This window comes from Georgenia wangjunii, assembly GCF_036421975.1.
Taxonomy (GTDB): Bacteria; Actinomycetota; Actinomycetes; order Actinomycetales; family Actinomycetaceae; genus Georgenia_A; species Georgenia_A wangjunii.
Genome location: NZ_JAZGON010000001.1, coordinates 798,656 through 855,855 on the forward strand (window position 1 = coordinate 798,656; position 57,200 = coordinate 855,855).

Sequence of the window (57,200 nt, forward strand, 5' to 3'; positions counted from 1 at the left end):
GGCGAAGCCGGCCGAGCTGTGGGTCAACGCCCGCATGACGCACTGCTTCGCTCTCGGCGCGATGCTGGGGCGCCCGGGCTTCGGCCCGCTCGTCGACCACGGCATCGCCGCCCTGCGGGGGGCGTTCGCCGACGCTGAGCACGGTGGCTGGTACTCGGCCGTCGAGGCCCGGGTGGAGGACGTGGCCACCGCCGGGACTGACGCCGGTGCCGGCACCGAGGCTGACGCAGACGCCAGCACCGAGGTGGGCGCCGATGCGCATGCCGGTGGCGCCGCCGCGCCGTCGGACCCGCGCGTGGTCGTCGACGCCAAGGAGGCCTACGCCCACGCGTTCGTCGTCCTCGCCGCCGCGTCGGCGGCGGCCGCCGGGCGCCCGGGGGCGCGCGAGCTCCTCGACGAGGCCCTTGCCGTGAGCGACCGGCACTTCTGGAGCGAGGACGAGGGGATGGTCGTCGAGTCCTGGGACCGCTCGTTCTCCGCGTGCGAGGAGTACCGCGGCGTCAACGCGAACATGCACACCGTCGAGGCGTACCTCGCGGCGGCGGACGTGACGGGCGACGACCGCTGGCTCGACCGCGCCGTGCGCATCACGCGCCGCGTCCTCGACTCGTTCGCGCGGGAGAATCACTGGCGCATCCCCGAGCACTTCGGCCCGGGGTGGGAGGCGCTGCTCGACTACAACCGCGAGCAGCCGGCGCACCCCTTCCGGCCCTTCGGAGCCACCGTCGGGCACTGGCTCGAGTGGGCCAGGCTCGTCCTCCACGCCCGCGAGGCGCTCCTCGTGCGCCGGCGTGAGGCGGAGCCGTGGATGCTCGAGTCCGCACGTGCCCTGTTCGACCGCTCCGTCGAGGAGGGCTGGGCCGTCGACGGCGCCGACGGTTTCGTCTACACCGTCGACTTCACCGGCGAGCCGGTCGTGCGCGAGCGCATGCACTGGGTGGTCTGCGAGGGGATCGCCGCAGCCGCCGCGCTCCAGGCGGCCACCGGTGAGGACCGCTACGACGAGTGGTACCGGACCTGGTGGGACTACGCCGCCGTCCACCTCATCGAGGCGCCCGGGGCATGGCGCCACGAGCTGAGCCCGCGCAACGGCCCGAGCGAGAAGACGTGGCCCGGCAAGCCGGACATCTACCACTCGCTCCAGGCCACCCTCGTCGGGCGTCTGCCGCTCACGCCGGCGTTCGCCCCCGCGGTCGCGGCCGGGCTCCTCGACAACCGCCACCCGATGCCCTGACCCTCGTCCGCGAGGGTCAGGGCGCCGGCCGGTGGCGGTGCGGTCAGCCGGCCTGCCGGTCCGCGTTCGCGTGGATGGCGTCACGGACGTACCCGGCCAGTCCGGGGTGGATGTCCTCGTACGTCTTCGCGAAGCGCGGGTCGGCGACGTACATGTCGCCGAGGTTGCGGTGGAACTGGGCGTCGATGTCGTAGAAGCGCTCGTGGATCTGGACCCGCGCGCGCTCCGCCGCGTCCATCGCCTCCGGGCTCGATGCCGGCAGCCCCGCCTCCATCGCGGCGACGTACGCGGCGTTGATCGCCGCGGTCTCCGCGCTGATCTCCTCCCAGTCCGTCTTCGTGTAGCGCGACGTCCGGGCCTGTGACTGCCGCCACGCGTCCGTGTCGCCCCAACGCTCCTCGGCCTCGGCCGCGTACTCGTCCTCGAACCCGTCGCCGAAGAGCTCCTTCTGCTCGTCGGGGGTGAGGTTTGTTCCGTTCATCTCCTGCTCCAGTGCTCGGTCGATGGCCGTGACGAGATCCTTCATCTCGTCCAGCCGGGACATGACCACGTCCTTCTGACGCCGGAGGTGCTCGACGACGGCGCCACCGTCGAGCAGCTCCGCGATCGCCTCGAGCGGGAAGCCGAGGCGCCGGTAGACGACGATGTGCTGCAGGCGCGTGAGGTCGTCGGGCGTGTACTGCCGGTAGCCCGAGCGGCTGCGTGCGCTGGGGGTGAGCAGCCCGACGTCGTCGTAGTGGTGCAGCGTGCGCACCGTGACGCCGTACCGGGCAGCCACCTGACCCACCGTGAGCACCGTCGTCTCCTCGTCTGTCGCGGTCATGGACCAACCCTCCTGCCTCACGTCGCGTGAGGGTCAAGCGGACAGCGCCAGGTGGTTCGTCAGGGCACGAGGAGCACCTTGCCGAACACCTCGCCGCCGTCCATGAGTGCGTGCGCGCGGTCCGCGTCCGCGAGGGGGAGCCGCGCGTGGACGACGGCGCTCAGCCGGCCGTCGTCGAGCATCGGCCAGGCCTGGGCGCGGACATCGGCCACGATGGCGGCCTTCTCGGCGCGGGGCCGCGCCCGCAGGGTCGTCGCGTGGATGCTCGCCCGGCGCGTGAGCAGCGCCCCGAGGTCGAGCTCCCCGCGGCGGCCCTGCTGGGTGCCGATGACGACGAGGCGCCCGCCGACGGCGAGGGCGGGGACGTTGACGGCGAGCCCACCGGCGCCGAGGACGTCGAGGACGACGTCGACACCCCGCCCGCCCGTGTGCTCCCGGACGGCGGTGAGGACGTCCTCCGCGCGGTGGTCGATGGCGACGTCGGCGCCGAGCTCGAGGCAGCGGGCGACCCGTTCCGGCCCGCCGGCGGTCGTGAGGACGCGGGTGCCGAGGGCAGCCGCCACCTGAAGGGCGACCGAGCCCACCCCGCCGGACCCGCCCTGGACGAGGAGCGTCTCCCCGGCGCGCAGGCCCGCGACGTGGACGAGGTTGGACCACACCGTGCACACGGCCTCGGGCAGGCCGGCGGCGTCGACGAGGTCGAGCCCCGCGGGCACCGGGAGCAGCTGCCCAGCGGGCACCGCGACGCGCTCGGCATACCCACCGCCGTCGAGGAGCGCGGTGACGTCCTGGCCGACGTCCCAGCCCCGCACGCCCTCGCCGACGGCGGCGATCGTGCCCGAGCACTCGAGCCCGAGGATCGGTGAGGCGCCGGGCGGGGGCGGGTAGTTCCCGGCGCGCTGGAGGAGGTCGGCGCGGTTGACGCCCGCGGCCGCCACGTCGACGAGGACCTCGCTGGGCCCGGCCGTGGGTGTCTCGACCTCGGTCAGCTCGAGGGTGCCGTCATCGGTCACAGTGATCGCACGCATCTGTCGATGCTAGGACGAGGTGCGCTGGGGGGCAGGGGCGGGGCTGGCGGCAGCTGCGGGGCGCGGGTCCGGGGTGCGGGCCGCGGAACCCGAGGGTCTGCCGGGGCGCGGGGGGGAGCCGCGGGCGCCGGCAGCAGCCCGCCGATCGAGCGCAGCACGCGCTCAGGCAGCGACGTCGTGGCGGGGACCGGCTCCCCTAGACTTGCCGGCGTCCCTGGCGCCTGGCGCCGTGGGGCTGGAGGGCTGACAGAGCGGCCGAATGTGACGGTCTTGAAAACCGTTGTGCGGTGACCCCGCACCAAGGGTTCGAATCCCTTGCCCTCCGCTCGACGCCGGCACGGGCACGCCCGGCGTCGCCTGCCACCAGGCGCTCCGGTCGCACGGCCGGAGCCCCGCTGTATGGTCGCTGGACCGGTCCCGCACCACGGAGGTCAGGCATGCCGCAGCACGTGCAAGGTGTCATCTCGCGCGCCAAGGGCGCGCCCGTCGAGCTGACGACGATCGTCGTCCCGGACCCCGGTCCCGGTGAGGCGGTCGTCAAGGTCCAGGCCTGCGGGGTCTGCCAGACGGACCACCACTACGTCGCCGGCGGGGTGGGCGACGACTTCCCCTACCTCCTCGGCCATGAGGCCGCCGGCGTCGTCGAGGCCGTCGGCCCCGGCGTCACCGAGGTCGCTCCCGGCGACTACGTCGTCCTCAACTGGCGCGCCGTGTGCGGGCAGTGCCGCGCCTGCGCCAAGGGCAAGCCCTGGTACTGCTTCAGCACCCACAACGCGACGCAGAAGATGACGCTCCTCGACGGCACCGAGCTGAGCCCGGCGCTGGGGATCGGTGCGTTCGCCGAGAAGACGCTCGTCGCCGCCGGGCAGTGCACGAAGGTGGACCCGGCCGTCCCGCCGCAGGTCGCCGGCCTCGTCGGCTGCGGCGTCATGGCGGGAATCGGCGCGGCGATCAACACCGGTGAGGTCACGCGCGGCGAGTCCGTCGCGGTCATCGGCTGCGGGGGCGTGGGCGACGCCGCCATCGCGGGCGCGGCGCTGGCCGGCGCGACGACGATCATCGCCGTCGACGTCGAGGACCGGAAGCTCGAGTGGGCGCGGAAGTTCGGCGCGACACACACGATCAACTCCCGCGAGGCGGACGCCGTCGAGCGCATCCGCGAGCTCACCGGCGGGTTCGGCGCCGACCTCGTCATCGATGCGGCGGGGCTCGCCCAGACCTACCGCCAGGCGTTCGAGGCGCGTGACCTCGCCGGGCGCGTCGTCCTCGTCGGCGTCCCGGCCCCGGGCACGGAGATCACCCTCCCCCTCGACGAGGTCTTCGGGCGGGGCGGGTCACTCAGGTCCGCCTGGTACGGCGACTGCCTGCCGAGCCGCGACTTCCCCATGCTCATCGACCTGTACCTCCAGGGCCGGCTCAACCTCGACGACTTCGTCAGCGAGACGGTCGGGCTTGGCGACGTCGAAGAGGCCTTCGCCAAGATGCTCCGGGGCGACGTCCTGCGCTCCGTCGTCGTCCTCGCGGACGCCTGAACCAGACGCCAGGGAAGAGGAGACGCATGAACGCGCGTATCGACAAGACGGTGACGTCCGGGACCTTCTCGCTCGACGGCGGGACGTGGGACGTGGACAACAACGTGTGGGTGGTCGGTGACGACGAGGAGTGCGTCGTCATCGACGCACCGCACGACGCCGCCGCCATCGCCGAGCTCGTCGGGGGGCGACGCGTCGTGGGCATCCTCCTCACGCACGCCCACGACGACCACATCGACGCCCTCCAGGCGCTGCAGGAGCTCGTCGACGCCCCCGCGCACCTCCACCCCGAGGACCTCGTCCTGTGGGAGGCGGTCTACCCCGGGACCCGGCCGGCGCGGGAGGTCGCCGACGGCGACGTCGTTCCCGTGGCCGGGATCGAGATCCACGCCCTCCACACCCCCGGGCACAGCCCGGGAGCGGTCTGCTACTACGCACCCGCCCTCGGGGCGCTCTTCTCGGGCGACACGCTCTTCAGCGGCGGCCCGGGCGCGACCGGGAGGTCCTACAGCGACTTCCCGACGATCGTCGAGTCGATCCGCACGAGGCTCCTCGCGCTCCCGGCGGCGACGACGGTCCACACCGGCCACGGGGACAGCACGACGATCGGCGACGAGGCCCCGCACCTGCAGGACTGGATCGACCGCGGGCACTAGACGGGTCGGCCCTCGGCCCGCTCGGCCCGCAGGTCGAGGAGCCACGCGACGACGGCGCCCGCGGCCAGCCCCGTCGCGACGACGCACACGCCGGGCCACCCCCACCCGGACCACGCCCACACCCCGAGCCAGGAGCCGAGCGCACCACCGGCGAAGTACGTCGTCATGTACGCGGCGTTGAGCCGGGAGCGTGCGCCGTCCACGAGCGAGTAGACGACGTTCTGGCTGCTGAGGTGGACCGCCTGGAGCGCGGCGTCGATGAGGACGAAGCCGACGATCATCGCGGCGAGCCACCGCGTGGCAGGCACGAGCACCGCCCACGAGAGGAAGAGGACGGCGAGCGCGACCGCCGTCGTCCGCTGGGCGAAGCCGCGGTCGGCGAGGTGCCCGGCGACGGTCGCGGCCTGGGCGCCGATGACGCCCGCGAGCGTGACGAGCCCGATCTGCGCGGGGGAGAGCATGTGCGGGTCCTCGGCGAGGAGGAACGTCATCGTCGCCCAGAGCGCGGAGATGGACGCGAACGTCAGTGCGCTCGTCGCGCCGCGCGTCCGCAGCCGTGGCTCGTCCCGGAGCAGGCGGACGACGGAGGCGAGGATCGCGCCGTACCGCGCCCGGGTGGTCGCCCCGACCTTCGGCACCGTCAGCAGCACGGCGGCGGCGATGGCGAGGAGGAGGACGGCGACCACCCGGTAGGGCGTGTGCCAGTCCCCGAGCTCGGCGAGGGCACCGGACGCCGCCCGCGCAACGAGCGTGCCGGTGACGAGCCCGGACATGACGATCCCCACCGTGCGGCCCTGGCGCACGGGGTCCGACAGCGCGGCGGCCATGGGGACGAGCACCTGGGCGGCGGCCGCGGAGACGGCCGCGAGGGCGATGCCGGTGACGAGGGCGGGGAACGTCGTCGCGAAGCCGGAGACGGTGTGGCCGACGGCGGTGAGCGCGATGAGGAGGGCGGCGAGGTTGCGCTGCTCGAACCGGTCGCCGAGCGGGACGAGGAGCGCGAGGCCGAGGGCGTAGGCCACCTGCGCCACCGTGACCGTGCGTCCAGCGGCGGCGTCGGAGACGTCGAGCGCCTGCGCGATCTCGGCGAGGAGCGGCTGGTTGAGGTAGTTCCCACCCGCGAGCAGGCCGGTGGCGACTGCCAGCAGCGCAAGCGTGGCCGGTGTCAGCCCCGGCGCGGGAGGTCGCTCCATCTCACCGCGACCGTATCCGTCCGTCGAGCCGAGCGGGCCCCTTTGCAGGACGTCGTCGAGGGCTACGGTGATACCGTCTTCCTGGACGTGTGACAGCGATGTCAGGCGGGTGGGCGGGGTGCGGGTCGGGCACGAGCGGCTTGCGCGGCGCCCGCCCACAGCCTGGTCGCACGGCCGACCAGTGCCGCGACGGTGCGGCTCAACGATGCAGCCGAAGGAGATCCTGCACATGACACTCCCGACATCCGCGCCACGACGGCGGACCGGACGCACGATCGCGGTCTCGCTCGTCGGCGCCCTCGCGGGCACGATGGGCCTCGCCGCCATGGCGCTGCCCGCAGCAGCCGCCGAGACCGAGTTCGCCTCCTCCTTCGAGTCCGGCGACGCGCAGCCTGCGGTGAGCCAGTCCTTCGGCGGCGACCCGGTCAACGTCACCGGCGACCGCTTCGGGGCCGGCAGCCTCCTCGGCTACGTCACCGGCGTCACCGGCACCGGCTCGAGCCCGGCTGCGGAGGCGCCGCCGAACGCCGCTGACGGCAACCCGAGCTCGAAGTGGCTCACGTTCGCCGAGACCGGCACGCTCACCTACGAGCTGAGCGAGCCCGTGTCCATCACCGGCTACGCCCTCACCTCCGCCAACGACGCACCCGAGCGTGACCCCCGCGACTTCACCGTCGAGGGCTCGACCGACGGCACGACCTGGGTCGAGCTCGACGCGCAGACCGGTCAGGCGTGGCAGGTCGGCAGCGAGAACAACCGCGGCGTCACGAAGGGCTACGAGCTGGCCGGACGCAGCGCGGAGTACGCGTACTACCGCCTCGACGTCACGGCGAACAACGGCACCAACATCGTCCAGCTCGCCGAGTTCGACCTCATCGACGCCGACCGGGGGGTGATGATCTCGCCGATGATCACCGAGGTCACCTCCGGCCCCACGTCCTCCCACACCGCGAAGACGGGTGTCGGCTTCACCGGCACCCGCTCCCTCCAGTACGTCGGTCAGGTCCTCGAGGACGGCGACGCGAGCGCGACGAACGAGCTCTTCGACGTCAACGTCGAGATCGCCGCGGACAGCCAGCTGACCTACAAGATCTTCCCCGTGCTCGACGCCGCGCTCACCTACGCGGCCACGCACGTCGCCGTCGACCTCGTCCTCGACGACGGGACGCGCCTGTCGGCGACGGACGCGACCGATGCGTACGGCTTCGGGGCCGACGCGCGCTCGCAGGGGACGGGCAAGATCCTCTGGCCCGACCAGTGGAACTCCGTCACCGTCGACCTCGGCGCACTCGCCGGCCGCACGGTCGACAAGGTGCTCCTCTCCTACGACCAGCCGGGCGCCCCGGCCGGCACGCCGGTGCTCGGCTACCTCGACGACGTGACGATCGAGGCCGCCGAGCCCCGCGACACCTCCGACGGCCTCATCAGCTACGTCGACACCCGCCGCGGCACGAACTCGACCGGCGGGTTCTCCCGCGGGAACAACCTGCCCGCGAGCGCGTGGCCCAACGGCTTCAACTTCATCACCCCGATGACGAACCCGGACACGACCAGCACCGTCTACAGCTACCAGCGCGACAACAACGCGCAGAACCTGCCCGGGCTCGCCGGCATCGGCTTCTCGCACCAGCCGAGCATCTGGATGGGTGACCGCAACCAGCTCGCCGTCCTGCCCGCCGAGGGCGCCGACCCGACGTCGACGATCGCCGACCGCAGGCTCGCGTTCCGCCACGAGAACGAGGTGGCCCGCCCCGACCGGTACGCCGTCGAGTTCGAGAACGGCATCGCCGCCGAGGTGACCCCCACCGACCACGGCGCCGTCTACCGCTTCACGTTCACCGGTGACGCCGGCAGCGTGCTCGTCGACCAGGGCGTCGGCACGTCCGGGCTCGACGTCTCCGCCGACGGCGCCGTCACCGGTTGGGTCGACGGCGGCTCGGGCTGGCCCGGCCGCACCCGGATGTTCGTCTCCGGCCAGTTCGACGCCACCCCGACGGCCGCCGGCACGACGCCGCGCGGCAACCGGGCCTCCGCCCGCTACGCCGCCTTCGACACCTCCGAGGACGCGACGGTCGAGCTGCGCATCGCCTCGTCGTTCATCTCCCTCGACCAGGCGACGAAGAACCTCGACCTCGAGCTGACCGGCCGCACCTTCGAGGACGTCCACGCCGACGTCATGGCCGCCTGGAACGACCGCCTCAGCGTCATCACCGACGTCGAGGGGGCCACCGACGCCCAGCTCGTCAACCTCTACTCGGGCCTGTACCGGCTCAACCTCTACCCGAACTCCCAGTTCGAGAACACGGGCACCGCGGCGGACCCGGTCTACCGGTACGCCAGCCCCGTCTCCCCGACGACGGGCAGCGCGAGCGCCACCGAGACCAACGCCGAGATCGTCGACGGCAAGGTCTACGTCAACAACGGGTTCTGGGACACCTACCGCACCGCGTGGCCGGCCTACGCGATGCTCTACCCGGACCTCACGGAGGAGCTTGTCGACGGCTTCGTCCAGCAGTACCGCGACGGCGGCTGGGTCGCCCGCTGGTCCTCGCCCGGCTACGCCGACCTCATGACCGGCACGAGCTCGGATGTCTCCTTCGCCGAGGCCTACCTCGCCGGCGCGCTGAGCAACGACCTCGCGCTCGAGGCGTACGACGCCGCGGTGAAGAACGCGACCGTGCTCCCGGCGTCCAACGCCGTCGGCCGCAAGGGCCTCGAGCGCTCGATCTTCCTCGGCTTCACCGAGGCCACCACCCACGAGTCCGCCTCGTGGGGCCTCGAGGGCTTCATCAACGACTTCGGCATCGCGCAGATGGCCGAGGCGCTCGCCGAGGACCCGGCGACCCCGCAGGAGCGCGTCCAGCAGCTGCGCGAGGAGGCCGAGTACTTCGACGCCCGCGCCGGCCACTTCGCGGAGATGTACAACCCCGAGGCCGGGGTCTTCACCGCCCGTAACGCCGACGGCACATGGCCCGAGGGCGCGGACTTCGACAAGAAGGCCTGGGGCGGCGCGTTCACCGAGGCGAGCGCCTGGACCTTCGCCTTCCACGCCCCGCACGACGTCGACGGCCTCGCAGCCCTCTACGGCGGGCGGCGCGAGCTGCTCGAGGAGCTCGACGCCTTCCTCACCAACCAGGAGAAGGCCGACTACTCCGGCATCCACGAGGCCCGCGAGGCGCGCGACGTGCGCCTGGGGATGCTCGGCATGTCCAACCAGGTCGCCCACCACATCCCCTACGTCCTCGCCGAGGCCGGCGACCCGGCCCGCGCCCAGGCGCTCATCCGGGACATCCAGCAGCGGCTGTTCGCCGGCTCGGACATCGGGCAGGGCTACCCGGGCGACGAGGACAACGGCGAGTTCTCGTCCTGGTACATCTTCTCGGCGCTGGGCTTCTACCCGCTGCAGGTCGGGTCGGGGGACTACACGATCGGGTCCCCGCTCTTCGACAGCGTCACCCTCAACCTCGGGGACACCCCGCTGACGATCAACGCGCCGGGCGCGAGCGACGGCCTCGTCTACGTGGCCGGGCTCGAGCACGACGGCGTCGCGCTGACGGACACGACGATCGACGGCGACCTCATCCGCGACGGCGGCACGCTCACCTTCACGATGAGCGAGACGCCGACGAGCTGGGGCGCGAAGGACCTCGACGAGGAGCTCTCCGCCCCGGAGGCCCTCGTCGACGCGACGAAGCCGGGTTTCGGCACGTTGACCGCGGCGGACGGCACGGCCGTCGGCGCGCTCACGGACGACAACATGCGCTCGGCCGTGACCTTCGCCGGCGAGAGCGCCGAGCTCACGTGGTCCTCGGCGAGCGGACCGGTCTTCGTCCACCAGTACACCCTCACGAGCCCGACCGGTGAGGGCGTGTCCGACCCGGCCTCGTGGACGCTCGAGGGTTCGGTCGACGGGCTGACGTGGACCGAGCTCGACGCGCGCAGCGGGGAGCAGTTCCCGCACTCGACGCAGACCCGTCCGTTCTCCGTGCCCGACGGCTCCGCCGCGTACTCGCACTACCGGCTCACCGTCGCCGCGGGCGAGGGCAACCTCGGCCTGGCGGAGGTCGAGCTGTTCGCCGCTCCCGCCGAGGCCGGCGACCTCACGGTCCTGGCCGCGGACGACCAGAGCGTCCGGGTGGGTACGGAGCTCACGGGCCAGGTCGGCACCGTCGTCGGTGGAGACTTCTCCGCCGGGGACTCCGTCGTCGTCGACTACGGCGACGGGTCGGGCCCGCAGGACGCGGTGCTGAGCGCCAACGGGCTCGGCGGCTGGACCGTGCGCGCCCCGCACACGTTCACCCGGGCCGGGGTCTACTCCGCCGTCGTCACGGCCACCGACAGCGTCGGGACGGTCGCCACCGCGACGTCGCAGGTGTCCGCCTTCCGCGACGACACGTTCGTCGGGCAGTTCAACAACATCTGCATCGGTGACCTCGAGCTCACCGCCGGGAGCTGCGACGGCCAGGGGCACACCTTCTTCCGCGACAAGCTCGCGGCGAGCGGGTTCGTCCAGGGCGAGACGATCCCGGTGCCCGGCACCGACCTCACGTTCGACCTGCCCGACGTCGCCCCCGGCGAGCCGGACAACGTCACCGGCGAGGGGCAGACGTTCCGCGTCGACCTCGGCGAGGGCGCGACGCAGATCTCGCTCATCGGGACCGCGACGGAGCTGAACAAGCAGGTCGAGGGCACGCTGACGTTCTCCGACGGCACCGAGCAGGCCCTGCCGATCGAGTTCGGGGACTGGGTCGGCGCCGCAGGCACCCCGCTCTTCGGCAATGTCAGGGTCGGCCTGTCCGAGGGGCGTCTCTCCGGCGTCAGCCCCGAGGGCAGTGTGAAGAACAGCGCGATATTCGCCACGGCGCCGCTCACCCTCGCGGTGGGCGAGGACGGTGCACCCAAGACGGTCGTGAGCATCACCCTGCCGGCGGAGGAGGGGACGCTGCGGGCCCAGGGCCGCACCCACACCTTCGCCATCGCCTCCGACGGCGACCGTGCGGCGGTCGAGGCGCTCGCGGTCTCGGCCGGTGAGGTCGGGACCCAGACGAGCGGAGCCGCCTTCGAGGCGCCGCTCGCGACGGTCACCGGAGGCGGCGACGGCGTGACCGCCGTCGTCAACTGGGGTGACGGGTCGCCCGTGTCGGCGGTCGACGTCGTCGACGGCGTGGTCGTCGCCGGCCACACGTACGCCGCGGCCGGGACCTACGAGGTCTGGGTGACGGCGGACGACGGCAGCCGGTCCGCCGCCACGTCGCTCGAGATCACCGTCGAGGACCCCGCGCCGACCGGCCCGGAGATCTCGGTCGTGGCGGACACCCGGTGCGTCGTCGGGCGGGTCGTCGAGACCGTCCGGGTGACCAACGAAGGGACGACGCCGGTGGCGGCGACCATCACCTCGCCTTACGGCACGCGGACGGTGACGCTCGAGGCGGGGCGCGCCACCTCGGTGGCGTTCAGCACCCGGGCTACCTCCGTGGCGGCCGGTGAGGTGAGCGTGACCGCGAGCACCGAGGGCGTCGAGGCGACCACGACGGTGAGCGCGACGTACGACGCTCGCACCTGCTAGCAGGACGACGTAGGCAGAGGGGCCGGCACCGCGAGGTGCCGGCCCCTCTGGCGTGCGCGCTGCGGGGGTTGCGCCGATGCGCCCGGCTGGGCCGCTACGCCTGCCGACTACGCCGCTACGCCCGCGGGCGCTCCCCGGACCCGCGGGGGACCAGTGTCATGGGCAGGACCACGGTCTCGATCGCGCGCTCGCGGTCGCTGAGCCGCGCCAGCGCCAGACGGGCGGCGTGGGCCCCCATCTCCCCGGCGTCGTGCGCGACCACGGTGATGCCGAGGACGCGCGCCCACTCGAAGTCGTCGAAGCCCAGCACGGCGGGCCGCGCTCCCGCCGGCGGGAGCACCGTCAGCTCCTCGACGAGGCCGAGGACCACCTGGTTGTTGCCGGCGACGAACGCCGTCGGCGGCTCGGGCAGGTCGAGGAGCTCGCGCACGTGCCGGCGGGCCGTGGCGGGGTCGTGCGCGCCGGTCCGCACGAGGTCCCGCCACCCGCTCACGCCGGCGTCGCCGAGGACGTCGGCCATGCCCGCGACCCGCTCGCGGTGCGTGGGCAGCCACTCGTAGTCCCCGACGAACGCGATGCGCCGGTGGCCGATCCTCAGGAGGTGGCTGGCGGCCGCGCGCCCGCCCCCGCGGTTGTCGAGGACGACCGAGTCGGCCGCGACCTGCTCCGCGGGCCGGTCCACGAAGACGACGGGGATCCCGCGCGCCTGCAGCGTCTCGTACGGGGAGTGGTCCGCCATCGCCGAGACGACGACGATCGCCTTGGTCTGGTGGTCCGCGAGACTGCGCGCGAGGCGCCACTCGTGCTCGGCGGACTCGCGCGCGTTGGCGACGGACAGGTGCATGCCACGCTCGCGGATGGCGTCCTCGAGACCCTTGGCGAGCGCCGAGTAGAACGGGTTGGTGATGTCGCCCGTGATGAGGCTGATCGAGTCCGACAGGCGCCCGCTCGCGAGCAGGCTGGCGGCGGTGTTGCGCTGGTAGTCGAGGGAGCGAGCCGCCGCGAGGACCTGGGTGCGGGTCGCGGCGCTGACGTACGGCTCACCGCCCAGGGCCCGCGAGGCGGTCTTGAGGCTGACGCCGGCGAGCTCGGCGACCTGCGCGAGCGTGGCGCGGCGGACGGGTGAGGGTGGGCGCACCCGCCGATTGTCCCGCGTCCGTGGGTGCGCGGGGGCCACGTTCCGCAGGCTGGGGACGAGCAGTTCCCAACGGTCCGGCGGTGTCGACCGAGCCGACTTTGGCCGTGCCCGTCCTACCGGGTAGCCTGGCCCCGGATTCTTGGAGACGTCGCATAGTCCGGTCTAGTGCGCGGCCCTGCTAAGGCCGTGACGGGGCAACCCGTCCGTGGGTTCAAATCCCACCGTCTCCGCTCCTGCATGCCGCACGGCGTGCGTCGGCAGCCCGGCCCCCTCGGTGGGGTCGGGCTGTCCGCGTCTGATGGGCCGGGGCGTCCGGCTGGGCGGCCGCTGTCAACCAGTTCATGAGATGCCGTTCTCACATGCCGGGCAGTGGAGTAGGCTCGCCGCCGTCGGCCCGCGGACCCCAAGGAAGGGAACCCATCATGACGATCTCGAGGACCCGCCTGCTGGTCGCCGCACTTGTCGCCCCCGCGTTCGCGCTCGCTGCGTGCGGTGGCGGAGACGCCGGCAGCGACGCGACCAGTGACGCGACGAGCACCGGCGGTGGCGCAGCCGCCGAGAGCTACAGCATCGGCATCACGCAGATCGTCTCCCACCCGTCCCTCGACGCGGCCGCCGTCGGCTTCAAGGCGGCCCTCGAGGACGCCGGGCTCGACGTCACGTACGACGAGCAGAACGCCCAGGGCGACCAGGCGACCGCGACGTCCATCGCGAACACCTTCGCCTCGGCGGACCACGACCTCATCCTCGCCATCGCCACGCCGACGGCCCAGGCGACCGCGCAGGCCATCACGGACGTCCCGATCCTCATCACGGCCGTCACCGACCCGCTCGAGGCCGGCCTCGTCGACAGCTGGGAGAGTCCCGGCGGCAACCTCACCGGCACGAGCGACCTCAACCCCGTCGACGAGCAGCTCGGCCTCCTCGAAGACCTCGCCCCCGACGCCGAGAGCCTCGGCATCGTCTACAGCTCGGGCGAGGTCAACTCGGAGATCCAGGTCGAGCTCGCCCGCGAGGCGGCTGCCGGGCTCGGGCTCGAGGTCGAGGTCGCCACGGTGACGAACTCCGGCGAGGTGCAGCAGGCCGCCGACTCCCTCGACGTCGACGCGTTCTACGTGCCGACCGACAACACGGTCGTCTCGGCGCTCGAGTCGCTCATCCAGGTCGCCGAGACCAAGCAGGTCCCGGTCATCGCGGCCGAGGGTGACAGCGTCGAGCGCGGCGCGCTCGCGACCTACGGCCTCGACTACGAGCAGCTCGGGTACCAGACCGGCGAGATGGCCGTCCGGATCCTCACCGAGGGCGCCGACCCGGCCGAGATGCCGATCGAGACCCAGACCGAGCTCCAGCTCATCCTCAACTCCGCCGCCGCCGGGCGCATGGGCGTCGAGATCCCGCAGGCGCTCCTCGACGACGCCGACTCCGTCCTGGACTGACGCCCCCTGCCATGATCACCGCCGTCGAGCTGGGCCTTATCTATGCGGTCATGGCGCTCGGGGTCTACCTGACGTTCCGGATCCTCAACTTCCCGGACCTCACGGTGGACGGGAGCTTCACCACCGGGGCGGCGACCGCGGCCATCCTCATCACGGGCGGCACCGACCCGCTGCTCGCCACGCTCGCCGCGGGCGTGGCGGGCCTGGCGGCCGGCGTCGTCACCGGCCTCCTCCACACCAAGGGTGGGATCAACCCGCTGCTCGCCGGCATCCTCACCCAGATCGGCCTGTACTCGATCAACCTGCGCATCATGGGTGGGGCGAACGTCCCGCTCCTGCGCGAGGAGACGGTCCTGACCCCCCTGCGCGAGGCGGGGCTCCTCGGGGGCGCGGCGTCCATCGCGCTCTTCGGGGCGATCGCCCTCGTCGTCAAGCTCGTCCTCGACTGGTTCCTCCACACCGACGTCGGCCTCGCGCTCCAGGCCACGGGTGACAACGAGGCGATGATCCGCAGCTTCGGCGTGAGCACCGACCGGACGAAGATCCTCGGGCTCGGGCTGTCCAACGGCCTCGTCGGCCTCTCCGGGGCGCTCATCGCCCAGTACCAGGGCTTCGCGGACATCTCGATGGGTATCGGCCTCATCATCGCTGGGCTCGCCTCGGTCATCCTCGGCCAGGCCATCCTCGGGGCGCGGCTCATCGTCATCTCCACGTTCGCGGTGGTGGCCGGGTCCGTCCTCTACCGCGTCGCCATCCAGATCGCGCTCGAGGCCGGCCTCGACCCCAACGACATGAAGCTCGTCTCCGCGGTCCTCGTCGTCATCGCCCTCGTCCTGCCGCAGTGGAAGGTCTTCCGGCGCATCCCGACGCTGCGCTCCTTCCGCCGCTCCCAGGCCGCGGCGGCCTCGACCGCCGACGCCGCCGGCGTCGTGCCGAGCCGGACGGGGGAGTGAGGATGCTCGAGATCACCGACCTCAGGAAGACCTTCTTCGCCGGCACCGTCAACGAGCGCGCCGCCCTCCAGGGCGTGTCCCTCTCCCTCGCGGCGGGGGAGTTCGTCACCGTCATCGGGTCGAACGGTGCGGGCAAGTCGACCTTGCTCAACATGATCGCCGGCAAGCTCTTCCCGGACGCCGGGACGATCTGCGTGGCGGGTGACGACGTCACGCGGCTCGCCGACCACCAGCGCGCCGCCTACATCGGCCGCGTCTTCCAGGACCCGATGGCCGGGACGTCGCCCGAGATGACGATCGAGGAGAACCTCGCCATCGCCTACGGCCGCGGCAGGCGCCGCGGGCTGCGGCGTGGCGTCACGCGGGCCAAGCGGGACGTCTTCGTCTCCGAGCTCCGCTCGCTCGAGCTCGGCCTCGAGGGCCGGCTCAAGACGAAGGTCGGCATGCTCTCCGGTGGGCAGCGTCAGGCGCTCTCGCTCCTCATGGCGACGTTCAGCGAGCCGAAGATCCTCCTGCTCGACGAGCACACCGCCGCACTCGACCCGCAGCGCGCCGAGCTCGTCGCGCGGCTCACGATCGAGTCCGTCGAGCGCCACCACCTCACGACGCTCATGGTCACGCACAACATGGAGCAGGCGCTCCGCCTCGGGACGCGGCTCATCATGATGCACGAGGGCCGCGTCGTCGTGGACATCGCCGGAGAGCGGAAGCAGCGCGCGACGGTGCAGGACCTCCTCGCCGCGTTCGAGCAGGTCAAGGGCGCCGGCCTCGACGACCGCACCCTCCTCCAGTAGGGCGCGCGCCGGGCCCGTGACGGGCGTCACGCGGAACGGGTTGGGACATCCGGCGGCGCACGGCTATTGTTGTCCTCGGCCTCACGGCCATGCGCCCGTAGCTCAACGGATAGAGCATCTGACTACGGATCAGAAGGTTGGGGGTTCGAGTCCCTCCGGGCGCACAGCACGACGAAGGCCCCGATCCGCCGCCGCGGACCGGGGCCTCCGTCGTTCGCGCACCGCCGTCGCGGGCGGCGACGGACGGTGCCCCGCGCCCCTCCTGCAGCGACGCACGGGGTGCTGCCGTGGCGGCCCTGCCGACCCGGACGAACCGGGCGCCGGTAGACGATGGTCGAGGATTCTGGACGGTCGTTGACGTGGGCTATGCCATGGGGTTAGACAGACGTGACCTGCCCGGGAAAACCCCCGGGCTCCTAGTCCTGGGGTTGATCGCCTGTGTCCAAAGCTCCACATCGGCTTCTGGCTGTGCTGTCAGCATGCGCACTCGCGGTGGGTATTGCCCCCACCGCGAACGCATCCAGCTCTGCTCCCGAAGCCCAGCGCACCACCTCCTCCGCCACGGCTACCGCCGAGCGCTCCTCGGTCAGCCGCGCCGCTGCCGCTGACCGGGCGGCGCCCGCCACGGCTACGGACGACCGCCTCGCCGGCGCCGCCGCCGAGCCTGCCGAGACGTCCGGCAGCACGAGCGTCGCGCGTGACGGCGCCAAGGGCACCGTCATGCGTCTCGGGTCCGCACCCACCGCTGAGCGCTACATCGTCCAGCTCGACGCCCCCGCGGTCTCCGCCTACGACGGCGGCATCGCGCGGCTCCAGGCGACGAAGCCGGAGCCGGGCGACAGGCTCGACGCGAGCGCCGCGCCCGTGCGCGCCTACACCGAGTTCCTCGCCGGCGAGCAGGCGGACCTCCAGAGCGAGATCCGCGCCGAGATCGGCCGGGCGCCGGCCGTCGACTTCAGCTACACCTACGCCCTCAACGGCATCGCGGTCGAGCTGACGGCGGACGAGGCGGCCGCCGTCGCGCAGCTCCGCGGCGTCACCTCCGTCGTCGTGGACTTCGACCGGCAGATCCAGACCGACAACGGTCCGGAGTGGATCGGCGCCCCGGCGATCTGGGACGGGGCGGCTACGGGCGGCGTCGGCACGAAGGGTGAGGGCATCGTTGCCGGCATCCTCGACACCGGGATCAACCCCTCGAACCCCTCGTTCGCCGACACCGTCCCGGAGTCCGAGGGCGGTGACGGCTACGACCACACCAACCCGCTGGGCGAGGGCACCTACCTCGGCATGTGCGACGCGGCCAACACCGAGCAGTACGACGCCCGGTTCCCCTGCAACGACAAGCTCATCGGCGCGTACGACTTCATCGGTGAAGGTCCGTTCGACGACGACGGCCACGGCAGCCACACGGCCAGCACCACCGCCGGCAACCAGGTGACCGCCGTCGTCGAGGGCCCGTCCGGGATCAGCGAGACCCGCACGATCTCCGGTGTCGCCCCGCACGCGAATCTCATCGCCTACGACGTCTGCGACGCGGACGGCTGCTCGGCGGCGGCGATCACCGCGGCGATCGACCAGGCGATCGAGGACCAGGTCGACGTCATCAACTACTCGATCGGCAGCTCGGCGCCGTCGAACGCCTGGTCGGACCCCGACGCCATCGGGTTCCTCAACGCACGGGCCGCGGGCATCTTCGTCGCCACCTCGGCCGGCAACGACGGCCCTGGGCCGTCGACCGTGGGTTCGCCCGCCGACGTGCCGTGGGTGACGTCCGTGGCCGCCTCCACGCACGACCGGGTCTACCTCAACGCGCTCGTCGACCTCACCCGCGAGGACGGTCCCGAGCTCGGCGACATCGGGGGCCTCGGGTTCACGACGGGCTACGGCCCCGCGCCGATCGTCTACGCGGGCGACTACGGCGACCCGCTGTGCCAGGCGGGCGCGTTCGAGGAGAACACCTTCGACGGCGAGATCGTCGTCTGCGACCGCGGCATCAGCGGCCGTGTCGAGAAGGGCCAGGTCGTCGCCGACGCCGGAGCGGGCGGAATGATCCTCGCCAACGACGAGCCGAACGGCGACTCGCTCACCGGCGACGCTCACGTCCTGCCGGCCGTCCACATCTCGTACGACGACGGCCTCGCCCTCAAGGCGTGGCTGGACGAGGGCGAGGGGCACACCGGCACGATCACCGGTGCGACGCTCGAGGAAGACCCTGCCAACGGGGACGTCACCGCCGGCTTCTCCAGCCGCGGTCCGAACCGCGCTCTCGACATCCTCTCGCCGAGCGTCGCCGCGCCCGGCGTCGACATCCTCGCCGCGGTCGGCGTGTCGACGGCGGAGAGCGAGGTGGACCCCGAATGGGGGTTCATCTCCGGCACCTCGATGGCCAGCCCCCACGTCGCCGGCGCCGGTGCGCTGCTGACCGACCTGCGCCCCGACTGGTCGCCCGCGGAGATCCAGTCCGCCCTCATGACGACTGCGGTCATGGACGGCGTCACCAAGGAGGACGGCGTCACACCGGCCGACCCGTTCGACATGGGCTCGGGGCGCATCGATGTCGCGGCCGCCGCGAACGCCGGCTTCGTCCTCGAGGAGACCATCGCGCGCTACGAGGCGGCTGACCCGAGCGAGGGGGGCGACCCCAAGACCGTCAACCTGGCCAGCATGGCCGACAGCCAGTGCCTGCAGACGTGCTCGTGGACCCGGACGTTGACCGGTGACGCCGCCGGGACGGTCGAGTGGAGCGCGACGGTCGCCTCCGACGACGACGTGGCGATCACCGTGGAGCCCGCCACGTTCTCCCTCGCCGACGGCGAGACCCAGGAGATCACCATCACCGCGGACGTACGCGCCGCGGACGCGGCGGCGGACACCTGGCTCTTCGGCCGGGTCTACCTCACGCCGGGAACGGCCGGCATCTCGGACGCCTCCCTGCCGGTGGCCGTCCTGCCGTCGACCGGCGTCCTGCCGAGCGAGGTCGTCATCGACACCCGCCGGGACGCCGGGTCGGAGCTCGTCGAGGACCTCGAGGCCATCGAGATCACCGACCTGCAGGCCACGGTCGCCGGCCTGACCCAGCTGGTGACCGAGGAGTACTCCCTCGTCCAGGACCCGACGAACACCGACCCGTACGACTCGCCCGCGGGCACGACGGTCCTCACCGTCGAGGTCCCCGAGGGTGCGAGCCGCCTCGTCGCCGAGGTCACCGAGTCGACGGCGCCGGACATCGACCTCTTCGTGGGCCGGGGCGACACCCCGAGCCTCGAGACCGAGATCTGCATGAGCGCGACCGCCGGAGCGCTCGAGAAGTGCGACATCGGGGCACCGGAGGCCGGCACGTGGTGGATCCTCCTGCAGAACTGGGAGGCATCCGCGCCGGGAGCGACGGACACCCTCACCTTCGGGACCGCCGTCGTCGCCGGCGACGCCGGCAACCTCTCGGTCGAGGGACCGGAGACCAACCCGACCGGCGAGCCGTTCGACCTGCGGGTGTACTACGACGAGCCCGAGCTCGACGCCGGGGAGCGCTGGTACGGGGCCATCACCCTCGGCTCCTCCGCCGGCTCCCCGGACGACATCGGCATCCTGCCCGTCACGCTCAACCGGTTCGCCGACGACGTGACGAAGACGGCCGACGTCGAGACGGCGGCGCCCGGTGACACCGTCACGTACGAGGTCACCGTCCAGCCCAACGTCACGGACGAGGACCTCACCTACACGATCACCGACGACATCCCCGAGGGGATGACGTACGTCGAGGGCTCCGCCACCGGCGGGGCCACCGTCACCGACGGCGTCCTCGAGTGGGAGGGCGTGCTGCCCACCGCCGCGGGCGCCACGGGCACCTACGCCATCACCCGCAGCGGTGAGAACCCGGCGTGCGCCAACCCGTTGAACGGTGGTGGCTACGTCGACCTCGCCTCTCTCGGCAGCTTCGCGACGGACCCGGGCGTCTCCGGGGACACGGTGGCGTTCACCGTCTCGAGCGCATCGCCGTTCAGCTTCTACGGCATCGACTACAACGGGATCACGCTCACCGACGACGGGTTCGTCGTCTTCGACTCGGCGACGAACTACGGCGGTGCGCCGTGGGAGCCCCAGGCGCTGCCCGACCCGGCGGCGCCGAACAACCTCCTCGCCATGCTGTGGCAGGACATGGAGATCGTCTACGACGCGGCGACGAACAAGGGCGTCACCCTCGTCAACCTCGGCGGGACGGTCCCCGGCAGCGCGCTCGTCATCGAGTACGACGACGTCCAGCTCTACGAAGACCCGGAGAGCACGTACGACGTGCAGCTCTTCGCCTTCCGCGGTCAGGACGACGCGCCCGGTGCCTACGAGTTCTACGTCGCCTACGACAACATCACCGGCCCGGTGGACGGCCCGCTGACGATCGGCACCGAGAACGCGGACGGCACGACGGGCCAGGCGCTCGTCAACCGCGACTCCGGCGAGGGCGTCGTCGAGGACGACACGGTCATCTGCTTCGACTACGAAGGCGCCTCGTTCGACCCGGTCACCATCAGCTACCAGGTGACCGTCGACGACGCGGGCCTCGCCAACGGGGACGTGCTGACGAACGAGGTCACCCACGTCACCGACAACCCCGGTGCGCAGCCGGTGACCATCGGTGTCGGTGTCACGATCGAGGGCGTTGTCGCCGAGACGCCCGTCATCACGGTCGAGCGCACGCGCGACGCGAAGGAGCCGAGCCAGAACGGCATCGTCACCTTCACGCGTACCGGCGACCTCGCGGAGGCGCTCACCGTCTCCTACGACGTCGACCACAACAACAGGGTGCGGATCGGGCGCGACATCAGGGCGCTCGACGGCACGGTGACGTTCGCCGCTGGCTCCGCCACCGCGACGGAGGCGGTGGAGGTCATCAACCGCAGCGGCCGCCAGCGCGACGAGCGGACGGTGACGCTCACGGTCGTCGACGCCGAGGCCTACGACGTCGGAGAGCCGTCGAGCGCGACGGTACGCATCCTCGACAGCGCCGACTCCGGCGGGCCGGGCGGGCCGGGCGTGCCCGAGTGCAGCATCTTCGACTCGAGCTGCTGGGCCCACTGGTTCGGCTCGTTCCTCGAGTGGCTCATCTGGAGCCTCATCGGGTGGCTGGTCCCGGGTCTTCCCGGGTACCCGTAACCCTTGAACGACGACGGGCGTGATCCCTTGGGGGTCACGCCCGTCGGCGTGCCGGGGGCCGCCGGTCAGGTTCCCGAGCGGAGGGGCGGCTGGGGCCGCTCGCAGAGGAACGGTTCCCGGCCCGGACCCGAGTGGTAGGAGTACGTACGGCCCTGGGCGGAGAGCTCGATGAGCATGCCCTCGGTCAGGGCCTGGGTGTAGGCCATGCCCGGCGCCGGGCACCCGAGCGAGCCGTCCCGCCACGTGACGGCCGCGGCGCGGGCCACCTCGACGTCGTCCTCGGTGACGCCGAGGCGCCCGGCGAGATCCCGCACCGCCTGCGCGACGGTGTCGTCGGCGGAGGAGGGCCCGGTCGGCCCCGGGGTCCCCGGCGGCGGCGTGGTGGGCGGGTGCGTCATCGTGGGCTCCGTCGTCGTCTCGGGGGACTCGTCCCGGCCCCCGGGGGACTCGGGCTGCCCGCACGCGGCGAGGGCGAGCAGGAGGGCGAGCCCGGCCGTGAGCCGGACGGTCCGCGCTGCCACCGGGTTCATACCGACCATCCTCCCGCACGTGCGTCGCGCCGCCCAGCCCTGCGCGGCCGCCGCTCGGCTGGCGCGGGCGTCGTCCTGTGAGCAGACCCACGCCCTGCGCAGATAGGTGCATGGTGCATGTACGCGTATCGTCGTAGGCGTGCCCGATACGCCCGAAACCCCGCACGTCCTCGCCTGCGGCGCCCTCATCCACGAGCTCGGTGGCCTCGTCCGGCTCAACCGCGTCATCAGCGGTGACGTCAGCCGCGAGACCGGCCTCGCCCCGAACCAGCTCTCGCTCCTCGCCATGCTCGACTCCCTCGGAGAGGCGCGTCTCGCGGACGTCGCGGAGCAGCACATGGTCGACCCGTCGGTCATCAGCCGACAGGTCGCGGGGCTCGAGCAGGCCGGGCACGTCCACCGCCGCCCCGACCCGGGTGACAGGCGCGCCACGCTCGTCAGCCTCACCGACGAGGGTCGTGCCGCCCTCACCGCCACGCGCCGCATCCGCACGGCCCGGATCTCCGACGCGCTGAGCGCGTGGGACGCCGAGGAGGTCGAGCGGCTCGCGGCGGCGCTCGGACGCATCGGGAACGAGCTCGAGGCCGCGCGTGCCCGCAGCATCCGGTCGGCGGTGCGCGCATGAGCCGCGACCGCAGCCCCGAGGCACCCCGTGCCCGCGCGACCGGGCGGTTCGGCGGCGCACGCCGCAACCCCGCCGAGGAGCGCCGGCACCGCGAGGTCATGGAGGTCTTCTCCGGCCTTCTCCTCGCGCTGTTCGTCGCCATGCTCTCCGCGACGATCGTCGGCAACGCGCTGCCCGTCATCATCGCCGACCTCGAGGGCAACCAGCTCCAGTACACGTGGATCGTCACGGCCTCGCTCCTCGCCTCGACGGCGGCGACGCCGATCTTCGGCAAGCTCGCGGACCTCTTCGACAAGAAGAAGCTCCTGCTCTTCGCGATCGCCCTCTTCGCGGTGGGCTCGCTGCTCGCCGGGATGGCGACGAGCGCCGGCGCGCTCATCGCCTTCCGCGTCGTCCAGGGCGTGGGCATGGGTGCGCAGATGGCCCTCGTGCAGACGGTTATCGCCACGATCATCTCCCCGCGCGAGCGCGGCCGGTACAACGGCTACATGGGTGCTGTCATGGCGGTCGCCACCGTCTCCGGCCCGCTCATCGGCGGCGTCATCGTCGACACCCCGTGGCTCGGCTGGCGCTGGTGCTACTGGAGCGCGATCCCGTTCTCGCTCGTCGCCATCGTCGTGCTCTACCGGCGGCTGCACGTGCTGCCGACGACGCGCCGCCACCCCAAGATCGACTACTGGGGCTCCGCGCTCATCATCCTCGCCGTCACGCTCCTGCTCCTGTGGCTGTCCTTCGCGGGCTCGAGCTTCGCGTGGGCGTCCTGGCAGACCGTGGCCATGGTCGGTGGCGGCATCGCCGCGATCGTCGCCTTCGTCCTCGTCGAGCTCCGCGTGCCCGAGCCCGTCGTGCCGATGTGGATCCTCACGGAGCGGACGACGGCGCTGAGCGTCGTCGCGAGCTTCTCCGTCGGCACCGTCATGTTCGCCGCGCCCGTCTTCCTCGGGCAGTACTTCCAGATCGGGCGGGGGTACGGGCCCACCGAGTCCGGCCTCATGATGGTGCCGATGATGCTGGGCGTCTTCCTCGCCTCGACGATCGCCGGACGGCTCGTGAGCAGCCGCGGGACGTGGAAGCGCTACGTCGTCGGCGGGGTGACGACCATGACGGTCGGTGTCGCCCTGCTGTCGACGATCGACGTCTCGACGCCGCTGTGGCTGCTCGCGATCTTCCTCCTGCTCGTCGGCATCGGTCAGGGCGCGTCGATGCAGAACCTCGTCCTCGCGGTCCAGAACACCGTCCGCCTGGAGAACATGGGGGTCGCCAGCTCGACGGTTGCGTTCTTCCGTTCCCTCGGCGGCGCGATCGGCGTCCAGGTCCTCGGTGCCCTCCTCGCCGGCCACATCGCCACGCTGCTGAGCGGGCGGATGGCGGAGGCCGGCTACCCGGAGGCGTCGGCCGACGGCGCGGGCGGGGGCGGGGCCCTCGACCTCGCCGCCCTGCCGCCGCAGGTCGCGGACATCGTCCGGAGCTCGTACGGGGACGGGATGGACCTCATCTTCGTCGTCATGACGGGTTTCAACGTCATCGCGCTCGTCGCCGTCCTCCTCATGCGGAACTCGACGCTGCGCAGCACGGTCGACATCGAGGTGAAGAAGGCCGTCACCGACGCGACCGGCACGCCCGCCGGGGCACCGACGCCCGCGGGTCCCGGCGGCGGTGCCGGGACGACGACGGCCGCCGCCGACGGCGCGTCCGGCGGAGAGCCCGCGGACCACGCGCCCGGGACGGGTCCGGCCGGCGAGGAGGCCGGGCAGCGCCCGGGGCTGCCGGGCACGCCCCCGGGCTCGACGCCCCCGGCGTAGCCGGCCGGGGCACCGGTGCCGGCATCTGCGGGACCCGTACCGGTGCGGGTCCCGCTGCCGTGCAGGTCAGGCCAGCGGCAGCCGGGAATCGACCCACGCCATGGCCGCGGACTCGTACCGGGCGCGGGCTTCCGGCCGCGACAGGGCGAGGTCGTGGACGCCGCCGGGCACGGTGAGGATCGTGACGTCCTCGCCGAGGAGGGGACCGCGCGCGAGCATGTGGGCGACGTCGAGGACGCAGTCCGCCCGCTCGAGCTCCTCGGCCGAGGGGTGCTTCGGCGGACCTGAGCGGTCCGAGCAGCACAGGAGCACGGGTGCACCGACGTCGATCCCGCGGGCGACCGCCGCCTGCGCGCGCCGCACGCTCGAGATGAAGGCCGCCCGGGCCGGGAACCCCGCGATCGGCTTCCACGCGAGCTCGTACTCCCACTCGCCGCCGGTCGTGCGGTGGAGGAACCGCCCGTAGCCCGGGTCGAGGCGCCCCACGGGCATGCTCGGCAACCAGCGTGCGAGCACATGGATGGCCGGCGTGGCGACGACGCGCTCGAACCAGCCCGAGTTGAGCTCGAGCCACGGGCTGTTGAGGACGATGGCGTCGACCGTGCCGGGGTGGCGCACGGCCCAGCCGGCGGCGACGAGGCCGCCGGTCGAGTGCCCGAGGAGGACCACCTGGTCGTGCCCGTCGCCGCGGACGACCTCGAGAGCGGCGGCGAGCTCCTCGTCGAGGTCGGCGAGGTCCCGGACGTCGGACGGGCGGGGGTGGTCACCGATCGCCCGGCCGCTCAGGCGCATGTCGAGCGCGTAGAAGTCGGTGCCGGCGTCGACCCACCGCTGGGCGTGGGCCGCCTGGAAGAAGTAGTCGGTGAACCCGTGCAGGTAGAGGACCGCGCGACGGCTCACGCGCTCGCGCTGGTGGACGAGGACCGCCCGCGGCGCCGCCCCGTACGCGTCCGACGGCCGCAGCGGGAGCTCGCGTGCCACCCAGGGCTCCCCGAGCACGTCCGTGACGGCGGGAGCGGGCGCGGGGATCGAGGGACGGTCGTCGTCGGCCATGCGCCCGATCATGCCCCACGCGGGCCGGCCCACGCCCCGCGCCTGGCGCCGGGACGCCGCGAGAGCCGGACGGCGACCGGCCGCGCTCGACGCCCGCACCCGAGACTTGCGACGATGGGGGGATGAGCGCGACGGGGGTCCGACGGCGGAGCGCACGAGCCGGCACGGGCATGGCGGTGGCCACGCTCGCGCTCGTCGGGTGCGCGGGGGAGGGACCGCCCGAGCCGGGGCCGACGACGGCGACGACGGCCACCGCCACCCCGGCGCCGAGCGATCCCGGCGCCGCCGTGGAGATCCCGGAGGACCGCGCGGGGCAGGCGGCCCGGTGGGTGCTCGACCAGCTCGCGGCGGAGTCCGGCCCGAGCGCCGAGGAGGCCGCGGCGCGCTTCGCCGAGGCGTTCCTCGCCCAGGTCCCCGCCGCCGACGTGGCCGCCGTCTTCGACCAGATGCGCGCGCTGGGCCCGTTCGTCGCCACCGGGTACGCGGGGACCGAGGACGCCGGCCAGCTCGAGCTCGTCGGTGCGGACGACCAGCGCTTCGTCGCCCACGTCGCCACCGTGGCGGACGGGCGCATGGAGGGCCTGTTCCTCCAGGCGGCCACCGCCGTCCCCGACGTCGCGAGCCTCGAGGACCTCGACGGTGCGCTCGCGGCGCTCGATGCGCAGACGTCCGCCCTCGTCGCCCGGGTCGGGGAGGACGGGACGTGCACGCCGCTGCACGAGCGGGACGCCGGCGAGCTCCGGCCGATCGGGTCCGCCTTCAAGCTCTACGTCCTCGGCGCGGTGGTCGGGGCCGTCGAGGACGGGACGCTCGCCTGGGAGGACCCCCTCACCCTCACGGACGACCTGCGCTCCCTGCCGTCCGGCGTCCTCCAGGACGAGCCGGCCGGCACCGAGGTGAGCGTGCTCGACGCGGCGCGCGGGATGATCGCGATCAGCGACAACACCGCGACCGACCTCCTCATCGACGCCGTCGGCCGCGACGCCGTGGAGACGGCGCTCGGCGACCTCGGCCACTCCGCGCCGGAGGTCATGTCCCCGCTCCTGACGACGCGCGAGATGTTCCAGGTGGCGTTCACCGACCCGGTGCTGCGCCGCCAGTGGGAGGACGCCGGCGCGGACCCCGCGGCGGCGCGCCCCGCCCGCGAGGCGATCCTCGAGACGCTCCCGGGAGGCGCCGTCACCCTCGACGAGGCGCTCATGGCGCAGCCCGCGTGGCCGGCGGGCCTGGACTGGTTCGCGACCGCGCGCGACCTCTGCGCCGCGCACGCGGGGCTCGACGCGCTCGCGGGCACCGCGGCGGGGGAGCCCGTGCGGGAGGTCCTCTCCGCCAACCCGGGAGCGGAGGTGGCGGCGCCGTGGGAGCACGTCGCCTTCAAGGGCGGCAGCGCCCCGGGCGAGATGACGGGCTCGTGGTTCGCCGTGGACGACGACGGTGACCGATACGCCGTCGTCATCCAGGTCGCGGCGGACCAGGTCGCGGACGTCCCCGACGCCGGGTGGCTCACCGGGACCGCGACGCAGGTGCTCGAGCTGCTCGGGAAGGAGGAGGACCGATGAGGCAACGGCGGCACGTCGTCGTGACGGGGCTGGTGCAGGGCGTCGGCATGCGCTTCGCGTGCGTGCGGGAGGCCGAGCGCCACGGGGTCGACGGCTGGGTGCGCAACCGCTCGGACGGCACCGTCGAGGCCGTCCTCGAGGGGGAGGAGGCAGCGGTCTCGGCCCTGCTGGCCTGGCTTCACGAGGGGCCCGACGGCGCGGACGTCACCGGCGTGGACGTCCGGACCGAGGATCCGCGCGGCGAGGCCGGCTTCGAGCAGCACTGAGCCGCACGAGGCGGACGGGCCCCGTGCGGCTCAGTGGTGCGGCGGTGCGCTCAGCGACCGCCGAGGACGGTGACGGCGTACGGGCCGCCCGGTCCCATGAAGTACCCGTGCCCGACGTGGGTGTAGTTGGGGCTGATCATCCACGGGTAGTGGTTGGGGGAGGCGACCCACCAGTTGTGCATGTAGGTGAGGATCGCCGACGTCGCCATGTTCCGCCCGCCGCCGTGGCGGACGATGAGCTCGCTCTTGTAGCTCCACCCGGCGGCCGACATCTGGGCCGAGAAGCCGGGCGTGTGGTACATGTTCTGCGTCTGGGCCATGTGCTGCGCCCAGGCCTGCGCCCGCGCGTCGAGCTCCGCGCTGCGGGCGACCGGTGCGACGCCCCGCTGCGCCCGGAGCGTGTTGAGGGACTGGCGCAGCCACGTGCGCTCGTAGCTGAAGCTCGCGTCGGCGCTGGTCGTCGGCTCGCGCCAGTCGGTCCCCACGAGGATGCGGGAGCCGAACCCGCTGCGGCCGTTGCCCGGGTAGACCCAGGCCTCGCCGGAGCGCTCGTGGACGGCGAAGACGTCGGTGTGGCCGTCGCCGGTGAAGTCACCGACTGAGGAGATCCGGTCGAAGGGACCCCAGCCGTTGCCGACCTGGTCGCGCGCGGACATCGTCGTGCCCTCCCGGCCGTAGTAGGCGAAGAGCCGGCCCTCGGCGTCACGGGCGAGGATGTCCGCCCGGCCGTCGCCGTTGACGTCCCCGCCGGGCATGACGTCGGTGAAGACGTCCCAGCCGAAGCCGATCTGGTCGGACCCGCTCGTGCGGCCCGCGCCGTTGCCGTAGTAGATGTACATCTCCCCCGACGCGGTGGTCGCGATGATGTCCGGCTCGCCGTCGCCGTTGAAGTCCCCCGGCGAGAAGACGTTGGTGAAGTTCTGCCAGCCGTGGCCGATCTGGACGCGCGCGACGAAGCCGTTGCCGGTCCCGGCGTAGAAGTAGAGGCGCCCGTCGTCGGAGACGGCCACGATGTCCGCCCGGCCGTCGTTGTCGAGGTCGCCCGGGGTCACGACCGTGAAGCCGCTCCATCCCGGGCCGACGAGCGCGGCACCGGTCCAGCCGGCGTTGCCGTCACCGGCGTAGATGCTGAGCTGGCCGGCCTCGTTGACGACGAGGATGTCGGTCCTGCCGTCGCCGGTGTAGTCGCGGGAGCGGACGTCGTCCGGGGCCGCCTGCGCGGCGGGGGCAGAGACGAGGAACGCCGCGGCCAGCGCGAGGGCGGTGGCAGCGGCGAGGGGGAGGCGGGCGAAGGAGCGCATGGTCGGACGGGGCATGTGAGACCTCGGCGATCGAGTGGGCTGGCGGGCGCCGCGCCGAGCGATCGGGCGGCGTTCGTCACGCGGGGAAGAAGCGCGACCTGACGGAGCGACGGTGCCCTTGTTTGCCTACTGAGCACCAATGCCGTGCTCGCACAAGGTTACCACTTCGTGTCCTGATGCGCTTCATGATACGCATCACGGGCCGGCGTGGTCGGCCCGCGGAGGACCCGTGCGAGGCAGCCGTCGGCACGGGGGATGACGACGCCCGCGCCGTACGACGACGCCCCGCCAGGATCGGATCCGGGCGGGGCGTCTCGGTCGTCTGCGGTCAGCGGCCGCCGAGGACGGTGACGGCGTACGGACCGGCCGGGCCCATGAAGTACCCGTACCCGACGTGGGTGTAGTACGGCTTGATCATCCACGGGTAGTGGTTGGGGGAGTCCACCCACCAGCCGTGCATGTAGGGGAGGATCTGCGACGTCGGGGTGTTCTGGCCGTTCCGCAGGCGGATGATGAGCTCGCTCTTGCGGCTCCACCCGGCGGCGTCCATCTGCGCGCTGAAGTTCGGCGTGTGGTACAGGCTCTGCGTCTGCGCCATGTGCTGCGCCCACGCCTGGGCGCGCGCGTCGAGCTCGGCGCTGCGGACGACGGGCGCGACACCGTGGTCGGCGCGGAGCGCGTTGATCGCCTGGAACAGCCAGTTGCGTTCGTAGGAGTAGGTGTCGACGGGCTCGGGCTGCGGCGCGGGCGTCGGTTCCGGCCTCGGCGTCGGCGCGGGCGTCGGCGCGGGAGCCGGCGTGGGGCTCGGCGCGGGTGCGGGTGTCGTCGGCACGGGCGCGGGCACGGGCGCGGGCGTCGGCGCCGGGGTCGGGGTCGGCGTGGGGCTGGGCGCGGGTGTCGGGCTCGGCGTGGGCGTCGGCGTTGGCGTCGGGCTGGGCGCGGGAGTCGGGGTCGGGGTGGTGCTAGGTGCAGGTGTGGGCTCGGGCGTGGGCGCGGGCGTCGTGACCTCGGGTGTCGGCTCCGGGGTCGGGCGGGGGGCCGTCACCTCGGGCGTGGGCTCGGGCTCCACGGGCGTGGGGGTCTCCGGTGCCGTCGCGGCGGGGACGGGCTCCGCCGTCGGGGAGGGCGCCGGGACGGGAGTGCCGGCCGCGTCGGGAACGACGGCGTCGACCGGTGCGGCGACCGGCGGCGCGGCGGCTGCCGGGGTGCGCGCCGGCTCGAGCGCCTCGACGGAGCGCTTCGCCGACGGCGCGGGCTCCGCGGCGGGTGCCGCCGCGACGACGGCCCGCCGGCGGGGTGCCTCGACGGTGGGGTCGGGCTCGGGCGCGGCCTGCGCGCTGGGCTCCGGCGCGGGGCTGAGGAAGACCTCGGCGATGTCGACCTTCTCGCCAGGGGCGAGGAGGTCGGCGCGGGCGAGCACGTCGACGTCGGTGCGCTTCGAGCGCTGGGCGGCGTCACCGGCGGGGTGGCGCGCGAGGTGCGTCTCCATGCCGGTGGCCTCGAGGCCGAGCACGAGCCACGCGGGAGTCGACGGGTTGACGGTCGTCGCGTTCGCCATGACGGTGAGGGCGAGCCCGCACGCACCGGTGAGGACGGCCGCGCGCCGGAGCGAGGTTCGAGCGCGCGAGGCGGCGGTGTTCCGCGCGGGGCGGGTCGAACGGGCCACGGTGAGGTCTCCTGCCGCCGCCTCGACCGGCCTGCCGTCGCAGCTGCGCGCGGCGCGGCACCCGCTGCGCCCCTCGGGTCCCGACTGGTCGTGCTCCCCGCCGGCTGTGATCTCGTGTAGGGCCCCTGGTGGCGGCAGGGCAGGCGTCCACCGGGGGTCGTGCTGACGTGCGCGTCGAGACTAGCGCCGCGAGTGCACTTTTGTCACACGAACACCACCAGTCACACAGATAACACCAGTCACACACGTCTCAGCGGTTTGCACCCGACGCGCGCCGCGGCGGGCGTGCGGCGCGCCGACGCCGCCCGGGCCTCGACCCGGCGGCGCCTGGCGACGGGTCAGACGATGCCGTAGAGCCGGTCGCCGGCGTCGCCGAGGCCCGGGACGATGTACGAGTTCTCGTCGAGCCGCTCGTCGACGGCGGCGGTGACGATCTTGACGTCACCGCGCGTGCCGATCGCCTGCTCCACCGTGCGGAGCCCCTCGGGGGCGACGAGCAGGCAGATCGCCGTGACGTCGCGCGCCCCCCGCTCGAGGAGGTAGTCGATGGAGGCGATGAGCGTGTGCCCGGTCGCGAGCATGGGGTCGAGGACGAAGCACTGGCGCCCGGAGAGGTCCTCGGGCAGGCGGTTGGCGTACGTGATCGCCTCGAGCGTCTTCTCGTCGCGCTGCAGCCCGAGGAAGCCCACCTCCGCCGTCGGGAGCAGGCGTGACATCCCGTTGAGCATGCCGAGGCCGGCCCGCAGGATCGGCACGACGATGGGCCGCGGCGCCGCGAGGTGCGTCCCGGTGGCCGGGGCGACGGGCGTCTCCACCTCGACCTGCTCGGTGCGGACCTCGCGCGTGGCCTCGTAGGCAAGGAGCGTGACGAGCTCGTCGACGAGCAGGCGGAACGTCGGAGACGTCGTGCGCTTGTCGCGGAGGACGGTCAGCTTGTGGGCGATGAGCGGGTGGTCCGCGACATGCAGGCGCATGGGTAGAACGTACCGGTCGCGCGCCCGGGCCGGGAATGATGGGGGGATGATCCCCAGCACATGGTCCGACCCGATGGGGCTGGCCCTCGCTGAGGCCCACCGCGCCCGGGCCGGCGACGACGTCCCCGTGGGAGCCGTCGTCCTGGGTCCGGAGGGCACCGTCCTCGGGCGGGGGCACAACCTCCGCGAGGCCGAGGGTGACCCGACGGCGCACGCGGAGCTCATCGCCATCCGCGCGGCCGCGGCCACTCGCGGCGTCTGGCGGCTCGACGGCTGCACGCTCGTCGTCACCCTCGAGCCCTGCACGATGTGCGCGGGCGCGGTGGTCCTGTCCCGCCTCGAGCGGGTGGTCCTCGGGGCGTGGGACCCCAAGGCCGGGGCGTGCGGGTCTGTACGCGACGTCGTGCGCGACGCGCGGCTCAACCACCGCGTCGAGGTGGTCGGGGGCGTCCGGGCGGACGAGTGCGGTGACCTCCTCCGGGAGTTCTTCGCCCGACGGCGGTGAGGGGCGGCCCTCAGCCGGTGCCTTCCGCGGCGGCCGCGTTCGTGCCCCCGGTGAGCGCGGCGACGAGGGCGGGGAGGGCGCGCGTCGTGCTCACCTCGACCTTGACGTCGGCGAGGTCGTCGCCGCGGGTGGGACCGCGGTTGAGGACGACGACGGGGATCCCCGCCTTCGCCGCACGGCGCACGAAGCGCAGGCCGGACATGACGGCGAGGGAGGAGCCGGCGACGAGGAGGGCGTCGGCGTCGTCGACGAGCGCCGTGGCGGCGGCGACCCGCTCCCGCGGGGTGTTCGATCCGAAGAAGACGACGTCGGGCTTGAGGATCCCGCCGCACCGCGGGCAGTCGACGATGCGGAAGTCGGACGTGGAGTCGAGCACGACGTCGGCGTCGGGCGCGACCTCGACATCGGCGACCTGCGCGTGCCGCTCACGCCAGCCGGGGTTGAGCGAGCTGAGGCGCTCGTCGTGCTCCGCGCGGGGGATGACGACGTCGCAGCTCAGGCACACGACGCGGTCGTACCGGCCGTGGAGGTGGACGAGCGTGCGCGAGCCGGCCCGCAGGTGGAGCAGGTCGATGTTCTGCGTGACGACGCCCGTGACCGCACCGGCCGCCTCGAGCTCGGCGAGGGCGGTGTGCCCGGCGTTCGGGTGTGCCGCGAGGAGGTGGCGCCAGCCGAGGTGGTTGCGCGCCCAGTAGTGCCGGCGGAACGCCTCGCTCGAGACGAACTGCTGGAACGTCATCGGCTGGCGGGCGGGTGACCCGGGGCTCCGGTAGTCCGGGATGCCGGAGTCCGTCGAGATGCCGGCGCCGGTGAGCACCGCCGTCCGCCGGCCGGCGAGGGCGTCGACGACGGGCGCGAGCGCCGCGCCGAGGTCCTCCGGCTCGGGCGTCGCCGCCGAGGCCGGCGGGGCGAGCAGCGCGGGCTTGACGACGAACCGCGGCAGCGACTCCGTCCGCTCGCTCGCGTACGCGGTCGGGAAGAGCTCGCGCCGACCGCCCCCGGTGTCCATCGGTCGAGGCTACGGGTGGACGTCGTCCGTCCGCGCGTCGTCGGGACGTCCGGCCCCGTCCTGCTTCGTGCGCCACGGCTGCGTGCTCACGACGTAGAGGACGGCGCCGACGACGAGCAGGACGCCCGAGAACAGCCACACCGTCGCGCTCTGCTGGATGAGGAGCACGACGCACGAGACGAGCGCGAGGACCGGCAGGACGACCGGGGTACGGAAGTGCGCCTGGTCCACCCGGTCCTTGCGCAGGACGAGGACAGCGGCGTTCGTCGAGATGAAGACGAGGAGGAGGAGCAGGACGACGGTCTCCGCCAGCGTCGCGAGGTTCCCGACGATCGTCAGGACCATGGCGACGGCGGTGGTGGCCACGATCGCGACCCACGGCGTACGGCGCCGGGGCAGCACGCGGGCGAAGACGGGCGGCAGGAGGCCCTGCTCCGCCATCCCGAAGGTCAGCCGGCTCGCCATGATCATCGTGAGGAGGGAGCCGTTGGCGACGGCGACGAGCGCGATGGCGCTGAAGACCCACGGCGGGAGCCCGGCACCGGTCGCCTCGACGACCGCGAGGAGGGGGCCGCTGGTCCCGGAGAGCTCGTCGGGGGGGAGCATCGCGGCCGAGGCCATGGCGACGAGGACGTAGACCACCCCGCACGCGAGCAGGGCGCCGAACAGGGCGCGCGGGTACACGCGCCGGACGTCGCGGACCTCCTCGGCGATGTTCGCCGACGTCTCGAAGCCGACGAAGCTGTAGAACGCGATGACGGCGGCTGCGAGGATCGCGGAGCCCGCGGGCACGCCGTCGGGGAACTCCATGATCCGGGAGGGCTCACCGGCGCCGCCGCCGAGGGCGATGCCGACGAGGACGATGACGAGGACGAGCCCGGACGTCTCGATGATCGTCATGACGAGGTTGGAGCGCATCGACTCCTTGATGCCGCGGGCGTTGAGCAGCGCGACGAGGACGAGGAAGACCGGCGCCGCGACCGCCGTCGGCACGGGGACGAACGTGGCGAGGTAGTCGCCGGCGAAGGCGATGGCCAGGCCCGCGGCGCTGACGACGCCGGCCGCGAGCATGGAGAAGCCGACGAGGAACGAGACGACCGGCGACTTGAAGGCGCGCTGGGCGAAGACGGCCGCGCCGCCGGCCCGCGGGTACTTCGTCACGAGCTCGGCGTAGGACGCCGCCGTCAGCAGAGCCATCGCCAGCGCCACGAGGATGGGGATCCACATGGCACCCCCGGCCTCCCCGGCGAGCACTCCGGTGAGGGCGTAGACCCCGGCGCCGAGGACGTCGCCGAGGATGAAGACGAAGAGCAGCGGGCCCGTGATGCTCCGCTTGAGGCGGGTCTCGTCACCGCCGGAGCCCTCGGTCGGTTCAGTGCGGGGGGTGCTGGGGTTCGAGGCGGTGGCCATGGTTCTCCTCGGGGCTGCGGCGCTTCGGCGCCGGGACGGTTGGTGGGAGCGTGCGGGGAGGACGGCGCCGCCGCCGCCCGGCCTACGGATCGGGGGTGAGCGCGCGCAGGCCGCAGAGGGCCGGGCCCTCGAGGACCGAGCCGTCGGCCGCGAAGCGCGAGCCGTGGAGGGGGCAGTCCCAGGACCGCTCGGCGTCGTTCCAGCTGAGGATCCCGCCGAGGTGCGGGCACACGGCCGAGTGGCGGCGGGTGGTGCCGTCGACCGTGCTCGTGGCGACGGGGCGCACGCCGTCGAGCTCGACGCGTCCCTCGCCCTCCGGCGGCCGTACGCCCGGGCGGCTGTGGGGACGGGGCTTCGCCCAGTCGGTGGCGAGGCGGGCGGCGACCTCGGCGTTGAGACGGACCGCGGACGCCGCACCACGCAGCGCGCCGGACCGCCACGAGCGCAGCGAGTGCGCCCACGGGATGTTCCCCCCGAGGAGCTGCGCCGACAGCGCGAGGGACATGGCCACCGCGCTCGTCATGCCCCACTTGTCATAGCCGGTGGCGACGAGGATCCGGTCGTTCGTCGCGGTGAGCGGCCCGACGACCGGGAGGTCGTCGACGGGGCGGTAGTCCTGCGCGGACCACGAGTGCGTCAGCTCGGCGCCGGGGAAGTGCTCCGTCGTCCAGGCCATCAGCTCCTCGACGTGGCCGCGCGGGGACTCCGCCCGGCCCACGGTGTGGCCCGACCCCCCGACGAGGAGGAGCTCGCCATCGGCCCCGGGTGCCGTCCGCAGGGACCGCGTGGGGGAGTCCGCGGAGAGGTACATGCCGGTCGGTACCGTGCCCGGCACGGCGAAGGCGAGGGCGTAGGAGCGCTGCGGCTCGAGCCCCGCGAAGAACCCGCCGCGGTCGAGGACGGGGATGCCGGTGGCGAGGACGACGCGGTCCGCCCGGACCGTCCCGTCCTCGGTGTGGACCGTGCAGGGCTTCCCGCTCGCGACGTCGACGACTCGGCTGCCCCCGTAGATCTCCCCGCCGTGCTCGATGACGTCGCGCGCGAGCTGGACGAGGACGTCCATGGGGTCGAGCTGGACCTGGTCGGCCAGGCGCGCGGCACCGAGGGTCGGGTAGGGCAGCCCGGCGTCGGGGACGAGCTCGACCGGCAGGCCGGCGGCGCCCGCGGCCTCGACCTCGGCCTCGACGGCGGCGAGGCCCTCCTCGGTCGTCGCGTACGTGAACGCGTCGCGCCGCTGGGTCGCGATGCCGTGGTCGGCGCAGTACCGGGTCAGCCACGCCTGGCCCTCGCTGCTCGCCTCGACGTAGTCCTGGACGACGGAGGCGGGGTGGTGCCTCGAGATGCGGGAGAGCTTCGTGCCCTGGAGGAGGCTGACCTTGGCCGTCGTGTTGCCGGTGGTCGCGGCCCCGACCCCGCGCGCCTCGAGGACGGCGACCGTGCACCCCGCCCGGGCGAGGAGGAGCGCGGTGGTCAGGCCCGTGAGCCCGGCGCCCACGACGACGACGTCGTAGCTCGCGCCCGCGGGGGGTGCGGGGAAGCGTGGGATGTCAGGGCGGTCCAACCACAGGGAAGTCACGGGGCACCTCGTCGTCGCCGGGCGGTCTCGGGACGATCATCGTGGCGCGGGTGCGCCGTTCCGGCGACCGGACGGCTGGCGTCCCGGTGCGGGCCGACCCCAGTTTGGGCGGATCTGGCGCCAGCGGGTAACGTAGCGCGCCGGGGTAGCGTGTCCGAGCGGCCTAAGGAGCACGCCTCGAAAGCGTGTGTGGTTAACAGCCACCCTGGGTTCGAATCCCAGCGCTACCGCCAGAGCAACGAGCCCGCACCGATGGTGCGGGCTCGTTCTGCTTCCCGGGCCGTCCCCCGGCTGGTCAGCGGGCGTAGATCTCGACGAAGTTGCGCAGGATCTGGCCGACCTCGTGGACGTCGGCGCGCTGGACCTCGGCGAGGACCAGGTCGAACTCGGCGGGCGGGAAGTACCCGGCGTGGCGGTAGATCTCCATGCGCTCGACGAGCCCCTCGAGGCCGAGCTCGGGGTGGAACTGCGTCCCGTAGAGGTTCTCCTTGACCCGGAACATCTGGACGGGGCACAGGGGGGAGCTCGCGAGGAGGACGGCGTCCTCGGGCAGGACCGTGCACCCCTCCTTGTGGCCGACGAAGGCCTGGAAGCTGTGCGGCAGCCCGCGCAGGACCGGGTCACGCGCCCCCTCGTCGGTGAGGGTGACGACGGGGGCGCTGATGGGCTCCGAGTACGTGCCGTCGATGACGCCGCCGCGGTGCCGGGCGAGGGTGCCGATGCCGTAGCAGGCCCCGAAGAAGGGGAAGTCGCGCTCCCAGAGGACGTCGAGGAGGCCGGAGAGCTCGGCCTCGACGCGCCGCTGGGTGTCGCCCTTGTGCTCGGGCGGGATCGAGCTCGTGAACGGGCTGCCTCCGACGAAGATGCCCGAGTACTGCTCGAGGTCGATCTCCGGCAGCGGCGTCGCCTCGAGACGGATCCGGTGGAGGTCCGCCTCGGCCAGGCCGGTGGCGCGCAGGAAGGCGAGGTACTCGCCGTCGGCGGCCTCGTCCTCGGACCGGGTGGCCAGGAGCAGGAAGGGTTTCACGACAGGTGAGGCTATCTCCGCCCGGCGTCCGGACCGAACCGCGCGCTCGCGGCCGCCGGCCCGCCGGTCGCCGCGGTGGCCGGGCGGAGCCGGAGGGTGACGGACGTGTGGTCGAGCGTGCGGGGGAGCGGGTGTGCCGGGTCCAGCCGCACGGGCCCTTCGGCGCGCGCGTCGAGCCCGCCGACGACGGCGGACAGGAGCGTGCTCGTCACCGCGAGGACGAGGTTCCGGCCGGGGCAGCCGGCCGGCCCGCCGCTGAACGGGACGAGGGACCAGGAGGTGTCCGCCCGGCCGTCGAGCCAGATCTCGGGCTCGCAGCGGTCGGCGTGCTCGAGCCGGGTCTCGTCGCGGTGGAAGAAGCTCGAGACGACGAGGAACGAGGTGCCGGTCGCCGCCGTCCGCCCCGACCACTGCGTGGGGCGGAGCGACTCGCGCAGGATCGTCAGCGTCGTCGGCCACAGCCGCACGGACTCGAGGACGGTCCCCCGGGCGAGAGGCAGGACGCCGCCGTCGGCCGCGGCCTCGGCACGCAGCCGCCGGGCGAGGTCCGGGTGCGACGCGGCGAGGGCCAACGCCCGGTAGACGGCGATGCCGGCGGCGTCGAAGGCGAAGAGCCACTGGGGGATCTGCCCCACGGGGGCCGTGCCCGGCGGGGCGGGGGTCGCCGCGACGACCGCGGCGAGGCTGCCCGGTTCCGCCGCGCGGACGTAGGCCTTGAGGCCCTCGGCGAGCTCGCGCAGGCGGCCGGGGCTGCGGGGCCGGAAGAACGACCAGTTGGCCTGGGCGCGGAGCTCGTCGAGCACCTCGGTGAGGCGCTCGTCGTCGGCTGCCGCGTCCCCGAGGACCACCCGGCGCACGATCCGGTTGAACGTCGCGTGGAAGGGTGGCCACCGCAGCGTGAGAGCACCACCGGCGTCGACCTCCTGCGCCGCGAGGAGCGTGTCCACCTCCTCACGGACCACCTGCGCGAAGCGGTCGTGGAGGTGGTGCACCGGGAGGCTCGTGTCGAGGACGCGCTCGTTGAACGGGCGGCGCAGCGCCCGGCGGTCGCGCCCGGAGACGAGGACGCCGGTGGGCTCGAAGTGGGTCAGCGCGCCGCGCTTGAGCCGCTCGGCGGCGGTAAAGGTCTCGGGGGTCTCGGTGAGGAGCCGCCCGACGTCGTCGGGATCGAGGACGACGGCGACGTCGAGCAGCGGCGCCCGCAGCCGGAGGGGGCCGGGACCGTACCGCTCGCGCACCTCGGCGAGCACCGCGCACGCCCGCTGGTCGACGTCGAGCCGACCGGCGAGGGGCAGGACCGCCTCGCGACGGATGATGACCCCTCGGCCCACCGTCGGCGCGAGCACGAGAGCGAGGATGCGGGCGGTGTCGCGGACAGAGGCGCGGCTCAGCGTGGCGGTCATGACGTCCTTTCGGCGGGGGCGTCAGTCCATCCTGCGGCCCGCAGTCCGGGGCCGCATCCCTCAGGAGAACGTCCGCAGCGCCAGGTAGAGGAGCAGGACCGAGACCCAGATGGCCAGGCCCGCGTAGCCGAGCACGAGCCCGGCGACCGCGAGGCCGCGCCCGCCGGAGTAGGACGTCCGGAGCCGGTGGAGGCCGCCGTGGCCGAGCACGATGGCGACGAGGCACACCCCGGGCACGACGATGCCGAGGATCCCGAGGACCATGGCGCCGACGGCGAACCCGTCGTTGCGCAGCCCGGCGCTCGTGTAGCCGGGGCCGGCGAAGACGCGGTCCCGCTCCTTGGCGTCCGCGGCGAAGGGGGAAGGGGGGTCGTCGGCGGCGGGATGCGGTGCCGGCGTGGCCACGTCCGGCGCGGCCGGTGCCTGCCCGTACGGTGACGGCGCCCGGCCGTAGGGCTGAGCCGCGTCCGAGGCGGCAGGGGCCGGGCCGTAGCCCGGGGCGGGGAGAGGCTCACGTCCGGTGCCGGTGCCGGTGCCGCCGGACGGTGCCGGGACCCGCCCAGGGGCGGACCAGGGCGCCTGGGCACCCGACGGTGCCCCGGCAGGGTTGCCGTCCCGCCCGCGGTCGTCGCTCATCGGAGACCTCCCGTGCTCGTCGGCCAACGATCTCACGCCCGGTCCCACAGGACGGCGGTGCCGCCGGCACGGGCGGGGACGGTACTACCCTTCGCGAGGTCCCGCCCGGGGCCGCACGGACGACGCGGGAGGTTCGCCATGGCGGGCATGTGGACGGTTCACGGTGACGGGAGGCGCGTCGCACCGGACGCGGTCGTCGCCCCCGGCGAGCGGCTCAGCTGGCCGCGGACGATCGGGATCGGGGCGCAGCACGTCGTCGCCATGTTCGGGGCGACGTTCCTCGTCCCGCTCATCACCGGTTTCCCGCCGTCGACGACGCTGTTCTTCTCCGCGATCGGCACGGCGCTCTTCCTCCTCATCACCCGCGGCCGGCTCCCCAGCTACCTCGGCTCGAGCTTCGCGTTCATCGCACCCATCGGGGCGGCGACCGCGTCGAGCGGGATGTCCGCGGCCCTCGGCGGCGTCCTCGTCACCGGCGTGCTCCTCGCGATCGTCGGTCTCGTCGTCCACGTCGCGGGGGCGCGCTGGATCGACGTCGTCATGCCGCCCGCCGTGACGGGCACGATCGTGGCGCTCATCGGCTTCAACCTCGCGCCCGAGGCGTGGAACAACGTCTCCGTGGCACCCGTCACCGCCGTGGCGACGATCGCCGCCATCGTCCTCGTCACCGTGCTCTTCCGCGGGATCCTCGGGCGCCTGGCGATCCTCGTCGGCGTCCTCGTCGGTTACGCCGTCGCGGTGCTGCGCTCCGAGGTCGACTTCACGGCCATCGACGACGCCGCGTGGTTCGGGCTGCCCTCCTTCACGACCCCGACGTTCGAGCCCGCCCTCCTCGGCCTGTTCGTGCCGGTCGTCCTCGTCCTCGTCGCCGAGAACATCGGGCACGTGAAGTCGGTCGCCGCGATGACCGGGGAGAACCTCGACGACGTCACCGGCAGGGCCCTGTTCGCCGACGGCCTGGCGACGACCCTCGCCGGCGCGGGCGGTGGCTCCGGGACGACGACGTACGCCGAGAACATCGGGGTCATGGCGGCGACGCGCGTCTACTCCACGGCCGCGTACGGCGTCGCCGCGACCGTCGCGCTGCTCCTCAGCCTCTCGCCGAAGTTCGGCGAGGTCATCAACACCATCCCCGACGGCGTCCTCGGCGGCGCCGCGACCGTGCTCTACGGGATGATCGGCGTCCTCGGTGCCCGGATCTGGGTGCAGAACAAGGTCGACTTCTCCGACCCGGTCAACCTCACGACGGCGGCGATCGCGCTCGTCGTCGGCATCGCGAACTACACGTGGAGCGTCGGCCAGCTCCAGTTCGGCGGTATCGCCCTCGGTACCGCCTCCGCCCTCGGCGTCTACCACCTCATGCGCGCGGTGGCGCGCTGGCGGGGCACGGAGACGGAGCCGGCGAGCCCGGCGTCCGTGCCGGGCGGCGGCGAGGCGCGCACGCCCCGGGCGTAGCGCGTAGCTCGTGACGCGGGGTGGGGCCGTCCGGGCTCCCGCCCCGCTGCGTCGCCGGCCCTGTGGCGCGGACCCGGGTGCGGGCGCGGGTGCAGGAGGACTCGGCTCAGCCCTCGGCGGGCTGCTCGACCTCGCCGCCCTCGCCGGCCGTGGGGGCGTCCACCGGGGTGCACCCGGCGGGCGCCTCGAGCGGCATCGTCGGGTCGACGGCTGCCGTCTCGGGCGTGAGGACCGACTCGAAGGCGTCACCGAGGACGACGTCGACGGTCTGGTCCGTGCGGTCGCTCTCGAGGGCGACGACGGCGTCGGGGATGAGGGCGGCCACGGTGTACGCCGAGGTGATGCCGATCGGGCCGGTGACGATCTGCGCGGTCCCGGAGTAGCGGCCGCCGGGGTTGTTGGCCTCGCTCGAGATGACGACGCCGAACTGGGAGAGCTGGCTCGCCGTCGTGGCGGCGAGACCGCCGCGCGTCGTGCCGTTGTAGACGTTCGCGGTGATCTCACCGAAGGGGACCGGGAGCGCGTCCGGCGGCGGGCACGGGGAGAACGCCTGGGCCTCCTCGGTGGGCGCCGGGGTGCTGAAGGGGCGCGCGACCGGTGAGGGCAGGACGCCGCTCCACATCGCGCCGGCGACGAGCGCGACCGCGAGGAGCATCGTGATGAGGAGGCCGAAGATCACGGTCTGGCGCTGCTGGAGCCGGCGTCGGCGCTCGGCGCGTCGGCGCGCGGCGTCGGCCGCTGATGCTTGCGTCACAGGGGAACGGTAGCCGCTCGGGCCCACGTTCTCGGAAACGGTCCGCGCCTCAGCGTCCCAGGAGGGGCCGGCCCTCGAGGTCGAGCTCGAGGACGCGGGCGTGCAGGAGCAGGCGCTGCTGGAGCGCCGCCCGGAGCGCGCGGTGCAGCCCGTCCTCGAGGTAGAGCGTGCCGCGCCACGAGATGACGTGGGCGAAGAGGTCCCCGTAGAACGTCGAGTCCTCCGAGAGGAGGCTGTGCAGGTCGAGCTCGCGCTTCGTGGTGACGAGCTCGTCGAGGCGCACCTGGCGGGGCGGCACGACCGCCCAGTCCCGTGCGGTGCGCAGCCCGTGGTCCGGGTACGGACGGCCGTCGCCCACGCCCTTGAAGATCATCCCGCGATCCTACGGGGAGGTCCGGACGTCGGCCGAGGGTCGGCGCCGGTCAGCGAGCGACAACGGCTCGGTGCACGCCGGACGCCGGTGAGACCCCGGACAGGTGGTGGTGCTCCGGCGGCCGGAGCACACTCGGGGCATGGCACGCACGGAGGCGACGCCGCGAGCCGCGCCGTCCCGACCGGCCGGTCCCGCCGAGGGCGGGGACGGGCGGGACTCACGCGCGCCGACGGTGGGGCGCCGCCCCTCCCGGCGGTTCATGGCGGGCAAGGCGCTGCGCGAGTTCTTCGCCCACGAGTGCTGGGACCGGGCCGCGAGCCTGACGTTCTTCGGGGTCCTGTCCATCCCTCCGGTCGCCGTCGCGCTCGTCTCCGTCCTCACCCTCATCGGCCAGGGCGAGACGAGCACCCAGGCCGTCCTCGACATCCTGCGCCAGCTCACTCCCGACGACGAGGCGCTCGCCTCGGTGACCGAGCCGGTTCTCGCCGTCCTCAACCAGCCCTCCGCCGGCATCACGCTCGTCGTCGGGATCCTCACCGGGCTGTGGCTGGCGTCGGGCTACGTCGGGGCGTTCGGCCGCGCGCTCAACCGCATCTACGGCGTCGACGAGGGCCGGCCCCTGTGGCGCCTGCTCATCTGGCACCTGGTCACCACCGTCATGCTCGTCGCCTTCGGCTCGCTCGTCGCGCTCATGCTCGTCGTCTCCGGGCCGGTGACCCACGCGATCGGTGATGTCCTCGACCTCGGTGACGCCGTCGTGCTCGCCTGGGAGGTCGCGCGCTGGCCGGTGCTCCTCGCCGCGGCGATCCTCGTCGTCGCGGTCCTCTACTACGCGACACCGAACGTCCGGTACCCGCGCTTCCGCTGGATCTCGCCCGGAGCCGTCGTCGCCCTGGCGATCGCCGCGGCCGCCTCGTACGGCCTCAGCTTCTACGTGAGCGCGTTCGGGCGGTTCGACATCAGCTACGGCGCGGCGCTCGCGGGCATCGTCGTGTTCTTCCTGTGGCTGTGGATCATCAACATGTCGCTGCTCTACGGGGCCGAGCTCGACGTCCAGCTCGAGCGCGGCCGGCAGCTCGTGGCGGGGGTGGACGCGGACGAGGGCATCCGGATCGACGTGCGCGACTCCCGAGCGAGCGAGCGCGCGGCGCAGCGGCGGCGCGCGGACGCAGCGCGCTCCCGGAGCCTGCGCGCCTCGCACGGCTGGGCGGACGCGGAGCCCCTCGAGGAGTAGGCCCGAGAACCTCACCGGCCGGCCGGGGCGGCTCTGATGGTCGCTCCCGACCGGCCGAGAGGTCTGGTCCGAGCGGTCCTACCGGGACGCCGACCCGAGCGCGGCCGTGACCGCCGCGGTGTCCGTGATGGTGGCGATGTTCGTCAGCGCGTACCCGAGGGCTGCACGCTGCCAGTCCTCGTTGATGGACGAGGTGGCGTCGGAGACGATCGCGACCCGGTAGCCGAGGTCGGCGGCGTCGCGGACGGTGTGCTCGACGGCCATGTTCGTCCAGACGCCGACGACGACCACGTCGGTGACGCGGAGGTTGCGGAGCATGGCGTCGAGGCTGGTGCCGTGGAAGGCGCTCATCCGCATCCGGTCCAGCACGATCTCGTCCTCGCGGGGGTCGAGCCCGTCCACGATCGCGGCGCCCCAGGTACCGAGCTTGAGGGACTCGGGCCCGAGCATCCGAAAGATCGGCGCGTTGCTGCCGCCGACGTCCTGGCCGGGGTAGACGACGATCCGGTTGTGGAAGACGTGGGTGCCCGCAGCCCGGGCCGCGTCGAGCACGGTGCGGACGTTGCTGACCACGTTCTGGGAGGCGGCGTGGTCGGCGGCGCCGCTCGAGGCGAAAGCGCCGTCGGGGTGAAGGTTGTCGTTCTGCATGTCGACGACGAGAACCGCCGTCGTGGTCGTCGTGAGGTCGAACGTCGTGGTCATGGTGTCCTCGGTCTCGGGGGATGGGGTGATCAGGAGCTGAGCCCGGGGTGCTCGGCCAGCCAGTCCGCGGCGATCTGCGCCGCGGGGAGCTGCTCGTCAACACTGCGGGCGTTGAGGGCGACGAGCTCCTCGGCGGTCATGGCCGCGCTGACGGCGTCGATGACCTCGGCGGCTGCGTCGTCGACGTCGTCACTGGCCAGCGGGACGACGTGGGAGGCGAGGAAGAGGCCCGCCGTGTCCTCGAGCGAGACGAGGTCGTTCGTCCCGATGGAGGGGTCGGCCGTGTAGATGATGGCGAGCTGGATGTCCCCGTCCTGCAGGGCCTTGACGGTCAGCGGTCCACCGCCGTCCTCGATGGGGGTGAAGGAGACGTCCACGCCGTAGTTCTCCCGCAGGCCGCGCGGCCCGTTGGGGCGGTTCTCGCCCTCGGAGTTGCCGCCGAGGGTCAGCGGCACGGTGACCTTGGCCAGGTCGTCGATGGTGGTCAGGCCCCAGGTGTCGGCGAACTCGCGGGTGACGGTGTAGGAGTCCTGGTCGGTGGCGGGCGACTGGTCCAGCAGCCGGAGCCCGTCAGGGGCGACCTCGGCGAGCTCGGCGTAGACGTCGTCGGCGAGGCGGGCGGTGGTGTCCGGCCGCCAGTACTGCAAGAGGGGCCCGCTGTACTCGGGGAACAGGTCGATGCTGCCGGACTCCAGCTCGGGCACGTAGGCCTCGCGCTGGCCGATGCGGAACTGGCGGTCGACGGTGTAGTCGGCGGCCTCAAGCGCCTGGCCGTAGATCTCGGCGATGATCTCGTTGGAGTAGTAGTCCTGGGAGCCGATGACGATCGTCGACGACCCCCCGTCCGTGGGCTCGCCGGTGGTTTCGGCGAGCGGGTCGGCGTTCGAGCACGCGGTCAGGGTGATCGCCACGCCGGTCAGAGCGACGGCGAGGCGGGGGCGGAACGTCATGCGGTGTCCTTCGTTGTGGGGGTCCGTCGCAGACGACGGCTGGGTTCGGGACGAGTGCGCCGGGCCACAGCCCGTTGAGCTCCTGCGAGGGCGAGCTCGAGGAGGAGCGCGAGGGCGGTGACGAGCAGGGCTCCACCGAGCATCTGGGCGTAGTCGCCGGACTTCAGGCCGGCGAACAGGTAACGCCCCAAACCCAGGTCCGCGGTGTACGCAGCGAGGGTTGCCGTGGCGACGACCTGCAGCGTGGCGGCGCGCAGGCCGCCCACGACGACGGGTGCGGCCAGCGGCAGCTCGACCCGCGCCAGCACCTGGGCCTCGCTCATGCCGACGGCACGCGAGGCGTCGACGGTGAGGGCGTCGACGGCTTGGATGCCGGCGTAGCAGCCGGCCAGGACTGACGGCACGGCGAGCACGACGAGCGCCACGACCGGTGCGCGGACGCCGATGCCGAGCAGGAGTGCGAGCCCGGTCAGCAAGCCGAGCGTCGGGACGGCTCGGGCGGCGCCGACGACGGCGACGACGGCCACCTGGCCGCGGCGGGTGTGACCGACGGCGACACCGATGGGTATCGCCAGCCCGGCGGCCACGACGACCACGCCGACGGTGATGGCCAGATGCTCCGCGAGCCTGGCGGGGATCGAGCCGGTACCGGCCCACTGGGCCGGGTCGCCGAGCCACGCGAACGCATCGAGGAGGAGGCTCATCGGGCAAGCTCCACTGCCACCGGTGGCGTGGCGCTCTTGCGCGTCCACGGGGTCAACGCGCGACCGGTGAGGAGGCACACCCCGTCCAGCAGCAGGGCGACGGCCACGGTGACGACGATCCCCGTCGCGACCTCGGCGAGGATGCCTCGCTGGAACCCGTCGGTGAACAGAGTCCCCAGGCTCGGCACGCCGATGAGCGCACCGATCGTCGTGAGCCCCACCGTGCTGACCGTCACGACGCGGGCGCCGGCGACCAGCACGGGCACGGCCAACGGCAGGTCGACGCGCCACCACAGCGCCCATGTGGAGTGCCCGACAGCGGCGGCTGCCTGGCGGACCTCGGAGGAGACGGTGGAGAAGGCGTCGGCGGCGGTCCGTACGAGCAGCGCCGTCCCGTACACGGTCAGCGCCACGACGACGGTGGCCGCCGAGCGCAACGGGACTCCCAGCACGGCCGGGATGATGATGAGCAGCGGCAGGGCCGGGACGGCGTACAGCAGGGTCGCCGCGCCGAGCAGGACGCCTCCGGCGCGCGGGTGCCGGGCGGCGAGGTAGCCGATCGGAACCGCGAGCAGCACGCTCAGGACGATTGCCGGGACGCTGAGCAGCAGATGGGTGCCGGTCAGCTCCACCACCTGCGGCCAGGCGTGGGACAGCCAGGTCACGGCGCCAGCACCCCCACGGGCCGGCCCTCGCCGTCGATGACGACGGGGCGGCCGTCGACGTCCACCTGGCGAAGGTGCCGATCGGCGCGGTCGGCGCCGACGAAGCTGCGCACGAAGTCGTCTGCGGGCCGGGCGAGTATCTCGAGGGGCGTGCCCGCCTGGGCGATCCGCCCGCCCTCGCGCAGGACCACGACGTGGTCGGCGAGCCGGAACGCCTCGTCGATGTCGTGGGTGACGAGCACGATGGTCTTCCCCAGGTCCTGCTGCAGGCGGCGCATCTCGTCCTGCAGCTCGCGCCGCACGATCGGGTCAACGGCGCCGAAGGGCTCGTCCATGAGCAAGATGTTGGGGTCGGCGGCCAGGGCGCGAGCCACGCCCACGCGTTGCTGCTGGCCGCCGGAGAGCTGACTCGGGTAGCGGTCGGCCAGCGACACGTCCAACCCCACCCGTTCCAGCAGAGCCGCGGCTGCGTGCCGGGCGCGGCGCCGCGGAGTACCCGCCAGGACCGGCACCGTCGCGATGTTGTCCAGCACCGTGCGGTGCGGCAGCAGCCCGCCGGCCTGAAGTACGTACCCGATGGATCGCCGGAGTGTCACCCGGTCGACGGTGGCGACGTCGCGGCCGTCGACCGCGACCGTGCCGGAGGTCGGATCCACCATCCGGTTGACCATCCGCAGCAACGTCGTCTTCCCCGACCCCGACGACCCCACGAGCGCCACCGTCTGGTGTGACGGGACGGTGAGGCTGAACTCGCGGACGGCAACGGTCCCTTCCGGGTACGTCTTGTTGACGGAGTCGAAGGTGATCACGCGACACCTCCGTGAGGCGCCCGGTCGACGCTCACAGGACCACGACCGCCTTGCCGCCGACGGCGTTCGCCTCCAGGTCGCTGTGCGCCTGGACGATGTCGTCGAGCCGGTAGGTGCGCCCGACCGGGACGCGTGCGTGGCCCGCCGCGACAGAGTCGAGAAAGTCTTGGAGCACGGCCGGCGGCAGGTCGCCGGCCCCGCCGGAGTACGCGGTCAGGCGCACGCCGTTGGGCAGCCAGTCCATCGGGTAGAACTCGGGGACCGTCCACTGGTCCGAGAGCATCCCCGTGAAGCACACGGTGCCGCCGGACCGCACCGCGCGCAGCGAGTCGCGCAGGGTGTTCACCCCGACGAGCTCGACCGCGCCGTCCGCGCCGCCCGGGACGAGCTCGTGGACCCGGTCCGCGATCTGCCCGTCGTCGACCAGTGCGTGGTCCACGCCGAGGCGTTCCAGCAGGGGAACGTTGCTCGGCGACCGGGTGGTGGACAGGACGGTCATCCCGCGGAGCTTGCCGAGGACGGCCACGGCCATGCCGACGGCCGACGTGCCGCCGCGCACCAGCAGGGTGTCACCGGCGTTCGCCCGGACACCGACGGCGAGGGAGCCGTGCGCGGTCTGCAGCATCTCGGGAACGGCGCCCAGCACGTCCCACGGCAGGTCGCTGCGGAAGGCGATGACCTGACCCGCGGGCACGACGACGTACTCGGCGTAGCCGCCGTCGGACGTGCGGCCCATCCCGCCCATCATCGTCACCACCTGCGTGCCGACGGCGTACTCACCGCCCGGGGCGGCCTCCACGACGCCGGCCGCCTCGATGCCGGGGATGCGGGGGAAGGTGCCGAACGAGGCCTGGCCGCGCCGGAAGTGCAGCTCGGACCGGTTCAGGCCGAAGGCGCGGACCCGGATCAGCACGTGGCCGGGGCCCACGTCGGGCACCGGGACGTCACGGACCTGCAGGACCTCGGGGCCGCCGGGCGCGTCGATGACCACCGCGCGCATGCGCCCCGTCATGACGCCACCGCCGCGCCGTCGTGCAGCCGTCCGTCCAGGCGCGTGAGCGCGGCGGTCACCTGGGCGACGTCGCGGTCGTCGCCCAGGTGCTCGGCGAGGCCGTTGCTGACCACGTCGGTGCCGCGCTCGAGCGCGCGCCGGCCCTCGGTAGTGAGGTCGATGAGGGAGGAGCGACGGTCGTCCGGGTTCGCACGGCGCACGGCCAGGCCGTCACGCTCCAGCCGGTCCACGAGCTTGCTCGCCGCGCCGACGGTGATGCCCAGGTCCGCACGCAGCTCCTGCACCCGGCACGCACCGGCATGCCCGGCCACGACCCGCAGCGCCAGCACGGTGGCGAGCGACGGGCCGCCTGCGGCGCGGAGGCGGCCGTCGAGGTGGTTCCACAGGTGGGTCTCGTACCGAACCAAGGTGTCGAAGAAGTCCATGACACCGGCAACTGGACTCGCCGGAACTATATTCCCAGGAAACATCAGGTGTCGGCCCACCGCTCAGGGAGGGCGACACGGGCCCGGCAGGACGGCGGTGCCTACGCCGCTGGCCCCCGGCGAGCGGTGCCGCTGAGGTCTTCGGCGGAGGTAGCCATCGGAGACGACGGAGCACGGCGCCGAGCCCTCGACGCCCCGACGACGAAGGGCCCGGACCGGCACTGCTGCGGGTCACGGGCCCTTCGGGCGGCGGAGGATGGGGGATTCGAACCCCCGAGGGCGTTAACCCAACACGCTTTCCAAGCGTGCGCCATAGGCCACTAGGCGAATCCTCCTGGCCCGACCACGATACCCGAGCCGGGCCGAGGGTCCGAACCGCGGGCCGGTGGACTCGCTCACAGGGTCCGTTAGACTTGTCCGCGACCCCTCGTGCGGCGTCACCCTGCTGAACTCCCCCAGGGCCGGAAGGCAGCAAGGGCAGGTGGGCTCTGGCGGGTGCACGGGGGGTCCTTTCATGCCCGCACAGGACCCGGGCGCACCGGTGCGCCGTGTGGGTCCGGGCGCCTAGAGTCGTCGGGTGAGCACAGCCCTGTACCGCCGCTACCGCCCGGAGACCTTCGCGGACGTCATCGGTCAGGAGCACGTCACCGAGCCGCTCATGGCGGCCCTGCGCGGGGACCGCGTCACCCACGCCTACCTCTTCTCCGGGCCACGCGGGTGCGGCAAGACGACGTCGGCCCGCATCTTCGCGCGCTGCCTCAACTGCGCCGAGGGGCCGACGGACACCCCGTGCGGCGTGTGCGACAGCTGCGTCGACCTCGCGCGCGGCGGCGCCGGCTCGCTCGACGTCGTCGAGATGGACGCCGCCTCGCACGGAGGCGTCGACGACGCCCGCGACCTGCGCGAGCGGGCGGCCTTCGCGCCGGCGCGGGACCGCTTCAAGATCTTCATCATCGACGAGGCCCACATGGTCTCGAACCAGGGCTTCAACGCCCTCCTCAAGCTCGTCGAGGAGCCGCCGCGGCACGTGAAGTTCGTCTTCGCGACGACGGAGCCCGAGAAGGTCATCGGCACGATCCGCTCGCGGACCCACCACTACCCGTTCCGGCTCGTCCCGCCCGAGCGGCTCCAGGCTTACCTCGAGGAGCTGTGCACCGCCGAGGGCGTGCGCGTGGCCGGCGGCGTCCTGCCGCTCGTCGTCCGCGCGGGTGGCGGGTCCGTGCGTGACTCGCTCTCCGTCCTCGACCAGCTCATGGCCGGCGCGGAGGACGGCGAGGTCAGCTACGAGCGCGCCATCGCCCTCCTCGGCTACACCGACGCCACGCTGCTCGACGACGTCGTCGAGGCGATCGCCGCGCGCGACGGGGCGAGCGTCTTCCGCGTCGTCGACCGCGTCATCGAGTCCGGGCACGACCCGCGCCGCTTCGTCGAGGACCTCCTCGAGCGGCTCCGGGACCTCGTCGTCATCGCCGTCGCCGGGGAGCGTGCGGGCTCGGTGCTCCGCTCCGCGCCCCAGGACCAGCTCGAGCGGATGCGGATCCAGGCCCAGCACCTCGGCCCGGCCCAGCTCTCCCGCGCCGCCGACCTCGTCAACGACGCCCTCACCGAGATGGCGGGGGCGACGTCCCCGCGCCTCCAGCTCGAGCTCCTGTGCGCGCGCATCCTCCTGCCCGGGGCCGACGACGCCGCTCGCGGCCACGGCGCCCGCCTCGAGCGGATCGAGCGGCACCTCTCGAGCGTCGCCGCGGCGGGTCGCACGACCGCAGGCGGAAGTGGCGTTCCCGCGGGAACGCCGACCGGCGGTACGGCTCCGGCCGGCGCCAGCCAGGGTGTTCCGGCGGCTGCACGCGGAGCGGGTGCCAGCGCGCCCGGAGGTGCGGACGCTGGCCGCACGCCCGCGGCTCGCGTCGACGTTCCCGCGGGAACGTCCGCTGCCCCCGACGGCGGAGGCGCTCCGGTGACCCGCCCGGGCTCCGGTCCGTCGACCGCCCCCCGCGGAGACCTTCCCGTGGGAACGCCCGGCACCGGCCAGTCGGCGAGCGGCCCGGCTCGGAGCGGCGGCCCGGCCAGTGGTGGCCTCGCCGGCACGTCGGCCAGCGCGGGACCAGCACCGGCTCAATCTCGCGGGGACGTTCCCGCGGGAACGTCCGACGCCGGCCAGCCGGCGAGCGGCCCGGCTCCGAGCGGCGGCCCGGCTCCGACCGGGCCGGCCGGTGGCCCGGTGGGTGCCGCGCCGGGCCGGCCCGCACCGGCTCAGCCTCGCGGAGACGTTCCCGCGGGAACGTCCGACGCCCCGGCTGCGCGCGCGTCCGCCCCGGCCTCGAACGTGCCCGCCCGCGGCGAGGACATGGGCGACGGCGCCTCCGCGGGCACGGCGGACCGCGGTACGCGCGAGCCGTCCGTGGCACGTGAGACCCGCCCGGCCACGTCCGCGGCGCCCGACTCGCGCCCGGCTACGTCCACGGCCGCCCCTCAGCCCTCCCCGGCCGCTGCCCAGTCGCCCCCGGCCACGCCCGCTCCCGCGCCGGCCCCCGCCACCCCGGTGCCTGCCGCGCCGGCTCCTGCCGCGCCGCCGGTTCCTGCTGCGCCGCCGGTCGCGCCGGGCGTCGACGCCGACATGGTCCGGCGCCGCTGGCCCGAGGTCCTCGAGACCCTCGCCCGGCTGCGGCGCGGCACGTGGGCGCTCGTGTCCCAGGACGGCCACGTGGCCGAGATCGGGGGCGGCGTGCTGAGCCTCGCGTTCTCGACGGCGGGCCTCGCGCAGACCTTCCGCAACGGCAACCACGTCGAGCCGCTCCAGCGCGCGCTGGCGGAGACGCTCGGCGTCCAGGTCCGGATCGAGGCGGTGCTCAGCCAGGCCGCCGAGGGCCGACCCGCTCCCGGAGCGGCGCCGGGTGCCCCGGGCGGTCGCGCCGGTGGGCCGAACCCCGCGCCCGCTGACGGGCCCATGCCGGCCACGACGTGGGAACCGGCCGCGGAGCCCGAGTGGGCACCGCCGGACGAGCCCTTCGACGCCGGTCCCGAGCCCTTCGGTGCGCCGGCCGCCGCCGGTAGCCCTTCGAGTCGCCGCGGGAACGGTGGCAGCAGCCCAGGTACGAGCGACTCCGGCCCACGCCCCGAGGGCTCGCGCACGGATTCCCCGGCCGACGGCTCTGACCGGCCATCGGGCGCCACCTCGCGGTCCGGCACGGGGGCGGCTTCGCCCCGCCCGGGCACCCCGCGCGACGCGCGCGGACCCGGCGGCGCCGGCAGCTACGGGGATCGTCCGGGCGCGAGCCCGGGTGGCGCGCCGGCGCAGGGGGCGCGACGCACCGCCGCCAAGGACGACCACCCGAGCATGGACGACCCGGACGCCGAGGACTCCGGCCTCGTGGGCGCCCCGCTCGTGGCCCGGCTCCTTGGCGGGACGGTCATCGACGAGCAGGACGACCGCTCGCCCGGCGCGCCGTAGGCTGACGGGGTGTACGAAGGCGCAGTCCAGGACCTGATCGACGAGCTCGGCCGTCTTCCCGGCGTCGGGCCCAAGAGCGCGCAACGGATCGCCTTCCACGTCCTCAACGCGGATGCCGCTGACGTCACGCGGCTCGCCCAGGCCCTCACCCAGGCCAAGGAGCGGGTCCGCTTCTGCGAGACGTGCGGCAACATCGCCGAGGGCCCGCAGTGCCGGATCTGCGCCGACCCGCGCCGCTCGCTCACGGTGCTGTGCGTCGTCGAGGAGGCGAAGGACGTCGTCGCGATCGAGCGCACCCGCGAGTTCCGCGGCAGGTACCACGTGCTCGGCGGCGCCATCAACCCGATCGACGGCGTCGGGCCGGACGACCTGCGCATCCGCGAGCTCATGACCCGCCTCGCCGACGGTGCCGTCGAGGAGGTCATCCTCGCCACCGACCCCAACATCGAGGGCGAGGCCACCGCCACCTACCTGGCCCGCCTGCTGCGCGGGATGGACATCCCCGTCTCGCGCCTCGCCTCCGGCCTTCCGGTCGGGGGAGACCTGGAGTACGCCGACGAGGTCACTCTCGGGCGTGCCTTCGAGGGACGGAGACGAATCGATGCCTGAGCACGAGCCGGCACCCGCCGACGAGGCCGCGGAGCTCCGCGTCCTCGCCGCCGCGATGGCCGCCGAGTCCGAGCGCTTCCTCACCACCCTGCGTGAGGTCGCGGCCGGGGCGAACCCGGACGCCGTCGTCGCGCTCCTCCTCCTCGCCGTCTCCGACGTCACGGCCGCCGGGGCGCGGCTCGGCGCGATCGTCGACGTCGTCCCGCAGGAACGCTTCGAGCCCGACGACGGCGCCGAGCCCGACGCCGACGCCCTGCGGATGGGCCTGGCGAACGCGCTCGACGGTGTGGACGAGTACCGCGAGGTGGCCGACCCGCTCCTCGCGCCGCGGACCGTGACCGGCTCGTTGTCGGCCGACCTCGGCGAGATCGCCACGGCGCTGAGCCGGGGCCTGCAGCACCACCGCGCCGGCCACGAGATCGAGGCCCTGTGGTGGTGGCAGTTCTCCTACCTCTCGAGCTGGGGCGAGCGGGCCGCGGCCGCCCTCCGCACGCTCCTGTCGATCCTGGCCCACCTGCGCCTCGACGTGGACGCCGAGGTGGCCGCCGACGCCGAGTTCGAGGCGCTCCACGCCGAGGGCTGACCCGAAGACTCCACGACCCCGCCGCCCAGCCCTCCCCACCTCGGCGCCCTCCTCGTCAGCGAGTCGCCGCGCGTGAGACCGCACCCTTCTGGTCCCGGGCGCGGTCGGACGGTGCGGTCTCACCCAGGTCCGTGCGGTCTCGCCGCTGGTGGTGGTGACCGCGACGGTCGAGCCGGTCCCACCGGCGCGGTTAAATGTCCGCGTGCCCCCCGACCTCGACGTGCTCGCCGTCGTGCTCCTCCTCCTCGCCGGCTTCACGGCCGGCTGGATCGACGCCGTCGTCGGCGGGGGCGGCCTCATCCAGCTCCCCGCGCTCCTTCTCGTCCCCGGCATCACGCCGGTCCAGGCGCTCGCGACGAACAAGCTCGCCGGGATCATGGGGACCTCCGTCAGCGCCGTGACGTACTACCGGCGGGTGGGGCCGGACCTGCGCACCGCAGCGCCGATGGCGGTGACGGCGCTCCTCGGCGCCGTCGGCGGCGCCGCGCTTGCCTCACGCATCCCGGAGGAGCTCTTCACCCCGATCATCCTCGTCGTCCTCCTCGGGGTGGCGGCGTGGACGATCGCCCGGCCGAGCGTGGGACGCACGACCGACCTGCGGTGGGCGGGCCGGCGCCACCACGGCGCGGCTGCCGGGCTCGGCGTCGTCATCGGTGCCTACGACGGGCTCCTCGGCCCGGGCACCGGGACGTTCCTCGTCATCAGCCTCGTCGGCGTCCTCGGGTACGCGTTCCTCCCGGCGTCGGCGATCGCGAAGATCGTCAACTTCGCCACGAACGCCGGGGCACTCATCTTCTTCATCCCCTACGGCGCGGTGCTGTGGGGGCTCGGCCTCATGGTCGGGGTCGCCAACCTCGCCGGCGGCTACGTCGGGGCGCGCATGGCGGTCTCGCGCGGCAGCGCCTTCGTCCGTGTCATCTTCGTCCTCGTCGTCGGCGCCCTCATCGTGCGCCTGGGGTGGGACGTCCTGTCCACGTTGCTGGGCTGAGCACACCCGCGCGGCATGTCACGTGACGGACACGCCGGTTCCCGCGATCTGAGACGACTTACACTTCTCGACGTCCTGCGTGCGTCCCGCACGCCCCGACCGGTCTGGGAGTTTCGTCGTGCCCCTCGTCGTGCAGAAGTTCGGCGGTTCGTCCGTCGCCGATGCCGCCAGCATCCAGCGCGTCGCCAAACGGATCGTCGAGACGAAGCGCGCCGGCAACGACGTCGTCGTCGTGGTCTCGGCCATGGGGGACACGACCGACGAGCTCCTCGAGCTGGCGGCCTCCGTCACGGACGACCCGGAGGCCCGCGAGCTCGACATCCTCCTCACGGCCGGCGAGCGCATCTCGATGTCGGTGCTCGCCATGGCGATCAGCGCCCTCGGAGTGCCGGCGCAGTCCTACACCGGCCAGCAGGCGGGTGTCCTCACCGACGCCGTCCACGGGCGGGCGTCGATCGTCGGAGTCGTGCCCGAACGCATCGCCCGGGCGCTCCAGGACGGGGTCATCGCGATCGTCGCCGGGTTCCAGGGCGTGTCGGAGCAGCAGGACGTCACCACCCTCGGTCGCGGCGGGTCGGACACGACCGCCGTCGCCCTCGCGGCCGCGCTCGACGCGAGCGTCTGCGAGATCTACACCGACGTCGACGGCCTCTTCACCGCCGACCCGCGCATCGTGCCCACCGCCCGGCGCATCCGCTCGATCACGAGCGAGGAGACGCTGGAGATGGCCGCGCACGGCGCCAAGATCCTGCACCTACGAGCGGTCGAGTACGCCCGCCGCTACGGGGTGCCCATCCACGTCCGCTCCTCCTTCTCGACGAAGGAGGGCACGTGGATCAGTGACGACACGAGTGACGAGCCGCAGGAGGACACCATGGAAGCGCCCCTCATCTCCGGCGTCGCGCACGACCGCAGCCAGGGCAAGATCAGCGTGCTGGGCGTCCCCGACGTCCCGGGCGCGGCGGCCCGGCTCTTCGAGGTCGTCGCCAGCGCCGGCGCCAACATCGACATGATCGTCCAGAACGTCTCCTCGGAGTCGACGGGGCTCACGGACATCTCGTTCACGCTGTCCGAGGCCGACGGCCCCGCGACTCTCGCCGCCCTGCGCGCGGCCGCCGACGAGCTCGGCTACACCGACCTGCGCTACGACGACCAGATCGGCAAGCTCTCCCTCGTCGGGGCGGGCATGCGGACCCATCCGGGCGTCTCGGCGAAGCTGTTCGGAGCGCTCTTCGGCGCCAACATCAACATCGAGATGATCTCCACCTCGGAGATCCGGCTCTCGGTCGTCACCCGGATCGAGGACCTGGACGAGGCGGTGCGCGCCGTGCACACCGCCTTCGGGCTGGACTCCGCCGAGGGTGAGGCCGTGGTCTACGGAGGGAGCGGACGATGAGTGAGCAGCAGACGCACGCGGCCGGCCTGCGCATCGCGCTGGTCGGAGCGACCGGGCAGGTGGGCGCCGTCATGCGCCGCCTGCTCGTCGAGCGGGACTTCCCCGCGGCGTCGGTGCGCTACTTCTCCTCGGCGCGCTCGGCGGGCACGACCCTGCCGTGGCGCGACGAGGAGGTCACGGTCGAGGACGTCGAGACGGCGGACCTCTCCGGCATCGACATCGCCATCTTCTCCGCCGGGGGCTCGGCGTCCCGCCGCCACGCCCCGCGCTTCGTCGAGGCCGGCGCCATCGTCGTCGACAACTCCTCCGCGTGGCGGATGGACCCCGAGGTGCCGCTCGTCGTGAGCGAGGTCAACCCCGGGGCGCTCGACGAGATCCCCAAGGGCATCGTCGCCAACCCCAACTGCACGACGATGGCGGCCATGCCCGTCCTCAAGGTCCTCCACGACGCGGCAGGCCTGAGCCGGCTCATCGTCTCGACCTATCAGGCCGTCTCGGGCTCGGGGCTGGCCGGGGTCCGCGAGCTCGACTCCCAGGTGCGTGCCGCGGTCGAGCAGGACACGACGGCGCTCGTCCACGACGGCGCCGCCGTCACCCTCCCGGAACCGCAGACGTACGTCGCGCCGATCGCGTTCGACGTCATCGCGCTCGCCGGGAACTACGCCGACGACGGCTCGGGCGAGACCGACGAGGAGCAGAAGCTCCGCAACGAGTCCCGCAAGATCCTCGACCTGCCCGGCCTCGCCGTCGCCGGGACGTGCGTGCGGGTGCCGGTCTTCACCGGCCACGCGCTCTCGATCAACGCCGAGTTCGAGCGGGCGCTCAGCCCTGAGCAGGCGCGTGAGCTCCTCGCCGCCGCGCCGGGGGTCGAGCTGGCCGACGTGCCGACGCCGCTCCACGCGGCCGGCAAGGACCCGAGCTTCGTCGGGCGCATCCGCACGGACGCCTCGGTGCCGGAGGGGCGCGGGCTCGCGCTCTTCGTCAGCGGTGACAACCTGCGCAAGGGCGCGGCGCTCAACGCCATCCAGGTGGCCGAGCTCCTCGCCGCCAAGCTCGTCCGCGCGTAGTCGCGTCGGCGCCCGGGGACCGGCGCCCGCCCGCGCGGGCGCCGGTCCTCGCCGCTGCACGATGTCAGGCTCGGCCCGTGCGCGGCGCCGAGCGACCAGGTCGGGCGGCGAAGGAATCCGTATGAGGGTCGTGAGCGAGATGTCCGACCGCCAACAGCGGCGTGCTGCTGGCCGGCTCCGCCGGTATCTCGGTGCCACGGACGTCGACCGACTGGTGGGCGCGGCGAGCCGCACCGCGGCCATCGACGGGCTCCTCGCCAACCGGCCGGTCCGCACAGGCGCGAGCGTCCAGGACGGTCGTGAGTTCCTCGCGGCGCGGCGCCTCGACCACCCCGACGGGCTCCGCGCCGAGCGTCTCGCGTCGCTGCTGTCCCGGTTGTTCTGGATCCTGAGCGCTATCTTCGTCGTGACGGTCGTGGCGGCGTTCGTGCTCGGCATGGTCGCCTCGCGCGAGGACGGCGCAGCCTCTGACCCGTTCGAGGCGTTGGGAGAGGTCACGGGTGACGGTGGGCGTCCGGTCGTGCTCGCGATCGTGGGCACGTTCGGAGCCGCGGTGCTGGCCCGCTGGCTGCTCTCGTTCATGCGTCCCGTCATCGCCCTGGCCGATGCGCGGTACGCGGTCCGCTGGGCCGGTCGGCGCCCAGGTCAGCTGGCGCGTGGGCTGCCCGTCGTCGAGCCGTTCTCCGGGCTCGCCGGGTGGCTCAAGGTCCCGGCCGTGCTCCTCTGGATCGCTGCCGGGGCAGCCGTGCTCTTCGCCCTCTGGCTCCCGGCCTACGACGATGACTTCGCCCGGGACGTCTACCTCGTCGCCGCCGGTCTCGTGCTGCTCGGGTTCGTGCTGGCCCTCGGCGCCAGGGAGCTGTCCCGGGTCGGCGCCCTCGCGCAGGACCACCTCGTGATCCTTCGCGGACGCCGCCGGGGCCTGCGGGTCGACGCCGCGACGGCGTTGCAGGAGCAGTTCCTCCAGGTAGCGCTCCGCGCGCCCTTCTCCAGGACCTCGCTCGGCTCCTTCGCGAGCATCCGGGAGTGGACCGCCTACCCCCTCACCTCCGCGCTGGACGAGGCGGAGCTGCGACGGCGCCGCCAGCACGCCACGTCGGAGCTGGACGACGTGACCGTCGTCAGTCCGCCAGGGCAGGCGCCGCTGGTCATCATGGAGGAGCCGGGCGAGCACGGCGGG

46 protein-coding genes, 5 tRNA genes and 1 other RNA gene (2 of these 52 running past the window's edge) are annotated in these 57,200 nt (G+C 73.4%); 27 read left to right on the forward strand and 25 right to left on the reverse strand.

Annotated features, from left to right (window positions below; genetic code table 11):
• On the forward strand, window positions 1–1,234 hold the 3' portion of the coding sequence (locus V2J63_RS03570; RefSeq protein WP_331229595.1) for an AGE family epimerase/isomerase. It extends 131 nt beyond the left edge of the window; 1,234 of the gene's 1,365 nt are visible here — the last part of the coding sequence; its start codon lies off the left edge, out of view; the stop codon is at window positions 1,232–1,234.
• Window positions 1,235–1,277: 43 nt separating this feature from the next.
• Here the strand turns inward: V2J63_RS03570 and V2J63_RS03575 are convergent, their stop codons facing one another.
• Both V2J63_RS03575 and V2J63_RS03580 read right to left on the reverse strand, forming a co-directional pair.
• Window positions 1,278–2,057 carry a MerR family transcriptional regulator gene (locus V2J63_RS03575; protein WP_331229596.1) on the reverse strand — a complete coding sequence of 260 codons (780 nt, stop codon included), beginning with the start codon at window positions 2,055–2,057 and terminating at the stop codon, window positions 1,278–1,280.
• A 59-nt stretch (window positions 2,058–2,116) separates the two neighbouring features.
• Entirely contained in the window at window positions 2,117–3,085 is a 969-nt protein-coding gene (locus tag V2J63_RS03580; RefSeq protein ID WP_331229597.1) for an NAD(P)H-quinone oxidoreductase, read from the reverse strand.
• A gap of 237 nt (window positions 3,086–3,322) precedes the next feature.
• Here V2J63_RS03580 and V2J63_RS03585 point away from each other — a divergent pair.
• From V2J63_RS03585 to V2J63_RS03595, 3 genes are all read left to right on the forward strand, one after another.
• Window positions 3,323–3,410 (forward strand) — tRNA-Ser (locus V2J63_RS03585).
• A 112-nt stretch (window positions 3,411–3,522) separates the two neighbouring features.
• Entirely contained in the window at window positions 3,523–4,617 is a 1,095-nt protein-coding gene (locus V2J63_RS03590) for an S-(hydroxymethyl)mycothiol dehydrogenase (RefSeq protein WP_331229598.1), read from the forward strand.
• A 26-nt stretch (window positions 4,618–4,643) separates the two neighbouring features.
• Window positions 4,644–5,273 carry an MBL fold metallo-hydrolase gene (locus tag V2J63_RS03595; RefSeq protein ID WP_331229599.1) on the forward strand — a complete coding sequence of 210 codons (630 nt, stop codon included), beginning with the start codon at window positions 4,644–4,646 and terminating at the stop codon, window positions 5,271–5,273.
• Here the strand turns inward: V2J63_RS03595 and V2J63_RS03600 are convergent.
• Entirely contained in the window at window positions 5,270–6,466 is a 1,197-nt protein-coding gene (locus V2J63_RS03600) for an MFS transporter (RefSeq protein WP_331229600.1), read from the reverse strand. The genes V2J63_RS03595 and V2J63_RS03600 overlap by 4 nt on opposite strands.
• Window positions 6,467–6,695: 229 nt before the next feature.
• On the opposite strand from V2J63_RS03600, the gene V2J63_RS03605 reads away from it, so the two are divergent.
• On the forward strand, window positions 6,696–12,032 hold the full coding sequence (locus V2J63_RS03605; protein WP_331229601.1) for a GH92 family glycosyl hydrolase: 5,337 nt from the start codon (window positions 6,696–6,698) through the stop codon (window positions 12,030–12,032).
• A gap of 115 nt (window positions 12,033–12,147) precedes the next feature.
• Here V2J63_RS03605 and V2J63_RS03610 read toward each other — a convergent pair whose 3' ends face one another.
• Window positions 12,148–13,170: a LacI family DNA-binding transcriptional regulator gene (locus tag V2J63_RS03610; protein ID WP_331229602.1), complete on the reverse strand. Its 1,023-nt coding sequence runs from the start codon at window positions 13,168–13,170 to the stop codon at window positions 12,148–12,150.
• A gap of 141 nt (window positions 13,171–13,311) precedes the next feature.
• Between V2J63_RS03610 and V2J63_RS03615 the strand changes: the two genes are divergently transcribed.
• The 6 genes from V2J63_RS03615 to V2J63_RS03640 all read left to right on the forward strand — a co-directional run bounded on the left by V2J63_RS03615 (window position 13,312) and on the right by V2J63_RS03640 (window position 21,501).
• A tRNA-Ser gene (locus V2J63_RS03615) sits at window positions 13,312–13,400 on the forward strand.
• 192 nt (window positions 13,401–13,592) lie between these two features.
• Window positions 13,593–14,606 carry an ABC transporter substrate-binding protein gene (locus V2J63_RS03620; RefSeq protein ID WP_331229603.1) on the forward strand — a complete coding sequence of 338 codons (1,014 nt, stop codon included), beginning with the start codon at window positions 13,593–13,595 and terminating at the stop codon, window positions 14,604–14,606.
• An 11-nt stretch (window positions 14,607–14,617) separates the two neighbouring features.
• Window positions 14,618–15,559 carry an ABC transporter permease gene (locus V2J63_RS03625; protein WP_331229604.1) on the forward strand — a complete coding sequence of 314 codons (942 nt, stop codon included), beginning with the start codon at window positions 14,618–14,620 and terminating at the stop codon, window positions 15,557–15,559.
• 2 nt (window positions 15,560–15,561) lie between these two features.
• Window positions 15,562–16,353 carry an ABC transporter ATP-binding protein gene (locus tag V2J63_RS03630; RefSeq protein ID WP_331229605.1) on the forward strand — a complete coding sequence of 264 codons (792 nt, stop codon included), beginning with the start codon at window positions 15,562–15,564 and terminating at the stop codon, window positions 16,351–16,353.
• 91 nt (window positions 16,354–16,444) lie between these two features.
• Window positions 16,445–16,517: transfer RNA gene (locus V2J63_RS03635), tRNA-Arg, on the forward strand.
• A gap of 328 nt (window positions 16,518–16,845) precedes the next feature.
• Complete coding sequence (locus tag V2J63_RS03640) at window positions 16,846–21,501, forward strand: S8 family serine peptidase (protein ID WP_331229606.1); 4,656 nt, start codon at window positions 16,846–16,848, stop codon at window positions 21,499–21,501.
• A gap of 65 nt (window positions 21,502–21,566) precedes the next feature.
• On the opposite strand, the gene V2J63_RS03645 is transcribed toward V2J63_RS03640, so the two are convergent.
• Complete coding sequence (locus V2J63_RS03645) at window positions 21,567–22,031, reverse strand: DUF8738 domain-containing protein (RefSeq protein ID WP_331229607.1); 465 nt, start codon at window positions 22,029–22,031, stop codon at window positions 21,567–21,569.
• 139 nt (window positions 22,032–22,170) lie between these two features.
• Here V2J63_RS03645 and V2J63_RS03650 point away from each other — a divergent pair, with 139 nt between their 5' ends.
• Window positions 22,171–22,656 (forward strand): MarR family winged helix-turn-helix transcriptional regulator, encoded by a 486-nt coding sequence (locus tag V2J63_RS03650; protein WP_331229608.1) that lies wholly within the window; start codon window positions 22,171–22,173, stop codon window positions 22,654–22,656.
• Window positions 22,653–24,458: an MDR family MFS transporter gene (locus tag V2J63_RS03655; RefSeq protein WP_331229609.1), complete on the forward strand. Its 1,806-nt coding sequence runs from the start codon at window positions 22,653–22,655 to the stop codon at window positions 24,456–24,458. Before V2J63_RS03650 ends, V2J63_RS03655 begins: the two co-directional genes overlap by 4 nt.
• A gap of 66 nt (window positions 24,459–24,524) precedes the next feature.
• On the opposite strand, the gene V2J63_RS03660 is transcribed toward V2J63_RS03655, so the two are convergent.
• Window positions 24,525–25,511 carry an alpha/beta hydrolase gene (locus tag V2J63_RS03660; protein ID WP_331229610.1) on the reverse strand — a complete coding sequence of 329 codons (987 nt, stop codon included), beginning with the start codon at window positions 25,509–25,511 and terminating at the stop codon, window positions 24,525–24,527.
• A gap of 122 nt (window positions 25,512–25,633) precedes the next feature.
• Between V2J63_RS03660 and V2J63_RS03665 the strand changes: the two genes are divergently transcribed.
• Both V2J63_RS03665 and V2J63_RS03670 read left to right on the forward strand, forming a co-directional pair.
• Entirely contained in the window at window positions 25,634–27,070 is a 1,437-nt protein-coding gene (locus V2J63_RS03665; protein ID WP_331229611.1) for a Cpe/LpqF family protein, read from the forward strand.
• Window positions 27,067–27,336 (forward strand): acylphosphatase, encoded by a 270-nt coding sequence (locus V2J63_RS03670; protein ID WP_331229612.1) that lies wholly within the window; start codon window positions 27,067–27,069, stop codon window positions 27,334–27,336. Before V2J63_RS03665 ends, V2J63_RS03670 begins: the two co-directional genes overlap by 4 nt.
• Window positions 27,337–27,386: 50 nt before the next feature.
• Here the strand turns inward: V2J63_RS03670 and V2J63_RS03675 are convergent, their stop codons facing one another.
• From V2J63_RS03675 to upp, 3 genes are all read right to left on the reverse strand, one after another.
• The gene (locus tag V2J63_RS03675; protein ID WP_331229613.1) at window positions 27,387–28,652 is read right to left on the reverse strand and encodes an FG-GAP-like repeat-containing protein; all 1,266 of its coding nucleotides are present in this window, start codon (window positions 28,650–28,652) and stop codon (window positions 27,387–27,389) included.
• Window positions 28,653–28,965: 313 nt separating this feature from the next.
• A complete protein-coding gene (locus V2J63_RS03680) occupies window positions 28,966–30,303 on the reverse strand; it encodes a CAP domain-containing protein (RefSeq protein ID WP_331229614.1) in 1,338 nt (445 codons plus the stop codon).
• 338 nt (window positions 30,304–30,641) lie between these two features.
• Window positions 30,642–31,277 carry a uracil phosphoribosyltransferase gene (gene upp / locus V2J63_RS03685; RefSeq protein ID WP_331229615.1) on the reverse strand — a complete coding sequence of 212 codons (636 nt, stop codon included), beginning with the start codon at window positions 31,275–31,277 and terminating at the stop codon, window positions 30,642–30,644.
• 46 nt (window positions 31,278–31,323) lie between these two features.
• Here upp and V2J63_RS03690 point away from each other — a divergent pair, with 46 nt between their 5' ends.
• A complete protein-coding gene (locus tag V2J63_RS03690) occupies window positions 31,324–31,782 on the forward strand; it encodes a nucleoside deaminase (RefSeq protein ID WP_331229616.1) in 459 nt (152 codons plus the stop codon).
• Window positions 31,783–31,792: 10 nt separating this feature from the next.
• Here V2J63_RS03690 and V2J63_RS03695 read toward each other — a convergent pair whose 3' ends face one another.
• The 3 genes from V2J63_RS03695 to V2J63_RS03705 form a co-directional block, all read right to left on the reverse strand.
• Window positions 31,793–32,791, reverse strand: a complete 999-nt coding sequence (locus V2J63_RS03695; RefSeq protein WP_331229617.1) for an NAD-dependent protein deacetylase — start codon at window positions 32,789–32,791, stop codon at window positions 31,793–31,795.
• Between the two features lie 9 nt (window positions 32,792–32,800).
• A complete protein-coding gene (locus V2J63_RS03700) occupies window positions 32,801–34,201 on the reverse strand; it encodes an APC family permease (RefSeq protein WP_331229618.1) in 1,401 nt (466 codons plus the stop codon).
• A gap of 82 nt (window positions 34,202–34,283) precedes the next feature.
• Complete coding sequence (locus V2J63_RS03705; RefSeq protein WP_331229619.1) at window positions 34,284–35,777, reverse strand: FAD-dependent oxidoreductase; 1,494 nt, start codon at window positions 35,775–35,777, stop codon at window positions 34,284–34,286.
• A gap of 144 nt (window positions 35,778–35,921) precedes the next feature.
• Between V2J63_RS03705 and V2J63_RS03710 the strand changes: the two genes are divergently transcribed.
• Window positions 35,922–36,010: transfer RNA gene (locus tag V2J63_RS03710), tRNA-Ser, on the forward strand.
• 62 nt (window positions 36,011–36,072) lie between these two features.
• Here V2J63_RS03710 and V2J63_RS03715 read toward each other — a convergent pair.
• Genes V2J63_RS03715 through V2J63_RS03725 form a run of 3 tightly spaced genes read right to left on the reverse strand, consistent with a single transcriptional unit; the run spans window position 36,073 to window position 38,843 of the window.
• Window positions 36,073–36,804 (reverse strand): glutamine amidotransferase, encoded by a 732-nt coding sequence (locus V2J63_RS03715; RefSeq protein ID WP_331229620.1) that lies wholly within the window; start codon window positions 36,802–36,804, stop codon window positions 36,073–36,075.
• A gap of 11 nt (window positions 36,805–36,815) precedes the next feature.
• Window positions 36,816–38,207, reverse strand: coding sequence for a cytochrome P450 (locus V2J63_RS03720; RefSeq protein ID WP_331229621.1), 1,392 nt, complete (start codon window positions 38,205–38,207; stop codon window positions 36,816–36,818).
• Window positions 38,208–38,267: 60 nt separating this feature from the next.
• The gene (locus tag V2J63_RS03725) at window positions 38,268–38,843 is read right to left on the reverse strand and encodes a DUF4190 domain-containing protein (protein ID WP_331229622.1); all 576 of its coding nucleotides are present in this window, start codon (window positions 38,841–38,843) and stop codon (window positions 38,268–38,270) included.
• A gap of 138 nt (window positions 38,844–38,981) precedes the next feature.
• Between V2J63_RS03725 and V2J63_RS03730 the strand changes: the two genes are divergently transcribed.
• Window positions 38,982–40,298, forward strand: coding sequence for a uracil-xanthine permease family protein (locus V2J63_RS03730; RefSeq protein ID WP_331229623.1), 1,317 nt, complete (start codon window positions 38,982–38,984; stop codon window positions 40,296–40,298).
• A 106-nt stretch (window positions 40,299–40,404) separates the two neighbouring features.
• Here the strand turns inward: V2J63_RS03730 and V2J63_RS03735 are convergent, their stop codons facing one another.
• Both V2J63_RS03735 and V2J63_RS03740 read right to left on the reverse strand, forming a co-directional pair.
• On the reverse strand, window positions 40,405–41,052 hold the full coding sequence (locus V2J63_RS03735; RefSeq protein WP_331229624.1) for a LytR C-terminal domain-containing protein: 648 nt from the start codon (window positions 41,050–41,052) through the stop codon (window positions 40,405–40,407).
• Window positions 41,053–41,101: 49 nt separating this feature from the next.
• Window positions 41,102–41,425 (reverse strand): type II toxin-antitoxin system VapB family antitoxin, encoded by a 324-nt coding sequence (locus V2J63_RS03740; protein WP_331229625.1) that lies wholly within the window; start codon window positions 41,423–41,425, stop codon window positions 41,102–41,104.
• Between the two features lie 139 nt (window positions 41,426–41,564).
• Here V2J63_RS03740 and V2J63_RS03745 point away from each other — a divergent pair, with 139 nt between their 5' ends.
• Complete coding sequence (locus V2J63_RS03745; RefSeq protein ID WP_331229626.1) at window positions 41,565–42,659, forward strand: YihY/virulence factor BrkB family protein; 1,095 nt, start codon at window positions 41,565–41,567, stop codon at window positions 42,657–42,659.
• A 78-nt stretch (window positions 42,660–42,737) separates the two neighbouring features.
• Here V2J63_RS03745 and V2J63_RS03750 read toward each other — a convergent pair whose 3' ends face one another.
• The 8 genes from V2J63_RS03750 to V2J63_RS03785 all read right to left on the reverse strand — a co-directional run bounded on the left by V2J63_RS03750 (window position 42,738) and on the right by V2J63_RS03785 (window position 48,261).
• Complete coding sequence (locus V2J63_RS03750) at window positions 42,738–43,361, reverse strand: cysteine hydrolase family protein (protein WP_331229627.1); 624 nt, start codon at window positions 43,359–43,361, stop codon at window positions 42,738–42,740.
• Window positions 43,362–43,390: 29 nt separating this feature from the next.
• Entirely contained in the window at window positions 43,391–44,311 is a 921-nt protein-coding gene (locus tag V2J63_RS03755) for an ABC transporter substrate-binding protein (protein WP_331229628.1), read from the reverse strand.
• On the reverse strand, window positions 44,308–45,015 hold the full coding sequence (locus V2J63_RS03760) for an ABC transporter permease subunit (RefSeq protein WP_331229629.1): 708 nt from the start codon (window positions 45,013–45,015) through the stop codon (window positions 44,308–44,310). Before V2J63_RS03760 ends, V2J63_RS03755 begins: the two co-directional genes overlap by 4 nt.
• Complete coding sequence (locus tag V2J63_RS03765) at window positions 45,012–45,680, reverse strand: ABC transporter permease (protein ID WP_331229630.1); 669 nt, start codon at window positions 45,678–45,680, stop codon at window positions 45,012–45,014. Before V2J63_RS03765 ends, V2J63_RS03760 begins: the two co-directional genes overlap by 4 nt.
• Window positions 45,677–46,489, reverse strand: a complete 813-nt coding sequence (locus V2J63_RS03770; RefSeq protein ID WP_331229631.1) for an ABC transporter ATP-binding protein — start codon at window positions 46,487–46,489, stop codon at window positions 45,677–45,679. The genes V2J63_RS03765 and V2J63_RS03770 overlap by 4 nt, the downstream gene beginning before the upstream one ends.
• A 31-nt stretch (window positions 46,490–46,520) precedes the next feature.
• Entirely contained in the window at window positions 46,521–47,501 is a 981-nt protein-coding gene (locus V2J63_RS03775; protein ID WP_331229632.1) for an alcohol dehydrogenase catalytic domain-containing protein, read from the reverse strand.
• Complete coding sequence (locus V2J63_RS03780) at window positions 47,498–47,926, reverse strand: MarR family winged helix-turn-helix transcriptional regulator (RefSeq protein ID WP_331229633.1); 429 nt, start codon at window positions 47,924–47,926, stop codon at window positions 47,498–47,500. The genes V2J63_RS03775 and V2J63_RS03780 overlap by 4 nt, the downstream gene beginning before the upstream one ends.
• A gap of 250 nt (window positions 47,927–48,176) precedes the next feature.
• Window positions 48,177–48,261: transfer RNA gene (locus V2J63_RS03785), tRNA-Ser, on the reverse strand.
• Between the two features lie 83 nt (window positions 48,262–48,344).
• On the opposite strand from V2J63_RS03785, the gene ffs reads away from it, so the two are divergent.
• The 8 genes from ffs to V2J63_RS03825 form a co-directional block, all read left to right on the forward strand.
• Window positions 48,345–48,441: signal recognition particle sRNA small type (gene ffs / locus V2J63_RS03790), an RNA gene on the forward strand.
• Window positions 48,442–48,503: 62 nt separating this feature from the next.
• A complete protein-coding gene (locus V2J63_RS03795; protein WP_331229634.1) occupies window positions 48,504–51,377 on the forward strand; it encodes a DNA polymerase III subunit gamma and tau in 2,874 nt (957 codons plus the stop codon).
• A 9-nt stretch (window positions 51,378–51,386) separates the two neighbouring features.
• A complete protein-coding gene (gene recR / locus V2J63_RS03800; RefSeq protein ID WP_331229635.1) occupies window positions 51,387–51,986 on the forward strand; it encodes a recombination mediator RecR in 600 nt (199 codons plus the stop codon).
• Window positions 51,979–52,569: a DUF5063 domain-containing protein gene (locus V2J63_RS03805; protein WP_331229636.1), complete on the forward strand. Its 591-nt coding sequence runs from the start codon at window positions 51,979–51,981 to the stop codon at window positions 52,567–52,569. The genes recR and V2J63_RS03805 overlap by 8 nt, the downstream gene beginning before the upstream one ends.
• 202 nt (window positions 52,570–52,771) lie before the next feature.
• Window positions 52,772–53,557, forward strand: coding sequence for a sulfite exporter TauE/SafE family protein (locus tag V2J63_RS03810; RefSeq protein WP_331229637.1), 786 nt, complete (start codon window positions 52,772–52,774; stop codon window positions 53,555–53,557).
• A gap of 118 nt (window positions 53,558–53,675) precedes the next feature.
• Window positions 53,676–54,953: an aspartate kinase gene (locus V2J63_RS03815; protein WP_331229638.1), complete on the forward strand. Its 1,278-nt coding sequence runs from the start codon at window positions 53,676–53,678 to the stop codon at window positions 54,951–54,953.
• A complete protein-coding gene (locus tag V2J63_RS03820) occupies window positions 54,950–56,020 on the forward strand; it encodes an aspartate-semialdehyde dehydrogenase (RefSeq protein ID WP_331229639.1) in 1,071 nt (356 codons plus the stop codon). Before V2J63_RS03815 ends, V2J63_RS03820 begins: the two co-directional genes overlap by 4 nt.
• A 121-nt stretch (window positions 56,021–56,141) precedes the next feature.
• Window positions 56,142–57,200: the 5' portion of a hypothetical protein gene (locus V2J63_RS03825; protein WP_331229640.1), read on the forward strand. It continues 258 nt past the right edge of the window; the window shows 1,059 of its 1,317 coding nt (coding positions 1–1,059); it begins with the start codon at window positions 56,142–56,144; its stop codon lies off the right edge, out of view.

Bases quoted from the DNA above. Each gene is read 5' to 3' on its own strand.
- V2J63_RS03620 (WP_331229603.1), top strand. From the start codon at position 13,593: ATGACGATCTCGAGGACCCGCCTGCTGGTCGCCGCACTTGTCGCCCCC.
- V2J63_RS03655 (WP_331229609.1), top strand. From the start codon at position 22,653: ATGAGCCGCGACCGCAGCCCCGAGGCACCCCGTGCCCGCGCGACCGGG.
- V2J63_RS03740 (WP_331229625.1), bottom strand. From the start codon at position 41,425: ATGATCTTCAAGGGCGTGGGCGACGGCCGTCCGTACCCGGACCACGGG.
- V2J63_RS03695 (WP_331229617.1), bottom strand. From the start codon at position 32,791: ATGGACACCGGGGGCGGTCGGCGCGAGCTCTTCCCGACCGCGTACGCG.
- V2J63_RS03780 (WP_331229633.1), bottom strand. From the start codon at position 47,926: ATGGACTTCTTCGACACCTTGGTTCGGTACGAGACCCACCTGTGGAAC.
- V2J63_RS03760 (WP_331229629.1), bottom strand. From the start codon at position 45,015: ATGAGCCTCCTCCTCGATGCGTTCGCGTGGCTCGGCGACCCGGCCCAG.
- V2J63_RS03720 (WP_331229621.1), bottom strand. From the start codon at position 38,207: ATGACCGCCACGCTGAGCCGCGCCTCTGTCCGCGACACCGCCCGCATC.
- upp (WP_331229615.1), bottom strand. From the start codon at position 31,277: ATGCGCCTGCATGTCGCGGACCACCCGCTCATCGCCCACAAGCTGACC.
- V2J63_RS03645 (WP_331229607.1), bottom strand. From the start codon at position 22,031: ATGAACCCGGTGGCAGCGCGGACCGTCCGGCTCACGGCCGGGCTCGCC.
- V2J63_RS03745 (WP_331229626.1), top strand. From the start codon at position 41,565: ATGGCACGCACGGAGGCGACGCCGCGAGCCGCGCCGTCCCGACCGGCC.
- V2J63_RS03755 (WP_331229628.1), bottom strand. From the start codon at position 44,311: ATGACGTTCCGCCCCCGCCTCGCCGTCGCTCTGACCGGCGTGGCGATC.
- V2J63_RS03690 (WP_331229616.1), top strand. From the start codon at position 31,324: ATGATCCCCAGCACATGGTCCGACCCGATGGGGCTGGCCCTCGCTGAG.
- V2J63_RS03820 (WP_331229639.1), top strand. From the start codon at position 54,950: ATGAGTGAGCAGCAGACGCACGCGGCCGGCCTGCGCATCGCGCTGGTC.
- V2J63_RS03595 (WP_331229599.1), top strand. From the start codon at position 4,644: ATGAACGCGCGTATCGACAAGACGGTGACGTCCGGGACCTTCTCGCTC.
- V2J63_RS03670 (WP_331229612.1), top strand. From the start codon at position 27,067: ATGAGGCAACGGCGGCACGTCGTCGTGACGGGGCTGGTGCAGGGCGTC.
- V2J63_RS03660 (WP_331229610.1), bottom strand. From the start codon at position 25,511: ATGGCCGACGACGACCGTCCCTCGATCCCCGCGCCCGCTCCCGCCGTC.
- V2J63_RS03625 (WP_331229604.1), top strand. From the start codon at position 14,618: ATGATCACCGCCGTCGAGCTGGGCCTTATCTATGCGGTCATGGCGCTC.
- V2J63_RS03805 (WP_331229636.1), top strand. From the start codon at position 51,979: ATGCCTGAGCACGAGCCGGCACCCGCCGACGAGGCCGCGGAGCTCCGC.
- V2J63_RS03605 (WP_331229601.1), top strand. From the start codon at position 6,696: ATGACACTCCCGACATCCGCGCCACGACGGCGGACCGGACGCACGATC.
- V2J63_RS03665 (WP_331229611.1), top strand. From the start codon at position 25,634: ATGAGCGCGACGGGGGTCCGACGGCGGAGCGCACGAGCCGGCACGGGC.
- V2J63_RS03575 (WP_331229596.1), bottom strand. From the start codon at position 2,057: ATGACCGCGACAGACGAGGAGACGACGGTGCTCACGGTGGGTCAGGTG.
- V2J63_RS03630 (WP_331229605.1), top strand. From the start codon at position 15,562: ATGCTCGAGATCACCGACCTCAGGAAGACCTTCTTCGCCGGCACCGTC.
- V2J63_RS03590 (WP_331229598.1), top strand. From the start codon at position 3,523: ATGCCGCAGCACGTGCAAGGTGTCATCTCGCGCGCCAAGGGCGCGCCC.
- V2J63_RS03675 (WP_331229613.1), bottom strand. From the start codon at position 28,652: ATGCCCCGTCCGACCATGCGCTCCTTCGCCCGCCTCCCCCTCGCCGCT.
- V2J63_RS03730 (WP_331229623.1), top strand. From the start codon at position 38,982: ATGGCGGGCATGTGGACGGTTCACGGTGACGGGAGGCGCGTCGCACCG.
- V2J63_RS03750 (WP_331229627.1), bottom strand. From the start codon at position 43,361: ATGACCACGACGTTCGACCTCACGACGACCACGACGGCGGTTCTCGTC.
- V2J63_RS03775 (WP_331229632.1), bottom strand. From the start codon at position 47,501: ATGACGGGGCGCATGCGCGCGGTGGTCATCGACGCGCCCGGCGGCCCC.
- V2J63_RS03725 (WP_331229622.1), bottom strand. From the start codon at position 38,843: ATGAGCGACGACCGCGGGCGGGACGGCAACCCTGCCGGGGCACCGTCG.
- V2J63_RS03600 (WP_331229600.1), bottom strand. From the start codon at position 6,466: ATGGAGCGACCTCCCGCGCCGGGGCTGACACCGGCCACGCTTGCGCTG.
- V2J63_RS03700 (WP_331229618.1), bottom strand. From the start codon at position 34,201: ATGGCCACCGCCTCGAACCCCAGCACCCCCCGCACTGAACCGACCGAG.
- V2J63_RS03580 (WP_331229597.1), bottom strand. From the start codon at position 3,085: ATGCGTGCGATCACTGTGACCGATGACGGCACCCTCGAGCTGACCGAG.